Origin of the sequence: Ramlibacter sp., from assembly GCF_028291745.1 — a bacterium.
Classification (GTDB): domain Bacteria; phylum Pseudomonadota; class Gammaproteobacteria; order Burkholderiales; family Burkholderiaceae_C; genus Ramlibacter.
This window is the reverse complement of sequence record NZ_JAQGNQ010000053.1, coordinates 1-55,701: the sequence shown is the minus strand read 5'-3', so window position 1 is coordinate 55,701 and position 55,701 is coordinate 1. Positions and strand designations below refer to the sequence as shown.

The 55,701-nt window shown below is 68.5% G+C and carries 52 protein-coding genes and 2 pseudogenes (1 of these 54 only partly in view); 21 read left to right on the top strand and 33 right to left on the bottom strand.

Going from position 1 to position 55,701, the window contains the following annotated elements; genetic code table 11:
- The 3 genes in view from JWP60_RS08435 to JWP60_RS08425 are tightly spaced (at most 55 nt apart) and all read right to left on the bottom strand, a layout consistent with a single transcriptional unit that may run on beyond the window.
- Positions 1-234, bottom strand: the 5' portion of a protein-coding gene (locus tag JWP60_RS08435) for a hypothetical protein (protein WP_299789126.1). The gene continues 171 nt to the left of window position 1, outside the view; 234 of the gene's 405 nt are visible here — the first part of the coding sequence; its start codon is at positions 232-234; the stop codon falls past the left edge of the window.
- Between the two features lie 55 nt (positions 235-289).
- Entirely contained in the window at positions 290-961 is a 672-nt protein-coding gene (locus JWP60_RS08430) for a hypothetical protein (protein ID WP_299789123.1), read from the bottom strand.
- Positions 962-973: 12 nt separating this feature from the next.
- Positions 974-1,192, bottom strand: coding sequence for a hypothetical protein (locus JWP60_RS08425; RefSeq protein ID WP_299789120.1), 219 nt, complete (start codon positions 1,190-1,192; stop codon positions 974-976).
- A gap of 109 nt (positions 1,193-1,301) precedes the next feature.
- Between JWP60_RS08425 and JWP60_RS08420 the strand changes: the two genes are divergently transcribed.
- Positions 1,302-4,097, top strand: coding sequence for a PAS domain-containing protein (locus JWP60_RS08420; RefSeq protein ID WP_299789117.1), 2,796 nt, complete (start codon positions 1,302-1,304; stop codon positions 4,095-4,097).
- Positions 4,098-4,115: 18 nt separating this feature from the next.
- Here JWP60_RS08420 and JWP60_RS08415 read toward each other — a convergent pair whose 3' ends face one another.
- Entirely contained in the window at positions 4,116-4,943 is an 828-nt protein-coding gene (locus JWP60_RS08415) for a hypothetical protein (protein WP_299789114.1), read from the bottom strand.
- A 546-nt stretch (positions 4,944-5,489) separates the two neighbouring features.
- Here JWP60_RS08415 and JWP60_RS08410 point away from each other — a divergent pair.
- From JWP60_RS08410 to oxlT, 4 genes are all read left to right on the top strand, one after another.
- Positions 5,490-5,861: a hypothetical protein gene (locus JWP60_RS08410; RefSeq protein WP_299789111.1), complete on the top strand. Its 372-nt coding sequence runs from the start codon at positions 5,490-5,492 to the stop codon at positions 5,859-5,861.
- A 106-nt stretch (positions 5,862-5,967) separates the two neighbouring features.
- Positions 5,968-7,119: an aminotransferase class V-fold PLP-dependent enzyme gene (locus JWP60_RS08405; protein ID WP_299789109.1), complete on the top strand. Its 1,152-nt coding sequence runs from the start codon at positions 5,968-5,970 to the stop codon at positions 7,117-7,119.
- Positions 7,120-7,419: 300 nt separating this feature from the next.
- Positions 7,420-8,973, top strand: coding sequence for a methyl-accepting chemotaxis protein (locus JWP60_RS08400; RefSeq protein WP_299789106.1), 1,554 nt, complete (start codon positions 7,420-7,422; stop codon positions 8,971-8,973).
- Between the two features lie 133 nt (positions 8,974-9,106).
- Positions 9,107-10,381: an oxalate/formate MFS antiporter gene (gene oxlT / locus JWP60_RS08395; protein ID WP_299789103.1), complete on the top strand. Its 1,275-nt coding sequence runs from the start codon at positions 9,107-9,109 to the stop codon at positions 10,379-10,381.
- 119 nt (positions 10,382-10,500) lie between these two features.
- Here oxlT and JWP60_RS08390 read toward each other — a convergent pair whose 3' ends face one another.
- Both JWP60_RS08390 and JWP60_RS08385 read right to left on the bottom strand, forming a co-directional pair.
- Positions 10,501-10,641 carry a hypothetical protein gene (locus JWP60_RS08390; RefSeq protein WP_299789100.1) on the bottom strand — a complete coding sequence of 47 codons (141 nt, stop codon included), beginning with the start codon at positions 10,639-10,641 and terminating at the stop codon, positions 10,501-10,503.
- 142 nt (positions 10,642-10,783) lie between these two features.
- Complete coding sequence (locus JWP60_RS08385) at positions 10,784-12,574, bottom strand: glutamine--tRNA ligase/YqeY domain fusion protein (RefSeq protein ID WP_299789097.1); 1,791 nt, start codon at positions 12,572-12,574, stop codon at positions 10,784-10,786.
- Positions 12,575-12,818: 244 nt separating this feature from the next.
- Here JWP60_RS08385 and JWP60_RS08380 point away from each other — a divergent pair, with 244 nt between their 5' ends.
- Positions 12,819-13,157 carry a hypothetical protein gene (locus tag JWP60_RS08380; protein ID WP_299789094.1) on the top strand — a complete coding sequence of 113 codons (339 nt, stop codon included), beginning with the start codon at positions 12,819-12,821 and terminating at the stop codon, positions 13,155-13,157.
- 839 nt (positions 13,158-13,996) lie between these two features.
- Here JWP60_RS08380 and JWP60_RS08375 read toward each other — a convergent pair.
- From JWP60_RS08375 to JWP60_RS08355, 5 genes and pseudogenes are all read right to left on the bottom strand, one after another.
- Positions 13,997-14,794: a LytTR family DNA-binding domain-containing protein gene (locus JWP60_RS08375; RefSeq protein ID WP_299789091.1), complete on the bottom strand. Its 798-nt coding sequence runs from the start codon at positions 14,792-14,794 to the stop codon at positions 13,997-13,999.
- Entirely contained in the window at positions 14,791-15,828 is a 1,038-nt protein-coding gene (locus tag JWP60_RS08370) for a histidine kinase (protein WP_299789088.1), read from the bottom strand. The genes JWP60_RS08375 and JWP60_RS08370 overlap by 4 nt, the downstream gene beginning before the upstream one ends.
- Positions 15,829-15,879: 51 nt before the next feature.
- Positions 15,880-16,917: a dienelactone hydrolase gene (locus JWP60_RS08365; RefSeq protein ID WP_299789085.1), complete on the bottom strand. Its 1,038-nt coding sequence runs from the start codon at positions 16,915-16,917 to the stop codon at positions 15,880-15,882.
- Between the two features lie 145 nt (positions 16,918-17,062).
- Positions 17,063-17,452: pseudogene (locus JWP60_RS08360) on the bottom strand (DUF2306 domain-containing protein); the annotation flags it as partial.
- A 144-nt stretch (positions 17,453-17,596) separates the two neighbouring features.
- The gene (locus JWP60_RS08355; protein ID WP_299789082.1) at positions 17,597-17,746 is read right to left on the bottom strand and encodes a hypothetical protein; all 150 of its coding nucleotides are present in this window, start codon (positions 17,744-17,746) and stop codon (positions 17,597-17,599) included.
- A gap of 159 nt (positions 17,747-17,905) precedes the next feature.
- On the opposite strand from JWP60_RS08355, the gene JWP60_RS08350 reads away from it, so the two are divergent.
- Positions 17,906-18,730: an undecaprenyl-diphosphate phosphatase gene (locus JWP60_RS08350; protein ID WP_299789079.1), complete on the top strand. Its 825-nt coding sequence runs from the start codon at positions 17,906-17,908 to the stop codon at positions 18,728-18,730.
- On the opposite strand, the gene JWP60_RS08345 is transcribed toward JWP60_RS08350, so the two are convergent.
- From JWP60_RS08345 to JWP60_RS08320, 6 genes are all read right to left on the bottom strand, one after another.
- On the bottom strand, positions 18,681-19,469 hold the full coding sequence (locus JWP60_RS08345; RefSeq protein ID WP_299789076.1) for an alpha/beta fold hydrolase: 789 nt from the start codon (positions 19,467-19,469) through the stop codon (positions 18,681-18,683). The genes JWP60_RS08350 and JWP60_RS08345 overlap by 50 nt on opposite strands.
- Positions 19,470-19,579: 110 nt before the next feature.
- Positions 19,580-20,383, bottom strand: a complete 804-nt coding sequence (locus JWP60_RS08340; RefSeq protein ID WP_299789073.1) for an alpha/beta hydrolase — start codon at positions 20,381-20,383, stop codon at positions 19,580-19,582.
- Positions 20,384-20,565: 182 nt separating this feature from the next.
- On the bottom strand, positions 20,566-21,396 hold the full coding sequence (locus JWP60_RS08335) for a proteasome-type protease (RefSeq protein ID WP_299789070.1): 831 nt from the start codon (positions 21,394-21,396) through the stop codon (positions 20,566-20,568).
- Positions 21,393-23,993: a DNA mismatch repair protein MutS gene (mutS, locus tag JWP60_RS08330; protein WP_299789068.1), complete on the bottom strand. Its 2,601-nt coding sequence runs from the start codon at positions 23,991-23,993 to the stop codon at positions 21,393-21,395. Before mutS ends, JWP60_RS08335 begins: the two co-directional genes overlap by 4 nt.
- Positions 23,994-24,047: 54 nt before the next feature.
- Positions 24,048-25,163, bottom strand: a complete 1,116-nt coding sequence (locus JWP60_RS08325) for a mechanosensitive ion channel domain-containing protein (protein WP_299789065.1) — start codon at positions 25,161-25,163, stop codon at positions 24,048-24,050.
- Between the two features lie 8 nt (positions 25,164-25,171).
- A complete protein-coding gene (locus JWP60_RS08320; RefSeq protein WP_299789062.1) occupies positions 25,172-26,083 on the bottom strand; it encodes an inositol monophosphatase family protein in 912 nt (303 codons plus the stop codon).
- A 160-nt stretch (positions 26,084-26,243) separates the two neighbouring features.
- Here JWP60_RS08320 and JWP60_RS08315 point away from each other — a divergent pair, with 160 nt between their 5' ends.
- Complete coding sequence (locus JWP60_RS08315; protein ID WP_299789059.1) at positions 26,244-26,975, top strand: RNA methyltransferase; 732 nt, start codon at positions 26,244-26,246, stop codon at positions 26,973-26,975.
- Between the two features lie 12 nt (positions 26,976-26,987).
- Entirely contained in the window at positions 26,988-27,761 is a 774-nt protein-coding gene (cysE, locus tag JWP60_RS08310) for a serine O-acetyltransferase (protein ID WP_299789056.1), read from the top strand.
- Positions 27,762-27,892: 131 nt separating this feature from the next.
- On the opposite strand, the gene mog is transcribed toward cysE, so the two are convergent.
- Together mog and yjgA are read right to left on the bottom strand one after the other, a co-directional pair.
- On the bottom strand, positions 27,893-28,480 hold the full coding sequence (mog, locus tag JWP60_RS08305) for a molybdopterin adenylyltransferase (protein WP_299789053.1): 588 nt from the start codon (positions 28,478-28,480) through the stop codon (positions 27,893-27,895).
- Entirely contained in the window at positions 28,473-29,093 is a 621-nt protein-coding gene (gene yjgA / locus JWP60_RS08300; RefSeq protein WP_299789050.1) for a ribosome biogenesis factor YjgA, read from the bottom strand. Before yjgA ends, mog begins: the two co-directional genes overlap by 8 nt.
- A 70-nt stretch (positions 29,094-29,163) precedes the next feature.
- Here yjgA and pmbA point away from each other — a divergent pair, with 70 nt between their 5' ends.
- Complete coding sequence (pmbA, locus tag JWP60_RS08295) at positions 29,164-30,540, top strand: metalloprotease PmbA (protein WP_299789047.1); 1,377 nt, start codon at positions 29,164-29,166, stop codon at positions 30,538-30,540.
- Positions 30,541-30,864: 324 nt separating this feature from the next.
- Here the strand turns inward: pmbA and JWP60_RS08290 are convergent, their stop codons facing one another.
- From JWP60_RS08290 to ybiB, 5 genes are all read right to left on the bottom strand, one after another.
- Positions 30,865-31,308: a GatB/YqeY domain-containing protein gene (locus JWP60_RS08290; RefSeq protein WP_299789044.1), complete on the bottom strand. Its 444-nt coding sequence runs from the start codon at positions 31,306-31,308 to the stop codon at positions 30,865-30,867.
- Between the two features lie 75 nt (positions 31,309-31,383).
- Positions 31,384-31,596: a 30S ribosomal protein S21 gene (gene rpsU, locus JWP60_RS08285; RefSeq protein WP_299789041.1), complete on the bottom strand. Its 213-nt coding sequence runs from the start codon at positions 31,594-31,596 to the stop codon at positions 31,384-31,386.
- 221 nt (positions 31,597-31,817) lie between these two features.
- On the bottom strand, positions 31,818-33,050 hold the full coding sequence (locus JWP60_RS08280) for an NAD(P)/FAD-dependent oxidoreductase (RefSeq protein WP_299789038.1): 1,233 nt from the start codon (positions 33,048-33,050) through the stop codon (positions 31,818-31,820).
- Between the two features lie 21 nt (positions 33,051-33,071).
- Positions 33,072-33,839: a uroporphyrinogen-III C-methyltransferase gene (gene cobA / locus JWP60_RS08275; RefSeq protein WP_299789035.1), complete on the bottom strand. Its 768-nt coding sequence runs from the start codon at positions 33,837-33,839 to the stop codon at positions 33,072-33,074.
- Positions 33,836-34,741: a DNA-binding protein YbiB gene (ybiB, locus tag JWP60_RS08270; protein WP_299789032.1), complete on the bottom strand. Its 906-nt coding sequence runs from the start codon at positions 34,739-34,741 to the stop codon at positions 33,836-33,838. The genes cobA and ybiB overlap by 4 nt, the downstream gene beginning before the upstream one ends.
- Positions 34,742-34,885: 144 nt before the next feature.
- Between ybiB and JWP60_RS08265 the strand changes: the two genes are divergently transcribed.
- Together JWP60_RS08265 and JWP60_RS08260 are read left to right on the top strand one after the other, a co-directional pair.
- On the top strand, positions 34,886-36,259 hold the full coding sequence (locus JWP60_RS08265; RefSeq protein ID WP_299789029.1) for an MmgE/PrpD family protein: 1,374 nt from the start codon (positions 34,886-34,888) through the stop codon (positions 36,257-36,259).
- Complete coding sequence (locus tag JWP60_RS08260) at positions 36,256-37,002, top strand: SDR family oxidoreductase (RefSeq protein WP_299789026.1); 747 nt, start codon at positions 36,256-36,258, stop codon at positions 37,000-37,002. The genes JWP60_RS08265 and JWP60_RS08260 overlap by 4 nt, the downstream gene beginning before the upstream one ends.
- Positions 37,003-37,086: 84 nt before the next feature.
- Here the strand turns inward: JWP60_RS08260 and JWP60_RS08255 are convergent, their stop codons facing one another.
- The 4 genes from JWP60_RS08255 to JWP60_RS08240 are packed head-to-tail and all read right to left on the bottom strand — an operon-like array spanning position 37,087 to position 44,164.
- The gene (locus JWP60_RS08255) at positions 37,087-39,999 is read right to left on the bottom strand and encodes a nitrate reductase (RefSeq protein ID WP_299789023.1); all 2,913 of its coding nucleotides are present in this window, start codon (positions 39,997-39,999) and stop codon (positions 37,087-37,089) included.
- A 1-nt stretch (position 40,000) separates the two neighbouring features.
- On the bottom strand, positions 40,001-40,429 hold the full coding sequence (gene nirD / locus JWP60_RS08250; protein WP_299789020.1) for a nitrite reductase small subunit NirD: 429 nt from the start codon (positions 40,427-40,429) through the stop codon (positions 40,001-40,003).
- Entirely contained in the window at positions 40,426-42,873 is a 2,448-nt protein-coding gene (nirB, locus tag JWP60_RS08245; protein ID WP_299789017.1) for a nitrite reductase large subunit NirB, read from the bottom strand. Before nirB ends, nirD begins: the two co-directional genes overlap by 4 nt.
- 4 nt (positions 42,874-42,877) lie before the next feature.
- Positions 42,878-44,164, bottom strand: coding sequence for an MFS transporter (locus JWP60_RS08240; RefSeq protein ID WP_299789014.1), 1,287 nt, complete (start codon positions 44,162-44,164; stop codon positions 42,878-42,880).
- Between the two features lie 199 nt (positions 44,165-44,363).
- Between JWP60_RS08240 and JWP60_RS08235 the strand changes: the two genes are divergently transcribed.
- On the top strand, positions 44,364-45,602 hold the full coding sequence (locus JWP60_RS08235) for an ANTAR domain-containing protein (RefSeq protein ID WP_299789011.1): 1,239 nt from the start codon (positions 44,364-44,366) through the stop codon (positions 45,600-45,602).
- Positions 45,603-45,792: 190 nt separating this feature from the next.
- Here the strand turns inward: JWP60_RS08235 and JWP60_RS08230 are convergent, their stop codons facing one another.
- From JWP60_RS08230 to JWP60_RS08220, 3 genes and pseudogenes are all read right to left on the bottom strand, one after another.
- Positions 45,793-46,230: a globin family protein gene (locus tag JWP60_RS08230; protein ID WP_299789008.1), complete on the bottom strand. Its 438-nt coding sequence runs from the start codon at positions 46,228-46,230 to the stop codon at positions 45,793-45,795.
- Positions 46,227-46,472 (bottom strand): annotated as a pseudogene (locus JWP60_RS08225) (ABC transporter ATP-binding protein); the annotation flags it as partial. The gene JWP60_RS08230 and the pseudogene JWP60_RS08225, both read right to left, overlap by 4 nt.
- Positions 46,457-46,591 (bottom strand): twin-arginine translocation signal domain-containing protein, encoded by a 135-nt coding sequence (locus JWP60_RS08220; protein ID WP_299789390.1) that lies wholly within the window; start codon positions 46,589-46,591, stop codon positions 46,457-46,459. The gene JWP60_RS08220 and the pseudogene JWP60_RS08225, both read right to left, overlap by 16 nt.
- A 174-nt stretch (positions 46,592-46,765) precedes the next feature.
- Here JWP60_RS08220 and tsaD point away from each other — a divergent pair, with 174 nt between their 5' ends.
- Positions 46,766-47,803, top strand: a complete 1,038-nt coding sequence (gene tsaD, locus JWP60_RS08215) for a tRNA (adenosine(37)-N6)-threonylcarbamoyltransferase complex transferase subunit TsaD (RefSeq protein ID WP_299789006.1) — start codon at positions 46,766-46,768, stop codon at positions 47,801-47,803.
- A gap of 73 nt (positions 47,804-47,876) precedes the next feature.
- Complete coding sequence (locus JWP60_RS08210; protein ID WP_299789004.1) at positions 47,877-48,521, top strand: class I SAM-dependent methyltransferase; 645 nt, start codon at positions 47,877-47,879, stop codon at positions 48,519-48,521.
- A 147-nt stretch (positions 48,522-48,668) separates the two neighbouring features.
- Here the strand turns inward: JWP60_RS08210 and JWP60_RS08205 are convergent, their stop codons facing one another.
- Positions 48,669-49,568, bottom strand: coding sequence for a LysR family transcriptional regulator (locus tag JWP60_RS08205; RefSeq protein ID WP_299789002.1), 900 nt, complete (start codon positions 49,566-49,568; stop codon positions 48,669-48,671).
- 130 nt (positions 49,569-49,698) lie between these two features.
- On the opposite strand from JWP60_RS08205, the gene JWP60_RS08200 reads away from it, so the two are divergent.
- Positions 49,699-49,884 carry a hypothetical protein gene (locus JWP60_RS08200; RefSeq protein ID WP_299789000.1) on the top strand — a complete coding sequence of 62 codons (186 nt, stop codon included), beginning with the start codon at positions 49,699-49,701 and terminating at the stop codon, positions 49,882-49,884.
- Position 49,885: 1 nt separating this feature from the next.
- Positions 49,886-50,278 (top strand): tautomerase family protein, encoded by a 393-nt coding sequence (locus JWP60_RS08195; protein WP_299788998.1) that lies wholly within the window; start codon positions 49,886-49,888, stop codon positions 50,276-50,278.
- Between the two features lie 177 nt (positions 50,279-50,455).
- Here the strand turns inward: JWP60_RS08195 and JWP60_RS08190 are convergent, their stop codons facing one another.
- Positions 50,456-50,833, bottom strand: coding sequence for an Hsp20/alpha crystallin family protein (locus JWP60_RS08190; RefSeq protein ID WP_299788996.1), 378 nt, complete (start codon positions 50,831-50,833; stop codon positions 50,456-50,458).
- Between the two features lie 137 nt (positions 50,834-50,970).
- On the opposite strand from JWP60_RS08190, the gene JWP60_RS08185 reads away from it, so the two are divergent.
- From JWP60_RS08185 to pnp, 4 genes are all read left to right on the top strand, one after another.
- Complete coding sequence (locus JWP60_RS08185; RefSeq protein ID WP_299788993.1) at positions 50,971-52,236, top strand: branched-chain amino acid ABC transporter substrate-binding protein; 1,266 nt, start codon at positions 50,971-50,973, stop codon at positions 52,234-52,236.
- A gap of 178 nt (positions 52,237-52,414) precedes the next feature.
- Positions 52,415-53,587 carry a pyridoxal phosphate-dependent aminotransferase gene (locus JWP60_RS08180; RefSeq protein WP_299788990.1) on the top strand — a complete coding sequence of 391 codons (1,173 nt, stop codon included), beginning with the start codon at positions 52,415-52,417 and terminating at the stop codon, positions 53,585-53,587.
- A gap of 100 nt (positions 53,588-53,687) precedes the next feature.
- Positions 53,688-53,951: a 30S ribosomal protein S15 gene (gene rpsO, locus JWP60_RS08175; RefSeq protein WP_299788987.1), complete on the top strand. Its 264-nt coding sequence runs from the start codon at positions 53,688-53,690 to the stop codon at positions 53,949-53,951.
- Between the two features lie 171 nt (positions 53,952-54,122).
- Positions 54,123-55,701: polyribonucleotide nucleotidyltransferase (gene pnp, locus JWP60_RS08170; protein ID WP_299788984.1), on the top strand; the 1,579-nt coding region annotated here is incomplete at its 3' end.

Sequence of the window (55,701 nt, the reverse complement as noted above, 5' to 3'; positions counted from 1 at the left end):
CTCGCGCACCCGGCCCTTGCGGATCAGGCGGGCATCGATCTGCCGCGACTGCTGCGCGATGTCCAGCGTGAAGCCGGTCAGCAGCCCCGCACCGCACCACAGTCCGCCGACGGGGGCGGGCGCGTGGCTGAGCGAGACGGGTTCGGGAGAGGGCGACGCCGCTTGCGCGCCCAGCGGCAGCAGCGCGAGCGCCCACAGGGAAGCGGCGATGGCAACTCGTCGGGAGTACAGCATGCGGCCGACGATAGCATCTCTCGCGTTGCCGCACACCGCGCCGGACACTGCGGGTTCAGCGCCGCCGCGTGACCGCACGCACGCGCGCAGGCCGCCTGAATTGCATGCTGCCGGACCAGGTCGCGAGCCACTGCGGCCGGTACGCCACCAGCAGGCTGACGATGGCACAGCTCCACGAGGCCTCACCCATCGCCAGCAGGGCGATCGCCATGTGCTGCAACTGCGCCGTCGGGCCGTTCAGCCCTGGGCCCATCGCCGCGGCCATGAAGCCACACGCGGCGAGCGAGAGCATCGGCACGAAGAAGGCACGCCCGAACAGGTACGCGACCGGATGCGGCCCGAGCCCCTTGCGCACGGCATGTCCCAGCACCAGCACCAGGGTGGCCGGCAACAGCCCGGCCCACACCAGGGTCGACAGCGCCTGCGCGAGATCGGCGCCCGTGGTGAGCATGGTGCTCAGCCCGGCGAACGTGAGCACCGGCACGGCGAGCGGCCAGCCCAGCGTCAGTACCGCCAGCGGTGCGCCCGACCAGCGTAGCGCGAGCGGCAGGGCCGACCAGCCGGGCCAGGCCCACAGGAACGGCAGGATGGTCACCGCCGCCAGCAGCGGGGTGGCCAGGGCCGAGGGCCCCGCGCCGGAACGCAGCAGGCGCCAGGGCCGCACGGCCAGCGTAGCGGCCCAGGCGAGGGCCAGCAGGATCAGCTCGAGAGGCAGGCGCGCGGCCATGAGGTGGCTCCCTTAGTGATCGAGCAGGCGGATCTTGCCCTCGCGCTGGTAGCGCTCGAACTCGTCGCGGGTGATCGCCGCACTGCTGGCATTGCCTTCGCCATCGCGCCAGGACAGGGTGACGCTGTCGTCGGCGAGCTCGACGTCGACCTCGCCGTCGGGTACGGGCATCAGCACGCCGTCACCGGCGCGGAAGCACACTTCGCCGCGGAATATCGCGTGCTGGCTCATGGGAATCCTCCTGGTGATACCAGCAGTTTCCGGGGACCGTCCCGGCCCGCCCTGTCAGCGGGGAGCCCGTGTGCTTGCCGGACGAGCGTCGCAGCGCACAATGCCACCCATGAGGAGAAGCTTGAGAGATGCGGCGGCCGTGCTTGCGCTCGCACTGTTGACCGGAGCCTTGCTGCTGTTTGCCCTCCTCTACCAGCGCGAGGCGGCCTTGCGGTCGGGCGAGGAGCTGACGGATTCCCTCTCGCGCGTGATTTCCGAGCAGACGGCGCGCACGATCCAGTCGGTCGACCAGACGCTGCAGCTGGCCGTGGTGAAGGTTGAGATGCTGCGCCAGACCGGCATGCTGTCGCAGGCCAGCGCGCAGCCCATGTTGCTTGCGCAACTGAAGGACCTGCCTTTCCTGCGCGCGCTGTGGGTGGTCGATTCGCAGGGTCAGGTCGTGCTGGACAGCGAGGACCAGAGCCTGGGCCGTTCCGTGGCCGACCGCGGCTACTTCCAGGCTTACCAGCGGGCGCCGGCCACCGAGTTCTTCATCGGCCCGGTCGTGCGCAGCCGGACCACCGGCGGCTGGACCATGGTGGTCGCCCGCCCCATCCGCAACGCGGACGGCAGCTTGCGGGCGGTGCTGGCAGCGGCCGTCGAGCCGCCGTACTTCGAGCAGTTGTGGCGCGGCATCGACCTGGGCGCGAACGGCGCGATCGTGCTGTACCACCGCAATGGCCAGATCCTGGCCCGCAGTCCCGCCGACGCCGGCCTCACCGGCCGCGACCTGTCGCACACCCCGCTGTTCACCCAGTACCTGCTGCACGCACCGGAGGGCACGTATATCCGCGAAAGCAGCATCGACGGCGTCCTGCGCGTCGTCTCTTACCGAACGCTGCCGACCTATCCCGATCTCGTGGTCTCGGTCGGTTCGAGCTACGAGGCGATGCTGCTGCCCTGGCGCCGTTTTGCCACCCTGAGCACCATGGTCTGGGCGGTCGCCGTTCTGGTTGCGATCGTCCTGACCGGCCAGTTGCGACGACAGGCGCGCAGCCGCGAACGCACCGAGCAGCGCTTCCAGCAGCTCGCGCAGGCCATGCCGCAGATCGTCTTCACGGCCGACGAGCGCGGCGCGGTGCAATTCGTCAGCCGACGCTGGATGGAAGTGACCGGCGAGCCGATGGAGCGGGCACTGGGCAACCGCTGGCAGGAGCTCGTGCATCCGGCGGACCGGCAGGAGATGGTCAGGCGGCTGGCGGAGATGGTCGCCTCCGGCCGGGAACTGCAGTTCGAACACCGGCTGCGTTATCGCGATGGCCAGTACCGCTGGCAACTGCTGCGGGCCGCGCCCGTGCGGGAAGAGGACAGTCCGGCCATTCAATGGTTCGGCAGCGCGACCGACATCGATGCCTTGAAGCGGGCGCAGGAGCAGTTGCGCGAACAGGCGGAGCGGCTGCGCGTGGCCGGCCGGCTCACGCGCATGGGCCACTGGCGGGCCGACCTCGCCAGCCAGCGAGTGCTGCTGTCCGAGCAAGCGGCGGCCGTCCTCGACCTGCCGCCGGGTGCCGAGCCCACGGTGCAGGAGCTGCTCGCCATGGTGAAGCCGCACTCGCTGCCCAAGGCGGTCGACGGCCTGAACAACTGCGTGGAGAAGGGGCTGCCCTTCGACATCGAAGCCGAACTCCAGACCGGCAGCGGCCGCCAGATGTGGGTGCGTTCGGTGGGCGAACCGGTGCATGACGACGAAGGGCGCATCGTCGCGATCGAGGGCGCGCAGCAGGACATCACGCTGCGGGTGCTGATGATGGAGGAGATCCGCCGGCTCAACGCGAGCCTGGAGGAGCGCATCGCCGACCGCACCAGCCAGCTCACCCGCCAGGAGGCGCTGTTTCGCACGCTCGCGGAACAGGCGCCGCTGCCTTTCTGGACGGTCGACCCGCGGGGACAGACCACTTTCCTCAGCCGCGCGTGGTACGAGCTGGTGGGCGGCGCACCGCCCGACTGGCTGGGCTATGGCTGGCTGAAGCTGCTGCACCCCGACGACGTCCAGCCCGTGCAGGAGAACTGGCTGCGCTCAGCGCCGACCGGCGAGCCGTATTCGGGTACCCGCCGCATCCGCGCGTGCGACGGCAGCTATCACACCACCAGCTATCGCGCGCTGCCGGTGCGCGGCGAACAGGGGGACATCCTGTTCTGGGTGGGCGTGGACACGGACATCACCGACCTCGTGGCCAACCAGGAGGCGCTGCGCCTGGCCAACAGGCAGCTCGAGTCCTTCTCGTACTCGGTGTCGCACGACCTGCAGTCGCCGCTGCAGCGCGTCTCCTCCTATGCCCGCTTGCTGGAGCAGGAGCTCGCGCCGCTGCCGGAGGGGCGCGCGCATCACTACCTGCAGCGGATCCAGGCGAACGCCGCCAGCATGTCGGAGCTGATCGAAGGCCTTCTGGCCCTGGCGCACGTGTCGGAGCTGGAGGTCATCCGCGCGGTGGTGAACCTGAGCGAACTGGCCAGCGAGATCCTGCTGCGGCTGCAGTCGGAGCAGCCGCAGCGGCGCGTGGGCTGGCGCGTGGAGCCGGGCCTGGCGGTCATGGCCGATGCGCGCCTGATGCGCTCGGTGCTGGAGAACCTGATCGGCAACGCCTGGAAGTTCACGTCGCGGCAACCGGCAGCGGAGATCGTGGTGGGCGGCATGCGCGATCGCGGCGAGTACTTCGTGCGCGACAACGGCTGCGGCTTCGACATGGCCTATGCCGACCGCCTGTTCGGCACCTTCCAGCGGCTGCACGGCAGCGACGAGTACCCGGGCACCGGCATCGGCCTGGCGACGGTCGCTCGCGCGATCTCGCGCCAGGGCGGGCAGGTGTGGGCGCACTCGCGCGTGGGCGAGGGCGCCACCTTCTGCTTCACGCTGCCCCCGGCCTGAGGCCGCGGACCGGGCGGTTCAGAGCTGTTGCGGCATGGTGGGCGCGTCGTTCCCCGGCACGGCGTTGACGCGGACCGCCTGCGGGCGCGCGGGGTTGACCGGCGTGCGCTTGCGCTGGTCGGCGCCCAGGGTCAGCCGCGCCAGGCGGGTCGCGCGCAGCGTGAGGAAGCGGGCCAGCGCGCGGCTCAGCGCCGTCATCGTCAGCGGCAACAGCGAGACGAGGCCGTGCCCTTCGCCGTAGCCCGGGTTCTGCGCGATGTAGAAGCGGGTGTCGATGCGCTCGCTGTTCTGCCAGCGGGCGCGTTCCTCGTCCGACTCGATCGTCACCCAGTTCACCTGGCGCACGAGCGGGTTGTCGCCATGCACGCGATCGAGGTGGAAAGCTTCGGCCAGCTCCTCCATCTGCGCCATGACCTTGGTCGGCACCGGGTGGCGCTCCGCATGGGGCCAGATGCCAGGCACGTAGCGCGCGAGGAAGGTGTAGCTGCTCGGGTGCGTGAGCGCGGCGAACATGTAGACGCGGCGCAGCGGATAGCGCAGCCACATGCGCATCAGGCGCAGCAGGCCGTACACCATGGTCACGTCACGACCGCGCGCTTCGCGCAGCGTGCCGGCCTCCATGCGCACGATGGTCGCTGCCTTGCCTTGCAGCGAGCGCAGGAAAGCATGGATGGCCGTGTAGCCCACCAGCTTGCCGGCAGGGTTGTGGCGCACGTACACCCACGTGCGCCACGACGGCCGGTCGATCACGTACTGGCGGAAGCCTTGGAAGTCCAAGCCGGTGAAAATCTGCTCATGAACCGTGTAGAGCTCACGGGCCAATGCCTCGCGTTCGGCGAGGGACATTTCGTGCAGGGCGTGGCAGGTGGTACGGGAAAGCGAAGTCATGTCTTAGGGCTTGTGCCTAGTATGGCAGAGCATTACAAGTTGCAACAGCCCCCCGCGTCCCAGCCCCTGAACCGCAGGTGCAGTGGCCTGAAAATCCAGGAAAATTGCGGCATCCGCGCCACGCCCCCAACCGTTTCTATTTGTAATAGAAGCCATTCGTCCGGGTCCGGAGTGTCTCCGGCCTCACAAGGTTCTCTGCAGATTCGAGGATGCGCAGCCTGCGGAAAAAGCCCGCATGCTCGACACCTGCGCCCATTTGGCAACGGCCAAGGCCGGTTTGTCGACTCGCAAGGGCGCTTTCATCGCAGGGCACGTGACGAAGTCCGGAGACCCTCGCAACTCGACAGTGTCGAGCAAGTGCCGGCGATCTCGTGGTGCATTCGCGACGGGTGATCGGCGCCCGGGGCTGATCCCCGTTGTGCCGGCACATCGGCGAAACCTCTGGTAGCAGCGCTGGCCGTGCCTGCCTCTAGCATTGCCGCATAGGCAGTAGAGGACGAAACGATGCGTTGGGGATTCACGATTCTTGCAGCCGGCTGGCTGCTGGCCGGCGCTGTGCAGGCGGATGCGCAGGTGACATACCGGTGCGGCGCGCCGGGGCGGGTCACTTACAGCGACCGGCTCTGTTCCGGCGCTCGCCAGGTCGGCGCCGCGGCGCCGCACCACGCGGACAAAGCCAGGCCCCCGCCACAGGATCGCGCCAAGATCGCGCGCCGCGCGCCGCTGCCTGCCGAGGTGAAGAAGGAATGCAGCGCGCTCGACGCCGGCCTGCGCCAGCAGCAAGCGATGCTCAAGACCCGCGGCGAGGCGGCGACCCTGCAGGACGAGATGCCGCTCGTGCTTTCCCGCAAGCGTTATCGCGAACTCAAGTGCTGAAACAGGGCGGCCCGAGGGCGGTGGGCGCGCGGTAAATCCCGCAGCGCAAGGGGGTCGGGCGGGGGTGCTAAGCTGCCAGCTTTCCGCCAATCACAAGAGACAAACCATGCCCGGACTGCTGCCCAACGTCGACCCCGAAGGCCTGCTCGAATTCTCCGTGGTGTACACGGACCGCGCCCTCAATCACATGTCGAACAGCTTCCAGGGCGTGATGCGTGACATCTCGGCGATCCTGAAGGACGTCTACAAGGCGCACTCCACGGCGCTGGTTCCGGGCAGCGGCACCTTCGGCATGGAGGCGGTGGCGCGCCAGTTCGCCGGTGGCAAGGACGTCCTCGTGCTGCGCAACGGCTGGTTCAGCTATCGCTGGACGCAGATCCTCGAGGCCGGGAAGATCGCCGCCTCCGAAACCGTGCTGAAGGCGCGCCGCCAGGGCGGCGGTCCGACCGCTGCGTGGGCGCCGGCACCGATCGCGGAAGTGACCGCGACGATCCGCGAGAAGAAGCCGGCGGTGGTGTTCGCGCCGCACGTGGAAACCGCGGCCGGCATCATCCTGCCGGACGACTACATGCGGGCGGTGGCCGATGCGGTGCACGAGGCCGGCGGCCTGTTCGTGCTCGATTGCATTGCCAGCGGCGCGATGTGGGTGGACATGAAGGCGGTCGGCGTCGACGTACTGATCTCCGCACCACAAAAGGGCTGGAGCAGCTCGCCGTGCTGCGCGATGGTGTGCCTGAGCGAGCGCGCGCGCAAGGCGATCGATGGCACCACCAGCAGCAGCTTCAGCATCGACCTGAAGAAGTGGCTGCAGATCATGGAAGCCTATGAGGGCGGCGCGCACATGTACCACGCCACCATGCCCACCGATGCGCTCACCCGCCTGCGCGCGACCATGAAGGAAACCCAGGCCTACGGCTTCTCCAAGGTCAGGGCGGAACAGGAAGACCTGGGCCGCAAGGTGCGCGCGCTGTTCGAAAGCCGCGGCTTCCCCAGTGTCGCCGCCGAGGGCTACAAGGCGCCCGGCGTGGTCGTGAGCTACACCACGGACCCCGGCATCCACAGCGGCAAGAAGTTCCTCGACGAGGGCCTGCAGACCGCCGCCGGCGTGCCGCTGCAGTGCGACGAAGGCAGCGACTTCAAGAGCTTCCGCCTGGGCCTGTTCGGCCTGGACAAGTGGCACAACGTGGACCGCACCGTCAAGCAACTTGCCGACGCGCTCGATCGCATCGGCGTGCACGCGCCGGCCAAGGCCGCCTGAGCCGCTGCGCGGGATCAGGAAAAGGGTCGCTGCCGCGACCCTTTTTCATTGTTGGACGTCGTCGGGCGCCTGACCCGGGACTGACGCGGCGCCGATTCAATACGCCGCGCTGCATTGTGGGTCAACCCAGAATTCACATTGGGCGGACAGCCCTGTCGCCAATCGCCGACATCCACCCCCGCCATTCGGACGGTCGGCCGCCCGTCACACCCGCAGCTGTGGACGGCCGCGCGGTGCGCCAGCAGAATGCATACGTCTGGTTACAGCCGAGCTAGCCTGCTTCTTGCACCACGAACCACCATGACCGTCAGTAGCCTTGCCGTCCCGCTCCTGTCCGAGGCTGCCGCGAAAGCGCGCGCAGCGCCGCCGGCCCGCAGCAGCTCCCTCGGCCTGCGCTTGCGGCTGGCGGTGGCAACGTTGGCGGCCTTGCAAGCCGCGGTGCTCGCGACGGCTGCACCGCAGATGCACGGTGCGGCAGCGACTTTCGCGCTCGCCGCGGGATCACTGTCGATCGCCATGACCCTCGCCGCCGGCGTCTGGCTGCAGCGCGGACTGGTGAGGGGCCTGCGGCCGGCGACTGCGGCCGTGAGCGGCATCGGCAGCGGCCAGCTCGATACCGCCATCGACATCGAGGCGGGCGGCGAACTGCGGCCCTTGCTGCAAGGCCTGCACCACGTGCGCGACCAGTGGTTCGGCATCGTCAGCCAGGTGCGCACCGGCACGGTGAACGTCGCCATGAACGCGGCCCAGGTGCAGCGCGACAACGACGCGCTCGCCTCGCGCACCGAGACCCAGGCGGAGTCGCTGCAGGAGACTGCCGCTTCGCTGGAGCAGCTCACCGCCGCGGTCCGCCACACGGCCGCCACCGCGCAGGAGGCGCATGCGCTGATGCGTGCCGCCAGTACGCGCGCGGAGCAGGGCGGCGAGCTGATGCGCGGCGTGGTCGAGACCATGGATTCGATCCGTGCCAGCTCGCACGACATCCGCGACATCATCGGCGTGATCGACGGCATCGCCTTCCAGACCAACATCCTCGCCCTGAACGCGGCGGTGGAGGCGGCACGGGCCGGCGAACAGGGCCGCGGCTTCGCGGTCGTGGCCGGCGAAGTGCGCGCGCTGGCGCAGCGCTGCGCGCAGGCCGCGCGGGAGATCAAGGGGCTGATCGGTGCTTCGGTGCAGCAGGTCGAGGGCGGCGGCACGCGCGTGAACGAGGCGGGCCGGGCGATGGCCGAAATCGTCGAATCCGTCCGCCAGGTCGCCAAGTTGATGGGTGAAATCAGTGCGGCCAGCCAGGAGCAGAGCAGCGGCATCGAGACCATCAACCAGGCGGTGGCGCGCATCGACGGCACCACGCAGGAAAACGCGGCGCTGGTGAAGGCGGGCGAGCGCACGGTGGCCGCCCTGCAGGAGCGCGCCGGGAGCCTGTGGACGGCGCTGGAGACCTTCCGCCTCGGCGAGCGCGAGCACGCCGGCGCGCAGGAGGCCGTGGCCCTGGTCGACAGCGGTTGCAGCTTCCTGCGCGCGCATGGCCGCGCCGCGCTGCTCGACGAGATCAACCGGCTGGACTTCGGCCGCTTCATCGATCGCGACCTGTACCTGATGGCGCTGCGCCTGGAGGACGGCATGTTCCTCGCGCACGGCAACAACCCGGGTCGCGTGGGCACCGGGCCGGAGGTGCGCGACCTCAAGGGCAAGTACTTCACGCGCGAGATGGCGCGCCTGGCGCGCGAGCGGGGCGAGGGCTGGGTCGATTACCAGTGGTCGCACCCGGTCACCGGCGCCGTCTCGACCAAGAGCGGCTACGTGCGCCGCGCGGGCGATCTCGCGATCTACTGCTCGATCCAGCGCCACTGATCGCCGCCCCGGCACATCGCACGGTTGGAGGTGGACGCAGAACCGGAATGCGGGCATCTTTGGTGCATCGTGCTGGCATAGGCATTGCATTCGCGCAGCCCATCTGGCACCCCCACCGAAAGGCAGCGACGCGATGAGCAATCCCGTTTTGGACATGTCGGACAGCCTGCCCGTGGTGCAGGCGAAGAGCAGCCGCTGGATACAGCTCGCGGCGGGGCTGGTCTGCATGATGGCCGTCTCGAGCCCGCAATACGTCTGGACGCTGTTCACCAAGCCCCTAGTCGGTGAACTGCGCACCACGATGGCGCAGCTCCAGGTGACCTTCTCGATCCTGATCGTGCTGCAGACCTTCCTGTCGCCGTTCCAGGGCTTTCTGGTCGAACGCTTCGGGCCGCGCCTGCTGCTGTCGGTCGGCGCGCTGCTCACGGGCGCGAGCTGGTACTTCGCGGCGGGCGTCCATTCGGTGCTGGGGCTGTATCTCACCTACGGACTGCTCGGAGGCGTGGGCACCGGCATCATCTATGTCGGCGTCGTGGGCCTGATGGTGCAGTGGTTCCCGGACAAGCGCGGCTTCGCCACCGGCATGGTGGCAGCGGGCTATGGCATGGGGGCGATCGTCACCACCGTGCCGATCGCGACGCAGCTCGCATCCGTGGGATACCAGCACACCCTGCAGACCTTCGGCCTCGCAATGGCGGCGGTCGGTGTGGCTGCCGCCCTGGTGCTCAAGCGCCCGCCCGCCGGCTGGATCCCGCCTGCGCGGGCTCCCCTGGCTGGGCGCAAGGGTGCGACGCCGAAGGAGATGCTGCGCACGCCGCTGTTCTGGCTGATGTTCTTGATGATGACCATGATGTCCACCTCAGGCCTCATGGTGATCTCGCAGATGGGCACCTTCGCCAAGGACTTCGGCGTGTCGTCGATCGTGGTGATGGGCATGGCGGCCCTGCCGCTCGCGCTGACCATCGATCGCTTCACCAACGGCCTGACGCGGCCCTTCTTCGGCTGGGTGTCCGACCGGCTCGGACGCGAACAGACGATGGCGCTGGCGTTCGGCCTCGAAGGCATCGCGATGACGCTGTGGCTGCTGACGCGCGACAACGCGCTGCTGTTCGTGCTGCTGTCCGGGGTGGTGTTCTTCGGCTGGGGCGAGATCTTCTCGCTGTTCCCGTCCACGCTGACCGACACCTTCGGCACCGAGCACGGCACCACCAACTACGGCTTCCTCTACATGGCGCAGGGCGTGGGCTCGGTGCTGGGCGGCCCGCTCGCCTCGCTGCTGCACGACGCGACCGGCAGCTGGATCCCCGTGTTCGCGCTGGTGATCTGCATGGACCTGCTGACGGCGGTGCTTGCGTACTTCGTGCTGCGGCCGGTCCGGCAGCGGTACCTGCAGGCGACGCGGGCGTAAGCAGGGCTGCGACGGATCCCGGGTCAGGTCCGGGATGACATCCTTCAGGGCGCGTCTTGCACGGCGCTACCCTGCCATGTCATTGCGGGCCTTGACCCGCAATCCACGCTCGAGCCGGCTCAGGGCTTCTTGATCTTGCCCTTGGGAATGACGGTGGTCATTGGTGGCATCGGCCGGTCCGAGGTCCCCTCCTTCGGCGGGGAGTTGTCCTTCTTCGGCTTTTTCTGCAATTTGTTGCTGCGTTGTTCGCCCTTGGGCATGGTGAGCTCCTGTGTTGTGCCCGGAAATGTACCGCGCCGGACGAGTTCTTCGCCATGTCGTCGAGGTCGCTCTCGGCAGTGTCCTCACCCGTGCTTGCGGACCGGAACACCGATACGTCGTTCATGGCTCGACTTCCCGCTCCTATTTCCCCCAACTGTCCTTCAACCCCGTCACCCGATCGAACACCGGCTTGCCGCCGTCCGCCGAGTGCTCTTTCCGATCCGCCACGAAATACCCGTGCCGCTCGAACTGGAACTTCTCATCGGCGTGGGCTTTGCCCAATGACGGCTCCACATACGCCGTCACCACCTTCAGCGAATCCGGATTGATCTCGTCGAGAAAGTCCTTGTCTCCCGTGCCCGGTTGCGGCACCGAGAACAGCCGGTCATAGAGCCGCACTTCGGCCTTCACGCCGTCCGCCACGCCCACCCAGGTGATGTTGCCCTTCACCTTCACGGCATCCGCCCCGGGCGTGCCGCTCTTGGTGTCGGGGACCAGCTTCGCCTGCACTTCGGCCAGTGCACCGGAGGCATCGCGCGTGGCGCCCGTGCATTCGATGACGTAGCCGTACTTCAAGCGCACCTTGTTGCCGGGGAACAGGCGGAAGAAGCCCTTGGGCGGTGCGTCCTCGTAATCGGTCCGCTCGATCCACAGCTCGCGGCCGAACATGAAATCGCGGCGCCCGCGGTTCGGGTCGTGCGGATGCACGGGGGCGGAGCAGGGCTCGAGGTGGCCGGGGCCCATCACTTCGTCCCAATCGGTGATCACCATCTTCACCGGCTCCAGCACCGCCATCGCGCGGGCGGCCTTCGGGTCGAGGTCGTCGCGCAGCGCGATTTCCAGCGTCGAATAGTCGATCCAGGAATCGGCCTTGCTCACGCCGATGCGGTCGGCAAACAGGCGCAGCGATTCCGGCGTGAAGCCACGCCGGCGCAGGCCGACGATGGTGGGCATGCGCGGATCGTCCCAGCCGCTCACCACCTTCTCGTCCACCAGCTGGCGCAGCTTGCGCTTGCTGGTGACCACGTACGTCAGGTTGAGGCGGGCGAACTCGTACTGCCGCGGGTGCGGCGTGTTGACCAGGCCGCCTTCGGCCAGCCGATCGAGCAGCCAGTCGTAGAAGGGCCGCTGGTCCTCGAACTCCAGCGTGCACAGGCTGTGCGTGATGTTCTCCAGCGCGTCCTCGATCGGATGCGCGAAGGTGTACATCGGATAGATGCACCACTTGTTGCCGGTGTTGTGGTGCTCCGCGTGCTTGATGCGATAGATGGTCGGGTCCCGCATGTTGATGTTGGGACTGGCCATGTCGATCTTCGCGCGCAGGACGGCCTTGCCGTCCTCCAGCTTGCCGTCACGCATCTCGCGAAAGCGCTGCCGGTTCTCGTCGATGCTGCGGCTGCGGCAGGGGCTGTCGACGCCGGGGCGGCTGAAGTCGCCGCGGTTGGTGCGCATCTCCTCGGGCGTCTGTTCGTCGACATAAGCCAGGCCGGCCTCGATCAGGTATTCGGCCGTCCGGTACATGAAGTCGAAGTAGTCGCTCGCCTGGTACAGGTGGCTCGCGCCGTTGGCGTCCCAGCCGTATCCGAGCCATTGCACGGCATCCTTGATGCCCTCGACGTACTCCTGCTCCTCCTTCTCGGGGTTGGTGTCGTCGAAGCGCAGGTGGCAGATGCCCTGGTAGTCCTGCGCGAGGCCGAAGTTCAGGCAGATGCTCTTGGCATGGCCCACGTGCAGGTAGCCGTTCGGCTCGGGCGGAAAGCGCGTGCGGATCCTGGCCGGGTCGACGGCGCCGGCCTGCTGGAAAGCCGCGTCACCGGGCGCGCCGTTCCAGTGGCGCTGCGCGTAGGTGCCTTGCTCCAGGTCGCGTTCGATCACCTGCCGCAGGAAGTTGCTGGGTTTCGCAGCGGATTCTTTGTCGTTCGGGGAAGCCATATCCCGACGATTCTGTCATGGCTGTTGCATGGCAATCCGCGGCCGTCCCGGGACGGTCGCGGTCGCGCCGCCCGGCGGACCGGAGCGACCGCTCGTGACGAAGTGGCGATTTGGGCCGATAAGCGGCCGCGCGAGTTACGTCCGGCAACGGATTTGACGCGCCGGCCGTTGGTGGGGGCGAGGGGCCGAAGTTAAAACAGCGCTCGGGGCCTTCGCCCTCATGCAGTACAAGCAGGAACCGCACATGAAACTGAAGCTTTCCCGCCCGTTCGTCGCCGCCGCTGTCGTGGCACTGGCAGCCGTTGGCTCCGCCGCCCAGGCGCGCGACAACGTCGTCTGGTCCCTCGGGGTGCAGGCCGCGCCGGGCGTCACGCTCGGTGTCGGCAACGTGCGGCCCGTGCTGGTCGCTCCCGCGCCGATGTACCTGGCACCGCAGCCGGTGTATGTCCAGCCGGCGCCGGTGTTCATGGCTCCGCGGCCGGTGATGGTCGTGCCGGCACCTGTGATCTATGAAGAGACTTACGTCGTGCGCCCGGAACATCGCCATGGGCGGCGGCACAACGAGCATCATCGTCACCGCTGAACCGGGGACGAGGAGCGCTGGCGCGGGTTGTCGCCAATCGAATCACAACTCAGGATCTCCAAGCGAAACTTGGCCCCGGGCCCACAAGCCGGGGCCTTCTTTTTGGGCCCCTTGGTGCTTGGAGGTGGTCGCGCCGTCCCGCGTTGTAATGCTGTGCTCGCCGCGCTAGCGGTGGTCGTCCTTGCTCGGCTCTCTCTGCTGGTCGGGCGTCGGGTAGGGCGTGGGGAGCAGCGCCTTGAGCTTCAGCTGGTCGCGCAGGTGGGGCCGCACGCTCTCGGCGCCGTGCCCGCTGTGTCCGCGGGCCGTAGCCCGCTCCACAAATCCCCGCTGCCTGCCTGATCCGCTGGCGTGTCTGCCGCCCGAGCCCACCCGGCGGCCGTCGAGGTCGCCTGCGTCGCTGGGTTTTCCGTCTTTCATTGCTGTTTGCCCTCTGAGTGTTAACAGAGTACGCGCGCTGCAACGCTTTACGTGACGGTGGTGCCCAACCGTCTTCGTGGGACGCGTTCGACCGAGCCGTAGTCGCTCAGGCCGTGAAATCGTGCTCGTTCTGCGACCGGACAAAAAAGAACCCCCAGGTTTTTGGCCTGGGGGTAACAATGCCAGTCGCGGGACGGAGGGCCGGACCAGCTCACCCCGGAGGAGGAGGGGACTCAGAGGAGTCGGGGTGATCGGGACGAAAGGCGCTTGCGTGTCGGTAAGGATGCGCCTTTCGTGCAATTCGATGCCTTGTAGTAGAAGGGCCGGACGCGATGCGTCCTGTAGGACGCAACCCACAGGCGCTGCCAGACGATCTCGATACGTGGGCGGCACCGACGGGAACCGTCAAGTCCCCGAACGGGCTACATCGCCTTGAAGAGATGGGCATAGAGGCGGCTCACGGGAAGCCGCTCTCCGCGCCCCCGCAGCGCCAGGTGCAGCTTGCCGGATTCGTCGCGCTGCACGCTGTCGATCGCCGTCACGCGGACCAGTGTCCCGCGGTGCACCTGCCAGAACAGTTGCGGGTCCAGCTGTGCGGTCAGTTCCTTCAAGGGCGTGCGGATCAGCAGTTCGCTGCCTTCGCACACCACGCGCACGTACTTGTCGGCCGCTTCGAAATACAGCACCGCTTCGACCGGCACCATGCGGATGGCGCTGCCCACGCCCGCCTGGATCACCTTGAGCAAAGGCTGGCGCGGCGCAGTGGCGGGCGCTGCCTGCAACAGATGGCGCAGCTGGCCCAGCGTGGCTTCGAGGTCGCTGCCGCGGCCTTGCCGCTGGGCCAACAGCTGCTGCAACTTGTCCACCGTCTTTTGCAGGCGCGCGGGCTGCACCGGCTTGAGCACGTAATCGACGGCATGCGCATCGAAGGCCTGCAGCGCGTACTGGTCGTACGCCGTGACGAACACGAGCGCCGGAAACGGCGCCTCTTCGGGCCAGGCATCGGCCAGCTCTGCGGCGGCCTCGAGTCCACCCAGGCCGGGCATGCGGACGTCGAAGAACAGCACGTCGGGACCATGCCGCAGGGCCGCCTCCACTGCGGCCGCGCCATCCCCCACCATCTCGACCACCTGCAACTGCGGCCAGGCACGTGCGAGCTCGGCGCGCAAAGCCTGCGCGAGCAGCGGCTCGTCTTCGGCAATGAGGGCGCGCGGGTTCATGCGATGGGCAGCGCGATGCGCGCAAGTGCGCCCTCGCCGTCGCAAGAGAATTCGAGGCTGGCGGTGTCCCCGTACAGGGTTTGCAGCCGGTCCCGGATCTGCTGCAGGCCGAAGCCGGGGCCGGGGGACACGCCGCCTGCCTGGCCGACGCCCGTGTCCGTCACTTCGAGCAGCAGCCGCTTGCCCTGGCGGCTGGCTCGAACGTCGATGCGGCCGCCGCGCACCTTGGGCTCGAGCCCATGCTGGATGCTGTTTTCCACCAGGGGCTGCAGCAGCAGCGCCGGCACGGCGACCTGCTGCAGTTCGCCCGGAAGCTCCAGCGCGTACGCCAGGCGCGGGCCCATGCGGATGGCCATCAGCTCGAGGTAGTCGCGCAGCCGGTCGAACTCCGCCTGCAAGGCGTGCGTGGTGGTGCGCGAGCCATCGAGCGTGGCGCGCAGGTAGTCGATCATGTGATCCAGCATCTGCTGCGCCCGCGCGGGATCGACCGCGATCAGCGCGCGCAGGTTGGCGAGCGTGTTGAACAGCATGTGCGGCTCGAGCTGCGTCTCCAGCAGCTTCAGTCGCGCCTCGGTGGCATGGCGGGTGGCCTCGTGCATCTTGCGCAGGAGATAGGCGCTCTTGCTGCGGGCATAGAACCAGTAGCTGCCCACCATCCCGGACACCAGGGTGATCAGGATCCCGTGGCGCAGGTCGGCCTCGTCGCGCAAGTCCACGCCCGCCGGAAAGATGCCCAGCACCCGGCACAGGAACAGGCCCGCCGCATTGCCGACGACATAGCCGGTGACGATGCCCGCTATCACCAGCAGCACGCCCGTGGCGCCGGCGGGCCAGCCGGTCTCGGCCGCCGAGGGAAACAGGTGTCGGCCCAGGTCGATGACCGCCCATGTCAGCAAGCCGATCAGCAGCGAGTACACGAGCGGTGGCCCGAACGGCCGCTGCGGCGCAAAGGCGGTCTGCAGGCCGGCCACCAGCAGGCAGAACAGCACGACCTGCAACAGGTGCCGCAGCTTGGACGGCCAGTGGATCGTCATGCGGGTTCGGGGTGCTGGTCGGCGCTGGGTGTTGTCATGGCGAAATCCATTCTACGGAAGCAGGTGGCGATGGAAGAAGGCCACGATGCGCTGGTCCACGGCGGGCAGCCGGGTGCGGTCGAAGCCGGGCGGATCGGCCAGCAGCTCGCTCGCGATGGCGCCCAGCCGATCGAGCGGGGGCTGCGGCGACAGCAAGGCACCATGGCCAGCGCCGGGCAGGTCGGCCAGCAGCTCGCAGCGGGGGCGGCAGGCCTGCAGGATGGCGTCGGCATGGAAGCGCGGCGCCAGCCAGCGGTCGCCGCCGGCTCGCACGATCCCCAGCGGCACTGCGGGCCGGGCCAGCGAGGCCGGATCGAAATCGGCCGCGAAGGGCACGCCCGCGACCACCGCCTGGATGCGCGGGTCGCGCTGCGCGTACCAGGACTCGTCGTCGAAGCGCTGGCGGATCACCTGCGTGGCGACGGTCTTCTTCAGGCCGTCGAAGGCATCTCCGCGCAGCCGGGTGGCCAGGCCCACGCAAGCGGGAAAATCGTCGCCGATGTGGGCCTCGCAATGACGCCGGAACTGCGCTGGCGACCAGCGCCCGCCCGCGAGGCTGAGCGCCGTGTGCCCGCCCGCGGACATGCCGTACATGCCCACGCGATCGAACGACAGCAGCGGCGCCAGTGCCGTGGCCTGCGCGACCGCGTCGATCGCATGGGACAGCTCGATGGGGCGCAGCTTCCAGCTCGCGGGCCCGGGGTTCGAGGGATCGCGGGCGTTGTCGCCCTGGTGTTCGGGCATCGCCACCACGAATCCGTCGGCCACCAGTGCGCGGGCGAGATCCGAGTGGACCCATGCGTTGCCGCCGGAGCCGTGCGAGACGACCACCAGATGGCCGTTGCCACGCATGGGCGGTGCGTTCTCCGCCAGCGCGAGCTGGAACGGGCCGCGCTGCACCGTCGCATCGGCCTGGGCGGTGGGATAGAAGACCGTGACGGGGCCGTCGCCGGCCACGCCGGTCAGCGTCATCACGCCGGTGCCGGCGTGGGCAGCGGCAGCAGCGGCAGTGGCCAGGGCGGCGATCACGCCGGCAAGCAGGGTGCGCATGGTCGTTCTCCTTGCGGGTGCATCAAACGGACCGGGCGCCGCGGGGACGCGCCTGGACGACCAACAGAACCACCAGCACGCCGAGCAGCGACCACATCCACACCGGCGTGAAGCGCATGGCAGGCGGTAGCGGCGCGAACGCGCCCCACACCAGGCGGCCCAGGTAGCGGTTCGGCAGCAGCGCGAAGCTGCCGGCTGCGATGCACGCGGCGAAGTAGAGGCGCTGCATGATCCTGCGATGCCCCGCGATGTCGCCCAGTGCGAGCTTGCGGAAGGCCCCGAACAAGGCGATGAAGGTCACCGGAACCAGCAGGTGGAGGGGCGTGTAGCCGGCGATGTTGGGCAGGCTGCGATCGCGCAGGAACAGTGCCGTCAGCGCAGTGACCAGGATCAGCGTGACCCACGCATAGCCGAAGGCGCGATGCAGCAAGGGCCGCTGGCGCGCGCCCTTGCGGGCCCAGAGCGCCACGGGTCCCGTGGCAACGGCGGCGAGCGCGGCGCTCAGGTGGATGGCAATGACCGGCGACATCTGCATGGCAGGCTCCTGGTTGGCAGGAGCCCACTGTGCTTGCCGCCCGCCATGCCAGCCAGCGCGCTGCGACGAAGCGGCGTCAGGATGCCGTGAAATGCAGGCCGGCCGGTGCGAAGCGCGGCGCGCCGGCTTCGGGCCTGGCGGGGATCAGGCCCAGATGCGGCGGTACTTCTCGGCCAGCTGTTGCTGCCGCAGCATGATCTTCGGGACGTCCGGGTGCATCGGGCTGATCTCGTTCATCGCCCAACGATAGAACGCCTGGGCGACGACCACATGGAGCAGATTAAGGATTTTCATGACGGTTGATCATGCCGTCGCGCCGCCGCCGGACTGTAGGCTTCGTGCGCGACCATGCCTCGCCGTTTCCGACAGGCGCTGTCAGACGAAAGCGGGGGCAGGGCCCCAACCCGGCACCTGCGGTGCGGTCCATAATCCGCGCTTTTGCGAGGAGCTTGCGTGGACGTCGTTTTGCTGGTGAAGGCCGCGATCATGGGCATCGTCGAGGGCCTGACCGAGTTCCTCCCCGTTTCCAGCACCGGCCACCTGATCCTGGCCGGTTCGCTGCTCGGCTTCGACGACGAGAAGGCCAAGGTCTTCGATATCGCGATCCAGACCGGCGCCATCCTGGCCGTGATCCTCGTGTACTGGCAGAAGATCCGCAGCACCATCGCCGCTCTGCCGCACCAGCGCGATGCGCAGCGTTTCGCCCTCAACGTGCTGGTGGCTTTCATCCCGGCCGTCGTGCTGGGCCTGGCGCTGGGCAAGATCATCAAGGACCATCTCTTCACGCCGGGTGTGGTCGCGTCTACCTTCATCCTCGGTGGGTTCGTGATCCTCTGGGCCGAGCGGCGCGAGCAGGGCCATGTGCACGTGGAGGAGGTCGACCAGATGCGCTGGCCCGACGCGCTCAAGCTCGGCCTGATCCAGTGCCTGGCGCTGGTGCCCGGCACCAGCCGCAGCGGCGCCACCATCATCGGCGGCATGCTGCTGGGCCTGTCCCGCCGCGCCGCGACCGACTTCTCGTTCTATCTCGCGATTCCCACGCTCATCGGTGCCGGCGCATACAGCCTCTACAAGGAGCGCGCCTCGCTGGGCGCGGGCGACGTGCCGATGTTCGTGGTTGGGCTGGTGTTCTCGTTCGTGAGCGCCTGGCTCTGCGTGCGCTGGCTGCTGCGCTACATCTCCAGCCACAGCTTCACGCCCTTCGCCTGGTACCGCATCGCCTTCGGCATCATCGTGCTGGCGACTTCCGCAGCCGGCTGGGTGCACTGGCAGGAGTAAGCGGGCTGCGCGGCCGCCGATAGGGTCGCCAGCGGCCCTCCGGCTGCGCCAGCCGGTCGGCGACGATGCGCAGCACGTCGGGGTGCGTGGGCATGCCCAGGTGGCTGGCGTGCACGGGCACGTTCTCGGCCTCCGGCGCGCGCGGCTCCAGGCAGCCACGCCAGCTCACCATGCCGTCGCTCCTGCTGTAGATCGATGTGATCGGCACCGGCGGGCGCACGCGCAGGCGTGCTTCCAGCTCCGGGCTCAGCTGCGCGGCACCCATCAGCTTCACCAGGGTGCCGGCATGGTTGCCGCCGCGCAGGGAGTTGTGCGGCGTGGCCAGCGTCACCACCTGGCGCACGGCCTCCGGACAGCACTTGGCGATCTCGCGCGCGTAGATGCCGCCCAGGCTCCAGCCCACCAGGCTGACCTTGCGCCCGTGCTTGCCGTGCACTTCGCGCACCCGTTGCACCAGCCCGGCCAGCCATTCATCGAAGTCACGGTCGGGCCCGGTGTTCACGCCGAGGTCCCAATCGAACACCCGGAAGTTGCAGCTGCGCAGGTACGAGCGCAGCTGTGACATGTTCATGGCGCCGGCGCCGAGACCCGGATAGACGATCACCGGGTGGCCGTCGCCTTCGACCGGGGTGGGCGTTCCGACATGGGAAGAACAGAACTCGAACAGCGCGCGCAGCGGCTCGCTGGCCAGCAGTGCAAGAGAGGGAGCGGGAAAGCCGAAGGCAGTCGTTACAGGCATGGCCTCAATGTGAAGAGGGGTTGCCCCCGCCGGTGTGGTCCGGGGCACGCGCCGGCTGTAAGCCAGCCGTGTACCGGGGATGTAGGACGCTGCCGGGTGCCCCGCCGGGATCAGGATGCCATCGAAAGCAGGCTGGCCTCGATGGCGGCAGCCGTTGCGAGCGGCTGTTCCATGGGGAAGAGGTGGCTGCCGTCGAGCATGAAGATGCGTCCGGCGGTGACCTTCCGGGTCATGGTCATGCCGACCTGCGCGATCTCCCCGGACTGCAGGCCGCCGATGAAGGCCGCGGGGCATTGCAACGGATGGTGCTGCAGCAGCCGCTGCAGGTTGTCCGGCAGCGTGTTGTAGATGGCGGTCTCGACCTCGCGATTGAAGCTCAGCACGCGCTGGCCGTCAGCATCGTGCGTGCCGTGCCCGATGTAGTCGGCCAGCACCTGCGGGTCCCAGCGGGCGAAGGCCTTCTTGTGGCTGAAGTGTTCCAGCGCCGCCTCGCGCGAAGGCCAGCGGTTGCGGCGCTTGCGGCTCACGGCGCCGGGCGAGACCGCGCCCACCAGCGCCGTGCGCTTGACGGCGCGCAAGGCCTGCGCCCTCCAGCCGCCCACCAGCGGCGAGTCCAGCAACAGCACGCCGCGCGCGAGCTGCGGATGGCGCGCGGCGCACATCACGCTGAGAAAGCCGCCGAGGGAGTGCCCCACGAGGAAGGCCGGCGCGCCGTGCTTCTGGACTTCGCGCTCGGCAAAGTCATGCAGTTGCTGCACGAGCTGCGGCCAGTTGTTGCTCGGCGCGTAGTGCGGATCGTGCCCGAACTTTTCCGGCGCCGTCACCGTGAAGCCGCGCGCGCGCAGGTGCTTGAACAGCACGGTGTAGGTGCCGGCGGGGAAGCTGTTGCCGTGGGAGAAGACGATGAGGGACATGCGCCAGTCAGGTGAAAGCCTCCGTGGATGTCATTGCGGGCTGTCCGATGTCATCGCGGCTGTTGGATGTCATTGCGGGCTTGACCCGCAATCCACGACGGCGCAAGTGCCACCGCCGTCGTGGATCCCGGGTCAAGCCCGGGATGACGTCCGCGGAATCCGGACATCCAGGCACAAGCCCTTCAGATCAACTTCTCTTCCGGCCGCGTGATCTTCTTCAGGGGCTTGCTGCGGCCGCCTGCTTCGGTGCGCAGCGGCGTCTCGGTGTGCGACTCGTCCCAGACCGGATCGTCCAGGCTGTCGAATACCTCGCGCAGCTTCTGCCCCCAGCCCGTGTGCAGCATGCGGAAGTACGGGTTGTGCATGTCGATGCACACCACCTTGTCGGTCTGGAAGCGGTTGGCTTCGTACACGACCAGATCCAGCGGCGGGCCGACCGAGAGGTTGGACTTCATCGTCGAATCCATCGACACCAGCGCGCACTTGGCCGCCTCGTCGAGATCGGTCTCGGGCGTCAGCACGCGATCGAGCACCGGCTTGCCGTACTTGTATTCGCCAATCTGGAAGTAGGGCGTCTCGGGCGTGGCCTCGATGAAGTTGCCGGCCGAATAGACCTGGAACAGCCGCATGCCCTCGCCGCGGACCTGGCCGCCGAAGATCAGGTTGACGTTGAACTCCACGCCCGAATGCTGCAGGGACGCGGCATCGCGGTCATAGACGTGGCGCACCGCCTGGCCCAGCACGCGGCAGGCATCGAACATGCTCCTGGCGTTCCAGATCGTGATGGGCTCGTCGCCGTCCTGCTCCTTGAGTTGCTCCACCTGCAGGATCTCGCGCACCGATTGCGAGATGCTCAGGTTGCCCGCGGACAGCAGCACCATGAAGCGGTCGCCCGGCTTCTCGTAGATGATCATCTTGCGGAAGGTGCTGATGTTGTCCACGCCCGCGTTGGTGCGCGAGTCGGAGAGGAACACCAGGCCCGCATTGAGCTTGATGCCGACGCAATAGGTCATGACAGGAGTTTCTTGAGCGTATAGAGGGCGTCGAGCGCATCGCGCGGCGTCAGCGCATCGGGATTCAGTGCGGCCACGGCCGCTTCCAGCCGCGTGGGCGCGGCGGCCTCCGCGGTCGGGGGCGGCGCGAACAAGTCTACCTGCTCGCGGCTTTCCACTTGATGCTTCTCCAGCGCGGCCAGGGCGTGGCGCGCGTGGTGGACCACCCCCGTGGGCATCCCCGCCAGCTTGGCGACCTGGATGCCATAGCTGCGGCTCGCGGGGCCGGGCTGGATCTCGTGCAGGAACACGATGTCCGAACCCGATTCGGCCGCGCCCACGTGCACGTTGAGCGCGCAGTGGTGCTTCGCCGGGAATTCCGTCAGCTCGAAGTAGTGGGTGGCGAACAGGGTGAAGGCCTGCGTGCGGTCGTGCAGGTGCGCCGCGATCCCGGAGGCAAGCGCGAGACCGTCGAACGTGGAGGTGCCGCGGCCGATCTCGTCCATCAGCACCAGGCTTTGCACCGTCGCACCATGCAGGATCTGCGCGGCTTCGGTCATCTCCAGCATGAAGGTCGACTGCGCATTGGCCAGGTCGTCGGCCGCGCCGATGCGGGTGTGGATCGCATCGATCGGCCCCAGCCGGCAGGCCTGCGCCGGCACGTAGGAGCCCATCGCCGCCAGCAGGCAGATCAGCGCCACCTGCCGCATGTAGGTGGACTTGCCGCCCATGTTGGGGCCCGTGATGATCTGCATGCGCTGCTTCGGGCCGAGGCGCGTGTCGTTGGCGATGAAGCTGCCGCCGCTGGTCTCCGCCAGGCGCGACTCCACGACCGGGTGGCGGCCCTGCACGATCTCGATGCCCGGTTCGCGGATGAACTGCGGCCGGCACCAGTTGAGCGTGAGCGACCGTTCCGCCAGCGCGCACAGCGCATCGAGCGTGGCCAGCGCGCGTGCCAGCTGCGTGAGGCAGGGGATGTGTTCCTGCAGGGTGTCGAGCAGTTGCTCGTACAACCATTTTTCCCGGGCCAGGGCGCGCTCCTGCGCCGACAGCGCCTTGTCCTCGAACGCCTTGAGTTCCGGCGTGATGAAGCGCTCGGCATTCTTCAGGGTCTGGCGGCGGCGGTAGTCGTCCGGCACCTTTTCCAGCTGACCCTGCGTCACCTCGATGTAGAAGCCGTGGACCTTGTTGTACTGCACGCGCAGGTTGGCGATGCCGCTGCGGGCGCGCTCGCGCGTCTCCAGCTCCAGCAGGAAGCCGTCGCAGTTGTCCTGGATCGCCCGCAGTTCATCCAGCTCGCCGTCGTGGCCGGTAGCGATCACATTGCCGTCCCGCACCAGCGCCGACGGGTCCTCGCGCAGCGTGGCCGCCAGCCGCGCTACGCAGCCCGAGGGCGGCTGCAGGTCCTGCGCGGCGTTCGACAGCAGGCCCGGAATGCCTTGGATCAGCGCGGCCAGGCTGTGCGCGCGCTCCAGCGCCAGCCGCAGGCCGACCAGTTCGCGCGGCCGCACCTGGCGCAGGGCGATGCGCGCCGTGATGCGCTCGACGTCGCTCACCCCTTTCAGTTCCGTGCGCAGCTTCTGCCACAGCCCTTCGCGCAAGCCGGCGATCGCATCGAGCCGCTGCTGCGCCACGGCGCGCTCGCGCAGCGGCTCCAGCAGCCAGGACTTGAGCAGGCGGCTGCCCATGCCGGTCATGCAGGTGTCCAGCAGCGAAAAGAGGGTGGGGCTGTCCTCGCCGCGCAGCGTCTGCACCAGTTCGAGGTTGCGGCGCGTTGCCGGCGGCAGCTCGATGCGCTCGCCCGCCCGCACCACCTGCAACTGCTGCACGTGCGAGAGCGCGCGCCCTTGCGTGTGTTCGGCATACGCGAGCAGGGCCGCGGCGGCGGCGTGCGCGTGCGCCAGTTCCTCGGCGCCCCAGGCGGAGAGGCTCGCGGCCTTCATTTGCTCCAGCAACTTGCGCTGGCCCAGGCCGCTGTCGAACTGCCATTCGGGCCGTTGCGTGAGCGGCACCGCGCGAAACGCCTGCAGCCGCTGGCCGAAGGCGGGCGTCACGTCGGTGCTGTGCAGGATCTCGCTGGGCGCGACGCGCGCGATCCAGTCCTGCAGCTCGTCGCCATCGCATTCGGCCAGGTGCAGCGCACCCTGCGTGACACTGAGCCAGGCAAGGCCGACGCGCTGCTTCGGGGCCTGGTGCAGGGCGAGCAGCACGGCCTCGGACTTGTCGTTCAGCAGCTCGCTGTCGGTCAGCGTGCCGGGCGTGACGACGCGGATCACCTTGCGCTCCACCGGCCCCTTGCTCGCGCCCACCTCGCCCACCTGCTCGCAGATGGCGACCGATTCGCCGCAGCGGATCAGGCGCGCGAGATAGCCCTCGACCGCGTGGAAAGGCACTCCGGCCATCACCACCGGCTCGCCCGCGGACATGCCGCGCCGCGTCAGGGTGATGTCCAACAGGCGCGCGGCTTTTTCCGCGTCCTGGTAGAACATCTCGTAGAAGTCGCCCATGCGGTAGAACAGCAGCGTACCGGGGTAGTCCGCTTTCAGGCCCAGATACTGGGCCATCATGGGCGTGTGCTTGCTCAGGTCGGGCGCGGCGGGGGTTGGATCGCGGTTCATGCAGGGCGGATTATCCCGCCCGTGGCCGACGGGAGCAGCGGCTGGCCGGGATGATCAGTCAGACAGATGCGGTACGGGCTCTCTATGAGGCAGCCGCAGGCCGGGCCGCGGTTCTTCCGGCGACACCTCGTTGTCCGTGATGTTGCGCACCACCGGCAGCGCCTGTGGATATTCGCGCACGAGGAAGGCGATCAGGCCCTCGCGCACCTTGCAGCGCAGGTCGAAGTTCTTGCCCGAGCTGGAGGAGGACACCAGCACCCGCACCTGGATGGTCTTGTCGGTCGCGTCGGTCACCTGCACCCCGAACACGCGCTTGTCCCATTCGGGCATGTCCTCGACCAGCCGCTTCGCTTCCGCGCGGATCGGTTCGATTGGCGTTGCGTAATCGAGGTACAGGAACACCGTGCCCATGATCTGCGAGCCAGTGCGCGTCCAGTTCTCGAACGGGTTCTCGATGAACCACTGCAGCGGCACGATCATGCGGCGCTCGTCCCACAGCTTCAGCACCACGTAGGTCCCGGTGATCTCCTCGACCCGGCCGAACTGGTCCTTCACGATCAGCACGTCGTCGATGCGCAGGGGCTGCGCCAGCGCGAGCTGCAGGCCCGCGATCAGGTTGCTGAAGACGGGTCGGGCGGCCATGCCGCCGACGATGCCCAGCACGCCGGCCGAGGCGAGCAGGCTGGCGCCGAGCTGGCGCGCGCCCGGGAAGGTCATGAGCGCGACCGCGAGGCCGGCGATCAGCACGATCACCATCGCGCTGCGCGAGAGCACGCGCGCCTGCGTCTCGATGCGCCGGGCATGCAGATTGTCTTCGCCGGTCGTGGGATTGCTCGCGATCACTCCGTCCGCGACGCCGTTGATCGTGGTCGCGACCAGCCAGGTGAAGGCGGCGATCAGCAGCAGGCCGGTGACCTGGCGCACGACCATGATGTGCTCGAGATCGTCGGGCGCGGCGCCCCACACCAACTGCATCGCCAGCAGCGGCATGGTCACCGCGGCCGGCCGTCGCGTGCACTCCAGCATCGCGCGCAACACGACCGAATGCCGCGTCATGCGCCGCAGCACGGCCCGCACTGTGATGTGCGCGGCCACTGCCCCCAGCGCCGCAACCAGCGCGGTGATGAGGGTGATGATCCAGCGGGGATTGTTCTGCAGGCTTGCCAGCATCGTTCTCGTCAGGCCTCCCGGCCCGGTCCTTCATCCACGTGCGTGCCCGGTTCCAGGCTCGGCTCGACCAGCGTCGGCGTGTTCTGGCGCAGCTCGGCCTTCTCGCCCGCGCTGGCGAACTTGCTGTACTTGCCCAGGATCTTCACCAGCTGGCCGTAGATCTTGGGGTTGCCGGCCACGCATTCGCGCTGCTCGAGGAAGTCGGCCTCGCCCGTGAAGTTGCCCACCAGGCCACCGGCCTCGGTGACCAGCAGCGAACCGGCAGCCACGTCCCAGGGGGACAGGCCGGTCTCGAAGAAGCCTTCGGTGAAGCCGGCGGCCACGTAGGCGAGGTCGAGCGCCGCCGCGCCCGGACGGCGCAGGCCGGCGGTCTGCTTCATCACCTCGGACATCATGCGCAGGTACACGTTGAAGTTGTCGCCCGGGCGGAACGGGAAGCCGGTGGAGACCAGCGACTCCTTGAGCTGCGTGCGCTTGCTCACGCGCAGGCGCCGATCGTTGACATAGGCGCCGCGGCCGCGCGTGGCGGTGAAGAGGTCGTTGCGGGTGGGGTCGTAGATCACGGCCTGTTCGACCCGGCCGCGCACCAGCAAGGCGATGCTGACGCAGTAGACGGGAAAGCCGTGGATGAAGTTCGTCGTGCCGTCCAAGGGGTCGATCACCCAGACGTGATCGGAGCTGGCGCTGCCATGCTCGCGGCCGGATTCCTCGGCCCAGATGCCGTGGTCCGGATACGCGGTCAGCAGCGTGTCGATGATGATGTGTTCGGCGGCGTGGTCGACCTCGGTGACGAAGTCGTTCGTCTGCTTCTGCGAGATGCGCACGGCCTCGACGTCGAGCGCGGCCCGGTTGATGATCGCGCCGGCGGCGCGGGCGGCCTTGACGGCCATGTTGAGCATGGGGTGCTGGTTGGGCGACATGAGTTGTTCAAGAGCTTCGTCCGCGAGGGGACAGGAGCGAGCCGGCGATGCGGAGCGCTTACGTTAGCCGTGATTTTAGCGGCGGCCTGTCAGCCATGTTCGCAAGGGTTCTTCGGTCGCCGGACTTACGTCGAACTGCGTACCGGACAATCGCGGCGTGATGCCCACCACCCGCTTCGTCCTGATCCAACCCAGCCACGCCGGCAACGTCGGCGCGGCGGCCCGCGCCCTGAAGGTGATGGGCTTCGAGGACCTCGTGCTGGTCAACCCGCGCTGGAGCGACGTGCTGGAGCGCGAGGAGACGATCGAACGCGCGAGCGGCGCCGTCGACGTGCTGCGCAACGCGCGGGTGGTGGACAGCGTCGATCAAGCCGTGCAGGGCATGACGCACGTGCTGGCCACCGTGATGACGCCGCGCGACTTCGGCCCGCCCACGGCCACCCCGCGCGAGCACCTGCAGGCGATCGCCCCGGCCGGGCACAGCGTCGCCTTCCTGTTCGGATCGGAGCGCTACGGCATGCGCAACGAGGACGTGTACCGCTGCCACGCCGCCCTGCGCATTCCGGTGTCGCCGCACTACGGATCGCTCAACCTCGCGGCCGCCCTGCAGGTAATCGCGTACGAGTGGCGGATCGCGCTGGGGGGCTTCCAGACCCCGGCGGCCGCGACGCCGGCCGCCAGCGCAGCGGATGCGGCCGCCGTCGCCGGCATGCTGCAGCACTGGCAGGAGGCGCTGGTCGCGATCGGCTTTCTCGACCCCGCCGCGCCCAAGAAGCTGATGCCGCGGCTGAACCAGCTGTTCAACCGGGCGCAGCCCACGCCCGAGGAAGTCCACATCCTGCGCGGTGTTGCCAAGGCCATGCTGGAGACGGCGAAAAAGGCAAAGCCTTAGACTGTGGCCGCCATGTTCCAGCGCCTGCGTTCCGACATCCAGTGCATCCTCGACCGCGACCCTGCCGCGCGCAGCAAGTGGGAGGTGCTCACGTGCTATCCGGGGCTGCACGCGCTGCTGCTGCATCGCGGCGCCCACTGGCTGTGGCGGCGCGAGCTGCGCTGGCTGGCGCGCTTCATCTCGCAGTTCTCGCGCTGGATGACGGGCATCGAGATCCACCCGGGGGCCACCATCGGCGACGGCGTGTTCATCGACCATGGCATGGGCGTGGTGATCGGCGAGACCGCGGAAGTGGGCGATGGCTGCACCATCTACCAGGGCGTGACGCTGGGCGGCACGTCGCTCGCCAAGGGCGCCAAGCGCCATCCCACGCTGGGACGCAACGTGGTGGTGGGCGCGGGGGCCAAGGTGCTGGGGGGCTTTACGGTGGGCGACAACGCCGCCGTGGGTTCCAACGCGGTGGTGACGAAGCCGGTGCCCGAGGGCGCGACTGCCGTCGGCATCCCCGCGCGCATCATCCAGGCCGAGGATTCGGCACGGCGCGAGGAAGTCGCCGCGAAGATGGGCTTCTCCGCCTATGGCGTGACACAGAGCGACGACCCGCTGTCGCAGGCGATGCGAGGCCTGATCGACAACGCCTCCTTGCAGGAACACCAGATCGCGCTGCTGTGGCAGGCGATCGAGAACTTGTCCGCCGCACGCCGCGGCGAGGACTGCGTGCCGCCAGGGGCGCAGACGACGGAGAACTTCGAGAAAGAGAAGTTGACGCAGCTGGTGGGGAAATAGCGTTGACTTCCTCCCTCCCCTTCCGGGGGAGGGTCGGGGTGGGGGCGCTGCGGCGCTGGTGGAACGCACTGTGTTCCGGGGAGCGCCCCCATCCCAGCCTTCCCCCGGCGGGGGAAGGGGCTAACAGCCCTTTATTTGGCCGCCCGCACGGCCCCCTTCGGCCGCCACCCCTTGCACACCTCGTCGTTCGTTTCCAGGTACGGCCCGCCAATCAGGTCCACGCAATAGGGCACGGCCCCGAAGACGCCCGGCACCAGCTGCTTGCCGTCTTCCTTCAAGCCCTCCAGTGTTTCCTGGATCGCTTTCGGCTGGCCGGGCAGGTTGATGATCAGCGTCTGCTTGCGGATCACGGCGACCTGGCGCGAGAGGATGGCGGTCGGCACGAAGCGCAGGCTGACCTGCCGCATCTGTTCGCCGAAGCCGGGCATCTCCTTGTCGGCAATCGCCAGGGTCGCTTCCGGCGTGACGTCGCGCGGCGCCGGGCCGGTGCCGCCGGTGGTCAGCACCAGCGCGCAGCCGGCGTCCACCAGTTCGACCAGTGTGGCGCTGATGCGCTCCTTCTCGTCGGGGATCAGCCGCTCGTGGAAGCTGATGGGGTTGCGCAGCGCGCGCGTGAGCCAGTCCTTCAGCGCCGGCAGGCCCTTGTCCTGGTAGACGCCGGTGGAAGCGCGATCGCTGATCGAGACGATGCCGATCGCGATGCTGTCATGCTCACTCATGTTCCTGCTGCTCCAGGTGGTCGCGCACGATCTGGAAGATTTCGCGGTATGCGCGCCCGCGCCGCGGGGCCTCGCCGCGCGAGACTTCGTCCTGGGTCGGGACGCTGTCCTTGCGCGCCTGGCGCACCAGCGCGCGCAACTGCTGCACGTCGGTCTCCGGATGCGCCTGCAGCCACGCCTGCAGCGCGTCGTCGCTGGCGATCAGGTCGTCGCGCCATTTCTCCGCCACATGCAGGGCGAGGGTCTGCTGGGCCGAGCCGCTGCGTTGTTCTTCGAGGGCGTCGCGCACGGCCTGCTGCTGCTGCGGTTCGAGCAGCCGCATCAGCTTGCCGACGTACTGCAGTTGCCGCCTGCGGCCTTCGAAGTTGCTGATGCGCCTGAGCTCCTCGAGCGCGGTGACCAGGTTCTCGGGCAGGGCAAGCCGCTCGAACAGATCGCCGCGCAGCGTCAGCAGGGCTTCGCCCACCTTCTGCAGATCGGCGCTTTCCTTCTTCAGCTCGGTGCGGCTCGGCTCGCCGCCGGTCTGCTCGGCGCGCAGTTCAAGATCGAGTTCGCTGCCTTCGGCAACGAAGTGGCCTTTGACGAAGTAGCCTTTTTTGATTTTACGGGGCATGGGAGAGACGGTGACGTGGACGGCTGCGCGGCCGTGTTGCATGCCTTGCACAAGTATCATAGCCGTCCATATGCACAAGACACCTGCGCACGACGGATCCGGCTTTGCCTACAGCCGTGCCGATTTCGAGGAACTGGTCGACTTCGCGCTGGAGCACGCGCGCAAGCTCGGCGCCACCGACGCGGGTGCGGAAGCCTCCGAGGGCTGCGGCCTGAGCGTCTCCGTGCGCAAGGGCGAACTCGAAAACGTCGAGCGCAATCGCGACAAGTCGCTGGGCATCACCGTCTACATGGGCAACCAGCGCGGCAACGCCAGCACCTCGGACTTCTCGCGCCCGGCCCTCGAGCGCACCGTGCAGGCCGCCTATGACATCGCGCGCTTCACCGCGCAGGACCCGGTCGCCGGCCTGCCCGATGCGGAAGAGATCGCGCCGGTCAGTTCCCAGCCTGACCTGGACCTGTTCCACCCGTGGAGCATCACCAGCGAGCAGGCCGCGGAGATCGCGTTGCGCTGCGAGCGCGCGGCCTTCGATACCGACCCGCGCATCACGAACAGCGAGGGCGGGGGCGTGTCGGCGCAGCAGAGCCATTTCTTCAGCGCGCACACGCATGGCTTTCGCGGCGGCTATGCGAGCTCGCGCCATTCGATCTCGGTCGCGCCGATCGCCGGCCGTGCCGAGGAGATGCAGCGCGACGCCTGGTACACCTCCATGCGCTCGGCGCAGGAACTGGCGGCGCCCGAGGCGGTGGGCCGCTATGCCGCCGAACGCGCGCTGGCCCGCCTGAAGTCCCGCAAGATCCCGACCGGCGAGTGCGCGGTGCTGTTCGAGTCGCCGCTGGCCGCCGGCCTGCTGGGGGGCTTCGTGCAGGCTGTCAGCGGTGGCTCCCTGTATCGCAAGAGCACCTTCCTGCTCGATTCGCTGGGCAAGCAGGTGTTTCCCGAGCACATCGACGTGCTGGAGGATCCCTTCGTGCGGCGCGGCAAGGGCAGTGCTCCCTTCGACGAGGAAGGCGTGCGCACGCGGGCGCGCAAGGTGGTGGATGCGGGCCGGGTGGAGGGCTACTTCCTCAGCAGCTATTCCGCGCGCAAGCTGGGCATGAAGACCACCGGCAATGCGGGTGGCTCGCACAACCTCACGATGACCTCGCGGCTCACGCAGCCGACGGACAACCTCGTCGCGATGCTGAAGAAGCTGGGCACCGGCTTGTTCGTGATCGAGCTGATGGGGCAGGGCGTGAACTACGTGACCGGCGACTATTCGCGGGGCGCCAGCGGCTTCTGGGTGGAAAACGGCGAGATCGCCTTCCCGGTGCAGGAGATCACGATCGCCGGCAACCTGCGCGACATGCTCATGGGCATCCAGGCGGTGGGGGCCGACGTGTACAACTACGGGGCGAAGACGGTGGGCTCGATCCTGATCAACCGGATGAAGGTGGGCGGCTCGTAGGCCGCTACGCGGCCAAGAGCCGCCCATCCCGGCGCAGGCCGGGATCTCGCAAGGCACAGCGGGCGGTGCGGAAGTGATTGCGGGCGGGCGGAGAGCCGCCCATCCGGGCCGGCTGGATGTCATCGCGTCTGGGCCCAGCGCCGCCCATCCTGGCGGCGTCGATGTCATTGCGGGCTTGACCCGCAATCCAGGCGGCGGTGGATGAAGCGCCGCCGTGGATCCCGGGTCAAGCCCGGGATGACATCCTCAAGCCCGGGCTGACATCTTCAGGTCCGGGAGACATCCTGACGACCCGAGAGACATCCTGACGCCCGGGAGACATCCTCAAGCCAGCGCCGCCTTCACCGCCGCGCTGACCTGCCCCATGTCGGCCTTGCCGGCGAGCCGCGACTTCACCGCGCCCATCACCTTGCCCATGTCGCCCGGGCCCTTGGCGCCCAGCTCGGCGACGATCGCTTTCACTTCGGTGTCGATCTCGGCGGCCGAGAGGCGCTGCGGCAGGTAGGCCTGAAGCACCATGACCTCGGCCTGTTCCTTGTCGACCAGGTCCTGCCGGGCAGCCTTCTGGAAGGCCTCGATGCTGTCCTTGCGCTGCTTCAGGAGCTTGTCGACGATCGCCACCACGGCCACGTCGTCGAGCTCGATGCGCTCGTCCACTTCCCTTTGCTTGATGGCGGCCGTGAGCATGCGGATGGCGCCCAGGCGGTCGCTGTCCTTGGCGCGCATGGCGGCCTTCATGTCCTCGGTGATGCGTTCCTTGAGCGTCATTTGTTTTCCTCGAAAGAATGAAAAAAGCCCGCCTGAGCGTCCCCAGGCGGGCTTTCGGATGCGGTCAGCCGGGGCTCAGTAGAGCTTTTTCGGCAGCTGCATGCTGCGCACGCGCTTGAAGTGACGCTTGACGGCGGCAGCCTTCTTGCGCTTGCGCTCGGCGGTGGGCTTTTCGTAGAACTCGCGGGCGCGCAGCTCGGTCAGCAGACCCAGCTTCTCGATGGTGCGCTTGAAGTGGCGCAGCGCCACGTCAAACGGCTCGTTTTCCTTGACACGAATGGTCGTCATGACTTCCAGAATTTCAGGCGGCGAACGTAGATCGAGGACGTTCGCCTGAGTTTCCCCACCTATGGTTTCGATCGGGCCGGTGGGGGTTTGCCAGCAAAGCCAGAGATTATAGCCTTGCTTGGGCGACGGGCAAGGCTGGGGTCATTCGATGCCCGTAGGCTGGGCTGCCGGAGGCACCCCAGCGTTTGGCGCGATCGCTGGGGTGCCTTCGGCAGCCCAGCCTACGGGAGCCGCGAAGCCAAGCCCTGCGCGCAGGCATACCCGCTCGCCCACGCCCACTGGAAGTTGTAGCCGCCCAGCCACCCCGTCACATCCACTGCCTCGCCAATGAAATACAGCCCGGGCTGGCGCGATTCCATGGTCTGTGAGGAGAGCTCGCGCGTGTCGACGCCGCCCGCCGTCACCTCCGCCTTGCGCCAGCCCTCGCTTCCCGTGGGCACCAGTTCCCAGCGAGACAGGCGCTGGGCCAGCTGCTGCAAGGCCTTGTCCCCGGCCTCGTTCACCGGCCGCTGCCAGGCGGGATCCTGCTGCGCCCAGGCATCGGCCAGCCGCGCGGGCACCCATTGCGCGAGTTCGTTGGCGATGCGCTTGCGCGACCGCGCCTTGGCCGCGCTCAGCTCCTGCGCCACGTCAACGCCCGGTGCAAGGTCGATGCGCAGCGGCTGCCCTTCCCGCCAGTAGCTCGAGATCTGCAGCACGGCCGGGCCGCTCAGGCCGCGGTGCGTGAAGAGCAGGTCCTCGTCGAAGGCGATCAGGTCCTTCTTTTCGCCGGTCGCTATGCGCACCGGCAAGGAGAGCCCGGCCAGCTCCGCGAACGGCTGCCATCCGGTGCCATCGAAAGTCAGCGGCACCAATGCCGGCCGCGGCGCGACGATCCCCAGCCCGAACTGCTTGCCGATGCGATGGCCGAAGTCGGTGGCGCCGATCTTCGGGATCGACAGCCCGCCGGTGGCGATCACCACGGCCGGTGCCCGCGCCAGTCCGGCACTCGTCTGCACCTCGTACAGCCCTTCGGACAACGCGATGCCGCCGACCTGGCACGGCTGCAAGTGCGTGACGCCGCCGGCGCCGCACTCGGCCAGCAGCATGCGGATGAAGTCGTCGGCGGAGCGGTCGCCGAACAGTTGTCCCTTGTGCTTCTCGTGGAACGGGATGCCATGGCGCAGCACCAGCGCCAGGAAATCCTGCGGCGTGTAGCGCGCCAGCGCCGAGCGGCAGAAATTGGGATTGGCCCCGAGGAAGTGCTTGTGCGGCGCCCGTGGATCGAGTTCGCGATTGGTGAAATTGCAGCGTCCGCCGCCTGAGATGCGGATCTTTTCGGCGACCTTCTCCGCGTGGTCGACCAGCAGGACCTTCACGCCCAGTTGCCCGGCGACACCCGCGCAGAACAGGCCGGCCGCGCCGGCGCCGATCACGATGGCATCGAAGCGGGAGGAAGAGGCTGCGTCCGGCATGGACGCGGATTATCTCTGCCCTCAGGCAGCGCGTACCGCGGACACGGCGTGGCCGGCCGCCGCCACCCCGCGCACCACGTCGCCGACAACGATCACCGCCGGACTTGCCAGCGCCTGCGCGGCAATCGTCGCGGCCATTTCGCCCAGCGTGGTCACGGCATGCCGCTGGTCCGGGTGCGAGGCGCGCTGCACGATGGCCACCGGCGTGCTCGCCGGCAATCCGGTGAGCAGGTCTTGCTGGATGTGGGCCGCACCGCTCACGCCCATGTAGATCACCAGCGTGAGGCGTGCTTCGCGCGCGGTCGCGGCCAGCATGCGCCAATCGGGCAGGCTGGCACCTTGCTGGGCGTGGCCGGTCAGGAAGATCACGCCCTGTGCATGCTCGCGGTGCGTCAGCGGCACGCCCAGCGAAGTCGCCGCGGCCAGGCCCGACGTGATGCCGTTGACGATCTCCACGGGCACGCCGGCAGCGCGCAGGTGCTCCATCTCCTCGCCGCCGCGGCCGAAGATGAAGGGGTCCCCGCCCTTCAGCCGCACCACGTTCTCGCCTTCGCGCGCCGCCATCAGCATGAGCTTTTCGATGAAGGCCTGCGGCGTGCTCTTGCAGCCGCCGCGCTTGCCCACGTGCACGATGCGCGCACCGGGTGCGGCATGCGCCACCACCTCGGGGCTGACCAGGTCGTCCACCAGCAGCACGGTCGCGGCGCGAATCGCCTTCAGCGCCTTGAGCGTCAGCAGTTCCGGGTCGCCGGGGCCGGCGCCCACCAGGGTGACTTTGCCTGTGTTCATGCGAAGGCGAGGTGCAAGATGTGTTCCACCTGGAGGGCCATGGATTCGGGGATGGGCTTGTCACCCGCGAGCACGGCGCGAATGTAGGCTGCCGTGCTGTCGGGGTCGACCTCCTTCGGCAGGTCGGGCAGGTCGGTGAGCGTACCGCGTCGGCCTTCCTGCAAGGTCACGCGCCTCCCGCGCACGAAGCCGTCCATCTGCGGCAGCCGGCGGGCATCGGCCACCACCTCGCCTTCGGTGCCGCGCAACAGCAGCGCGGTCGCCCTCATGCGCTGGAAGACTTCGCCCATGGACACGCCATATTCCGGATGGGTGTAGCTGCTGACGATCACGGCCGGGCCGGTGCAGGGATTCATCAGCTTGACCAGGCTGTGTGCACTATTGCGCAGTCCGATCGCCCGGCGTGCATCCAGCAGGCGCTTGAGGCCGGGATTCAGCACTTCGGTGGGCACGAAGGCGACCTGGCCGTCGCGCAGCACCGGCGCCGCGGCCGCTTCCTGCACCTCGATGGCATGCAGCACGTCGCGCACGAAAACGCGGCTCGATTCGGTGGCGGTGCCATGGATGAGCACCGGCAGTCCGCGGCGCGCCACCAGCCCGGCCAGCAGCGGCGTCAACACGGGCAGTCGCCGCGCACCGTTGTAGCTGGGCAGCACCACCACGGGCTGGCCGCTGGCCGACGAGGCCCGCTGCAGGCGCGCGTGGGTGGCATCGAGGAAGCCGCACATCTCCTCGGGCGTCTCGCCCTTGACGCGCATGGCGATGCAGAAAGCGCCGATCTCGAGATCGCTGACCTGGCCGTCGAGGATCTGGCCGAACAGGTCCGCCGCCTGCTCGCGGGCGAGCGAACGCGCGCCCTGCTTGCCGCGGCCGATTTCCTTGAGGTACTGACTGATGCCCACGCACGATTGTCCCAGAGGGCGGATGACCTCCCGCAACAGGCTGATTTCCGGCGCGCGCGCGGGTCAAACCCTGATGGCGACACCCGGACCCGCTGTCACACTCCGCCCCGAAAGGGCGATCTGGATGCAGCACGGAGACTTTGAATGAGCGCCATCCCTTCGCAACCGACCGTTGCCGAGCGCCTCGCCGGCGCCATGGCCGATGTGCGCGAAACACCGGCGGCCCTGCAGGCCGTGGTCCGCTCGCTGCTGGTCGACGTCGCCGGCCTGTGCCTGGCCGCGCGGCACACCGACTTCGTGCGCGCCACGGTGCAGGCCAGCGACGACCCCGGCGAATGCACCGTGATCGGCCATGCCGCGCCGCGCAGCATCGCGATGGCGGCGCTGTGCAACGGCACCGCGGCCCACGGGGAGGACTTCGACGACACCTACGAAGGCGGGCCGGCGCACGCGGGCGCGGTCGTGGTGCCGGCGCTGCTCGCCACGGCGGAACGCCATCAACTCTCAGGCGCGGACCTGGCGCGCGGCATCGCCGTCGGCGCGGAGGTGATCTGCCGGCTGTGCCCGGTTGCGCCCAAGCTGGTGCACAAGGCAGGCTTTCATCCCACCGCGGTGTTCGGCGCGATCGGCGCGGCGGTCGGTGTGGGCTCGGCGCTGCGCCTGGACGCCAAGCAACTGGTCGATGCGATGGGCGTGGCGGCCAGCATGGCCTCCGGCATCATCGAGTACCTGGCCGAGGGCGCCTGGACCAAGCGCATGCACCCGGGCTGGGCCGCGCAGGCCGGCTATCGCGCGGCGCGGCTGGCGCAGGCCGGCTTCCTCGGGCCGCGCACCGTGTTCGAAGGCGAGCATGGCTTCTTCCATGCCTTTGCCCGTACCCACGAGGGCAACTTCGCGGCCATGCTCGAAGGGCTGGGCAGCCGTTGGCTGGCCGCCGACATCGCGTTCAAGCCGTATGCCTGCGGCACCATGGCGCACCCGTACATCGATTGCGCGCGCAAGCTGGTCGCGCAAGGTCTGGCCGTGACGGAGATCGAGTCCATCGAATGCGAGACCGCCGAAGGCATCGTCCATCGCCTGTGGGAGCCGCTCGCGAGCAAGCAGAACCCGCCCAATGGCTACGCCGCGAAGTTCAGCGTGCCCTATGCCATCGCGGTCGGTCTGCTGCGCGACGACGCGGGGCTGCCCGATTACGAAGAGGCCGTGGTGCACGACCCGCGTGTGCGCGCGCTGGCCGGCAAGGTGCACTACGTGGTCGATCCGAACAATCCCTATCCCCGCCAGTTCACCGGCCACCTGCGCGTGACCTTGCGCAATGGCGAGGTGCGTGAGATGCGCCAGGGCCATTTCCGCGGGGGCGTCGCGGAGCCGCTGTCGTTCGACGACCTGTTGAAGAAATTCCGCGCGAACTGCGACTACGGTGGGGTCGCTGCATCCCGGGCGGACGCGCTGCTGGCGCTGCTGACCGAACTGCCGCAGGCGCCCCGCGTGCAGTTGCAGGAATTGCGCTGCCAATGAGTGCGCCTGCCCGCGTTGCCCTGGTCACCGGCGCTGGCCGCAACATCGGCCGGGCGATCGCCCTGGCGCTGGCCGGCGATGGCCTCGCGGTCGTGGTGAACGCGCGGGCGAACCGCGACGAGGCCGAGTCGGTCGTGCAGGAGATCGTGGCCGCGGGAGGCGACGCGCTGGCGTGCCTGGCCGACGTCACGGATCGCGCGGCGGTCGACGCGATGATGGAGGCGGTGCGTGCGCGCTATGGCCGCCTCGACATCCTGGTGAACAACGCCGCCTTGCGCCAGGAGTCGGCGTTCGGCGACACGGACTATGCGGCGTGGCGTGCCGCGCTGGCCGTGTGCCTCGACGGCGCCTTCCATTGCACGCAGGCGGCGCTGCCCCTGCTGCGGCAAAGCGGGCAGGCCAGCGTGATCAACATCGGCGGCATGACGGCGCACACGGCCGCGAGTCACCGCGTGCACGTGGTCACCGCCAAGGCGGGGCTGGTCGGCATGACGCGCGCGCTCGCCACGGAGTTGTCGCCGCAGGGGATCACGGTCAATTGCGTGGCGCCGGGCCTGATCGCGACGCAGCGCGAGGCCTCGGTCGGCGCGCCCAAGCACCACTCGGTGCACCAGACGCTGGTCGGCCGCCGCGGCCTGCCGCAGGAGGTCGCCGAGGCCGTGCGCTGGCTGGCCGGGCCAGGGACCCGTTACGTCACCGGCCAGGTGCTGCACCTGAATGGCGGGGCGTACTTCGGCGGATGAATCCAGGCCGACACGCGCGCTGCACCTTCCCCTCCGGCCTGTAGGCTGGGCTGCGCGCAGCGCACCCCAGCGCTGCCCCGCCGCTCAAGCGGCCTGTCGCAGCGGCGCGCTCGCCCGCACCATGCGTTTCAACTCCGGGACGCACGAGCCGCAGTTTGTGCCGCAGCGCAAGTTTCCCTGCAGCGACGCGAGCCGCTCTTCGGGCGTGCCACTGCAATGGGCGAGGTACCCGTCGATCGCCGGCGCCTCGACGCCGAAGCAGCTGCACACCTGCTTGCCCTTCTGCTGCACGGCGATCGGCGGCTTCGCGCCCGGCGCCAGCAGCATGCGGCCATAGGCCTGCGCCGGCAGTTCCTGCAGCAACAGCGATTTGAGCCAGGGCTCCGCGCTGGTGTCGCCGGCCAGCAGCAGCGCCTCCAGGCGCAACTCCGCGCCTTCGCGGTGCACGCGCAGGGTGCGGCGCTGGCCCTTGCGGCGGTCTGCGTAGCGCAGGGTCTGCGCTCCGGTGAGTTGCAGCAGGCCTTCGATTTCCTGCACGAGTTCTTCGGGCGGCGCGTCGTAGGCTGCCGCGCGGAACAGCACGCCGCTGCGTTCGTGGGCGGCCGCCTGTGCAAGCGGCGCGTTGTTGGAGAAGGGCACGCAGGAGGCGAACGGGAAGCGCGCCATCAGCGCCTTGAGCCGCTCGCGTGCGAGCAGGGCATCGCCAGCGGGAAGCCATGCCAGCCCCAGCAGGGTCCAGGGCAGTTCCGCCTTGAGGATCTTCACGGCGGCGTGTTTCAGCTCGGGCTGCTTCGAGGTGGGGCAGTACGCCGAGGTGGTCAGCGCATTGACGCCGGCAAGGGGCTCGCCCGTGCTGGACACGCCGCCCAGGAACTCGGCGCCCCAGTGCATGGCGATGAAGGCCTGGCCCAGGCCGATCTCGCTGCTGGCCTGCACCGGCAGCACGATGGAACCGCGCCTGGAGGTGACGTGAACCAGGTCGCCTTCCTTCAGCTGGCGACGCTCGATGTCCTGGGCATGCATCTGCACCACCGGCTCGGGCACGTGCCCGAACAGGCGCCCGAGCGTGCCGGTGCGACTCATGCCGTGCCACTGGTCGCGCAGGCGCCCGGTGGTGAGCGAGAAGGGATAGCGCGATTCGCGCGGCTCGGCAAGCGGCCGGTAGTGCAGGGCGGCAAAGCGCGCCTTGCCGTCGGGGGTGGGGAAGACGCCGTCCTCGTAGAGGCGATCGCGGCCTTGCGTGGCGCCTTCCGGGAAGGGCCATTGGCGCGGCGCGGCTTCGAGCAGGGGATAGCTGAGGCCGGTGATGTCCAGGTCGCGCCCGCGGGTGGATTCGCGGTGTTCGAGCCAGATGGATTCGGGGGTGGTGTAGGGAAACAGGGTTTTGCTCCCTCTCCCGCTGGCGGGAGAGGGCTGGGGTGAGGGTGCCCCCACCGGGCGCCGCTGCCCCTCACCCCCGCCCTCTCCCCCGAGGGGAGAGGGAGCAAGAGCAAGAGCAAGAGCAAGAGCCTCCAACCTCCGCGCGAACTCCACCACGATCTCCCAGTCATGCCGCGCCTCTCCCGGCGCTTCAATCGCCGCACGCACCCGGCTGATGCGCCGCTCGCTGTTCGTGACCGTCCCCTCTTTTTCGCCCCAGGTGGTCGCGGGCAGCAGCAGGTCCGCGTAGTCGCAGGTCGCGGTGGTCGCAAACGCCTCCTGCACCACGACGAACTCCGCGCGCTCGAGCGCGCGCCGCACCGTCGCCTGATCCGGCATCGACTGCGCCGGATTCGTGCATGCGATCCACAGGGCCTTGATCTCGCCGTCGGCCGCGGCCTGGAACATCTCCACGGCGGTCTTGCCGGGCTTCTCCGGCACCGAAGGCACGCCCCACAACGCAGCCACCTCCGCGCGATGCTGCGGGTTCGCCAGATCGCGGTGGGCCGAGAGCAGGTTGGCCAGGCCGCCCACCTCGCGGCCACCCATGGCATTGGGCTGGCCCGTCAGCGAGAACGGGCCGGCGCCGGCACGACCGATCTGCCCCGTGGCCAGGTGCAGGTTGATCAGCGCGGCATTCTTGGCGGTGCCGCTGGCGGACTGGTTCAGGCCCTGGCAGTACAGGCTCAGCGTCGCTGGCGAGGTGGCGAACCACCTGGCCGCGGTGACCAGGTCTTCCTGCGCGATACCGCAGGTCTGCGCCACGCGCTCGGGCGTGTACTCGCGCACCAGTGCTTTCAGTTGCTCGAAGCCGGTGGTGTGCGCGGCGATGTATTCGGGCCGGGTCCAGCCTTCCCACAGCATGATGTGCAGCAGGCCGTGGAACAGCATCACGTCGGTGCCGGGCTGCACCGGCAGGTAAAGGTCGGCCAGTTCCGCCGTGTCGGTCCGGCGGGGGTCGCAGAAGATGATCTTCATCTGCGGCCGCGCGGCCCTGGCCTCCTCGATGCGGCGGAACAGGACGGGGTGCGCGTAGGCCGTGTTGCTGCCGACGATGAAGATGCAGTCCGCGTGGTCGACGTCGCCGTAGCAGGTGGGCGGCGCATCCGCGCCCAGCGTTATCTTGTAGCCGGCCACCGCGCTGCTCATGCAAAGCCGCGAGTTGGTGTCGACGTTGTTGGTCGCCAGCAGGCCCTTGGCCAGCTTGTTGAAGACGTAGTAGTCCTCGGTGAGCAATTGGCCGGAGATGTAGAAGCCCACGGCATCGGGCCCGTGCTGCTGCACGATGCGATCGAAGCGGTCCGCCGCGAGATCCAGCGCGGCGTCCCAGCTCACGCGCACTGGCGCCTCCTTGCGCTGCGCGCGCAGCATCGGCTGCAGCAGGCGCGCGTGCTGCGTGACTGCCGGCGAAGCCGTCAGGTGCAGCGTCGATCCCTTGGTGCACAGGCGCCCGAAGTTGGCGGGATGGTCCGGGTCGCCGCGCACGCCGGTGATGCGCTGGCCCTCGCTCTGGATGATCACGCCGCAGCCGACGCCGCAATACGGACAGGTGGACTTCGTCTCCCGGACACCCGTCATCTCATTCACCGTGCGGAGCCTGTACCCCGAAAGTCGCGTCGCCCAGTGCGCCCTTGCTCGCGCTGGGGCCGGCCTTGGGGGGATCGAGGTCGAGCGCCAGCGTCGCGAGTTCCACCGGATCGAGCAGCACGTGCCCGCCCTCCACGCGGCACGAGAAGCGCTGCGTGCAGCCTTCGTCGGGCGCCTTCGCGCAGCCGTCGTCGAGGCCGATCGTCTGGTTGTGCAGCGGGCAGGCCACGCTGGTGCCGAAGACGATGCCCTGCGACAGCGGGCCGCCCTTGTGCGGACAGCGATCGAGCAGCGCGAACACCTGGTCGGCGTCGTTGCGGAACACCGCCACGTCCATGCCGCGCTCGCGCGCCACGCGCCGCGCGCCCAGCACCGGGATGTCTTCCACCCGGCAGATCACTTGCCAGTCGTTCGCCTTCATGCTGTCTGTCCTTGCGCGTTCAGCTTCTCGAATTGCCGCGTGTCGACCAGCGCCTTGTCCTGCTCGAACCAGGGATCGGGCTCGCCGTCCAGGGCGAACTGCAGCCGCTCCCAGAGCGCCTTGCGGCCCGCGTGGTCCTCGAGAATCTTCTTCTTCACGGAGTCCAGCCCAACCCGGTTGATGTAGTGCACCGTGCGTTCCAGGTACCAGCCTTCCTCGCGATAGAGCTGCAGGAAGGCACCGCTGTATTCCAGGACCTCATCGGCCGTCTTGAGCTTGCAGAGGAACTGGCCGGCCTCGGTCTTGATGCCGCCGTTGCCGCCGACGTAGATCTCCCAGCCGGAGTCGACGCCGATGACGCCGACGTCCTTGATGCCCGACTCGGCACAGTTGCGCGGACAACCACTCACCGCCAATTTCACCTTGTGCGGCGCGTACATGCGCCACAGGGCCCGCTCCAGGTCCTTGCCCATCTGCGTGGAGTCCTGCGTGCCGAAGCGGCACCACTCGCTGCCGACGCAGGTCTTCACCGTGCGCAGCGCCTTGGCATAGGCATGGCCCGAAGGCATGCCCAGGTCCTGCCACACGTTGCGCAGGTCCTCCTTCTTCACGCCGAGCAGGTCGATGCGCTGGCCGCCGGTGACCTTGACCGTGGGGATCGCGTACTTGTCGACCACGTCGGCGATGCGGCGCAGCTCCGACGCCGTGGTCTCGCCGCCCCACATGCGCGGGATCACCGAATAGGTGCCGTCCTTCTGGATGTTGGCGTGGCTGCGCTCGTTGATGTAGCGCGATTGCGGATCGTCCCTGGCCTCCTTGGGCCAGGTGGAGATCAGGTAGTAGTTCAGCGCCGGGCGGCAGGAGGAGCAGCCGTTGGGCGTGCGCCATTCCATGAAGCGCATCGTGTCGGCGATGGTCACCAGCTTGTTCTTGCGGATGGCGTCGCGCACCTCCTGGTGGCTGTGGTCGGTGCAGCCGCACATCGCCTTCTTCCTGGGCGCGGCGGAGTAGTCGCCGCCGGCGGTGAACATGATGATCTGTTCGACCAGGCCGGTGCACGAGCCGCACGAAGCGCTGGCCTTGGTGTGCTTGCGCACCTCGTCCAGCGTGAACAGGCCCTTCTCCTTGATGGCCTTGCAGATGCTGCCCTTGTCGATGCCGTTGCAGCCGCAGACCTCGTCGCCGTCGGCCATCTGCGCGGCCTTGTTCCGGCCCTGGTGGCCGGCATCGCCGAGATTCGATTCGCCGAACATCAGCTTGTCGCGGATGTCGGCGATCTTGCGGCCTTCGCGCAGCAGCTTGAAGTAGTAGCTGCCGTCCACGGTGTCGCCGTACAGGCAGGCGCCCACCAGCTTGTCGTCCTTGATCACCAGCTTCTTGTAGACGCCGGCAAAGGGATCGCTCATCACGATCTCCTCGGTGCCAACGCCTCCCATGAATTCGCCGGCGGAGAACAGGTCGATGCCGGTGACCTTCAGCTTGGTGGAAGTGAGCGAGCCGGTGTAGCGGCCGATGCCGAACTGCGCCAGATGGTTGGCGGCCACCTTCGCCTGTTCGAACAGCGGCGCGACCAGGCCGTAAGCGATGCCGCGGTGCGCCGCGCATTCGCCCACGGCATAGATGCGCGCGTCGGTCACCGTCTGCATCGTGTCGTTGACGACGATCCCACGGCTGCAGTGGATGCGCGCCTGCTCGGCGAGTTCGGTGTTCGGGCGGATGCCGACGGCCATCACCACGAGGTCGGCATCGAGCTCGGAGCCGTCCTTGAATTTCACCTTCGTCACGCGGCCATCCGCGCCGGCCACCAGCTCCTGCGTGTGCGCGCCGATGCGGAACTTCAGGCCGCGCTCCTCCAGCGACTTCTGCAGCAGGCCTCCGGCCACGTCGTCGAGCTGGCGCTCCATCAGCCAGGGCATGACGTGCACCACGGTGACTTCCATGCCGCGCTTCATGAGGCCGTTGGCGGCTTCCAGTCCCAGCAGACCGCCGCCGATCACCACCGCCTTCCGGTATTTCTGCGCTGCCGCGATCATGGCGTTGGTGTCGGCGATGTCGCGGTAGGCGATCACGCCGGCCAGGTCCTTGCCCGGCACCGGCAGCATGAAGGGATTGGAGCCGGTGCACAGCAAGAGGCGGTCGTACTCTTCTTCGGTGCCGTCTTCGGCACGCACGATGCGCCGGATGCGGTCGATCTCCACCACCTTCTTGCCGGCGTGCAGGCGGACGTGGTTCTGCTCGTACCAGTCCCAGGAGTTCAGCACGATCTCGTCCAGCGTCTGCTCGCCGGCCAGCACCGGCGACAGCAGGATGCGGTTGTAGTTGGGATGCGGCTCCGCGCCGAACACCGCCACGTCGTACAGCTGCGGCGCGATCTTCAGCAGTTCCTCCAGGGTGCGCACGCCGGCCATGCCGTTGCCGACCATCACGAGCTTCATTTTCTTCATGGCATTACTCCTGCGAGAACTGCGAAAGGGGTTGTGGGTGCGCGCGGCCGGAGGGCCAGCCGGCAGCGCCGACAGCGCTGGTCACGCGGGCACGGCCGCCGTGGCCGACCCACTTGCCGGTCCAGCCGGCCTGCACGACGCGCAGCAAGGCGAGCACCACGAGGGCCAGCCCCGCGAACAGCAGGAAGCCCCAGGCGTAGCTGCCGGCGTACTGCTTCGCCAGTCCCATCGTGCTGGGGACCAGGCCGCCACCGAGGGCGCCGATCTCACCGATCATGGAACCGGCCACCGCGGTGGCGGCCGGCCAGCGCAGGGGCACGAGCTGGAACAGCGCCCCGTTGCCGGCGCCCAGCGCCGCGAAGCACAGCATCATCAGCAGCGTGGTGAGCGGCAGCGAGCCCGCGGAAAACGCGATCAGCACCAGCGAAGCCGCCACGACGGCGAGCACCACCGTCAGGGTGTTGATGCCGCCCCAGCGATCGGCGAGCCAGCCGCCGACCACCCGCAGCGCCGCACCCATGAAGGCCGCCAGCATCGTCAGCTGCCCGGCCTGCACCTTGCCGGCGCCGAACTGCTCGTAGTAATACGAGGGCAGGAAGCTGGTGAGGCCGATGAAGCCGCCGAAGGTGATCGCGTAGATCACGCTGAACACCCAGCCGTCACCTTCGAACAGGCAGGCCACATGGTCGCGCAGGCTGGCCTGGGGCTTGACGTCAGCCGGCTCGCGCGCAAGGAAGATCATCACCAGCGCAGGCAGCAGCATCGCGCAGGCGGCGACGCCGTACACCGCCTGCCACCCGAGCCACTGCGCCAGCGGCGGCGCCACCAGCACGGACACTGCGGTACCGACGTTGCCGGCGCCGACGATGCCCATCGCCAGGCCCTTGTGCTTCGCCGGGAAAGAGCCGGAGCCGAGCGACATCGCCACGCCGAAGCTGGCGCCGGCGATCCCCAGGAGCACGCCCATCGCCAGCAGGTCGCCGAAGCTGTGCACGAAGAACAGGCCGAACACCATGGCGACGGCGATCATGGCCATCTCCACCAGCGTGGCCGCCTTGCGGCCGATGTATTGCGCCAGGACGCCGAGCGGAAAGCGCATCAGCGCGCCGGCGACGATCGGGATCGAGAGCATCAGCCCCTGCTGCGCGGCGCTGAAGTGATACGTCTCGCGGATGAAGGGCGCCATCGCGCCATTGAGCACCCACACTCCGCAGGAAAAAGCGAAGTAGAGGAAGGCCGCGAACAGCGTCGGCGAGTGGCCGGACTTGAGGAAGGTGTTGAATGCGCTCATCGTGTGTCTGGACCCGGGCAGCCTCGCGGCTCACCCTCGGAAGGAGTACAGGACAGCACACGACGTTGTGCGCGAGGCCGGCGGTACGGTGCACGGCCCGGGTGCATCGTCGCACCCGGCATCCTTCTCACTGCACGGACCGTGCCAGCAGGCGCGAAGCGTGCATGGCCTATGCTTGAACGCCCTGCTGCCGCGCGCCATGACTTCCGTCCTGCTCCTCTCCATGCCCGATCCGGGTGCGCCTGCACTGGCGTCCGACTTCATCGCGGCGGGCTTCGAGGTGCATTCGCAGGGCGATTGCGCCCAGCTGGTGCGCGCGACGCTCCAGGCGAGCCCCGACGTGCTGGTTTGCTGGGCGCCGCGCCCCACGCCGGAGCTGCTGCAGGCTGTTGCCACGCTGCAGGCCCAGCAGCACGTCCCCGTGCTGCTGTTCACCCAGGATGCGAGCGTCGAGACGATGCAGCGTGCACTCGATGCGGGCGTGCACGCATGGGTGGTGCAGGGATACGCGCGCGAGCGGTTGCGGCCCCTGGTGCACCTGGCGCAGGCGCGCGCGCGCCACGAGGCGCAGCTGCGCGGCAAGCTCGCCGAACTGGCCGAGAAGCTCGACGAACGCAAGTGGGTCGACCAGGCCAAGGGCATCCTCATGCGCGCGCAGCACGTGAGCGAGGAGGAGGCCTTCCAGCTGCTGCGCACTGCGTCCATGCAAGGCAGCCAGCGTGTCGGGCAGGTGTCGCGCCAGGTGATAGCCGCGGCGCGCACGGGCGAGGCGATCAATCGCGCGGGGCAGCAGCGCATGCTCTCGCAGCGGCTGGTGAAGCTCTACGCACTGGCCGCCAGCCGGACGGAAGCCGCGGCGGTCGCGGTGCTGACGAACGAGTCGGTGCAGCGGGTCGAGGAGAACCTCGGCTTCCTGGAACGCGAGCTGTCCGCTGCCACGTACGGTGACCTGATCGCGGCCGCGCGCACTGGCTGGCAGGCGCTGCGGCTCGCGCTGGAGGCCCGGCCGCCGGCGCCGGATCCGGCGGCGCTCGACGTGCTGGCCGAGGCGGTGCTGGTGCAGGCCGACGCGCTGGTGCTCGCGCTTCAGGCATCGGGGCTCGCGCCGCAGGTGGGCGTGGTCAACGTGGCCGGCCGGCAGCGCATGCTGGCGCAGCGCATGGCCAAGCTGGCGCTGCTGGGAGCCGGGGAGGCCGCGCTGGCGGAGTGCGCCGGCGCCTTCGAGGAGGGCATGGCGCGCCTGCGCGCGGCGCCGCTATCCACCCCGGAAATCCGCGCGCTGCTGGAGCGGGGCGAGGCGGCGTGGCAGGAATTGCGCGCTGCCGTGGCCAGGACCGCGCGCGTGAAGCTGGCCGCGGCCAGCGAGGAACTGCTGGAAGTGTTCGACCGCCTCACGGCGGCGTACCAGCATTCCATCCAGGTGTTGATGGGGGCGTGACGTGCATGGCATTGCGGCTCGGACCGCAATCCTGGATGTCATTGCGGGCTTGACCTGCAATCTTGAATGTCATTGCGGGTGACCCGCAATCCACGGCGGCCGTCGATCAGGCGCAGCGTGGATCCCGGGTCGAGCCCGGGATGACATCCTTCGACCCGGGGCGACATCCTCGCGCCCCGGATGACATGCATCAAACCCGGGCTGACATGGCCAGTGGCGGCTGTTCTTGCTGCGCCGCGATCATGACCTGCGACAGCGTTCCGTAAGCCGTCTCCCAGGCCTGTCGCACTTGCGGCGTGAATTCCTCGCCGAGTCCCTTTGCCAGCGTCTCCAGCAAGGCCTGGCCGACCACCGGATAGTGTTCCGGCAGGGCGCCATAGGCCACGTGCCGCCGCGCCAGCTGCTGCGCCGTCGGCACCAGCACGTCCAGCCGCGACAGCCCGCCGACGACCCCGGCCAGCATCGCCATCAGCTTGCGGCCCTGTTCCGCCATGTCGCCGCGGAACAGGCCGCGCACTTGCGGCGCCAGTTCGAACAGGCGGGCGTAGAAGATCTCCGCGGCCTGCGGTGCAACGGGTTTCACCTTCTCGAAACTGGCTTGCACCAGTGCGATCTGCTCGGGGGTCATGCTGCTGCCTTTTGCGGGTTGGAAAATCCGGCGGCCAGCCGGGCGGAGATCGGCTCCACCTTGCGCTGCTTGTCGTACAGGAAGCACAGGATCTCCTGCCGGCAACGGTGGTAGACCTTGTCCTCGGCCAGCGCGATGCGCTTGCGCGGGCGGGGCAGCGGCACGTCCATCAGCTGGCCGACGGTGGCCGAGGGGCCGTTGGTCATCATCACCACGCGGTGGGACATCAGCACCGCCTCGTCGGGGCGGTGCCCTGCGCCATCACGATGGCCCGCAAGCTGCCCGCGAGGCCGGCGCCCCCCAGGGCGGCCGCGCCCTGCAGCAGGGACCGGCGGGACACCGGGGTGGAGGATTTCCGCATCGTCTGCTCCTGTGGCGAGGAAATGAAATCGGCGGCCATCGCGGCCCGCACCGTACGCGTGCGATCCGGAGTTCGACTCACCCGGTGCAGCAACAAGCGTGCCGCGGTGCGAAGACATCCCGGCGCCTTCCGCGTTCAAAATGTTCGGCCCAGCACGCCGCTAAACTCCGGACCATGATCGTGTTGGGCATCGAATCCTCCTGTGACGAAACCGGCGTCGCGCTGGTCGCGACCGCGGGCGCGCAGGTCCCCGTGTTGCGCGCGCATGCGTTGCACAGCCAGATCGAGATGCACCAGGCCTATGGCGGGGTGGTGCCGGAGCTGGCGAGCCGGGATCACATTCGCCGCGTGCTGCCGCTCGCGCAGCAGGTGCTCGCCGAGTCCGGTTGCGCGCTGCGCGAGGTGGATGTCGTCGCGTACACGCGCGGGCCCGGGCTGGCCGGCGCGCTGCTGGTGGGGGCGGGCGTGGCCTGCGCGCTGGGGGCGGCGCTGGGCAAGCCGGTGCTGGGTGTGCACCACCTCGAAGGACATCTGCTGTCGCCCTTCCTGAGCCAGGATCCGCCGCGCTTTCCCTTCATTGCCTTGCTGGTCTCGGGGGGCCACACCCAGCTGATGCAGGTGGAAGGCGTCGGCCGCTACCGCATGCTGGGCGAGACCATCGACGATGCCGCCGGCGAGGCCTTCGACAAGTCCGCCAAGCTGCTCGGCCTAAGCTATCCCGGGGGGCCGGCGCTCTCGCAACTGGCGCAGCAGGGCGACCCCACCGCCTTCAAGCTGCCGCGTCCGCTGCTGCACAGCGGCGACCTGGACTTTTCCTTCGCCGGACTGAAGACGGCCGTGTTGACGCAGGTCAACAAACTGGGCCCGCAGCTCGAAGAGCGCAAGGCCGACCTCGCGGCGTCCACCGAGGCCGCGATCGTCGAGGTCCTGGTGAAGAAATCACTGGCCGCGCTGGAGCGCAGTGCACTTGACCGGATCGTCGTCGCCGGGGGCGTCGGCGCCAATCGCCGCCTGCGTGCTCAACTGGACGCGGCCTGCGGCAAGCGCGGGGTGCGGGTTCACTATCCCGAGCTGTCGCTGTGCACGGACAACGGGGCCATGATCGCGCTGGCCGCGGCCATGCGGCTGCAGGCCGGCGTGCAGGAGGCGCGGGCCGACTATGCCTTCGACGTCAAGCCGCGCTGGCCGCTGGAGGCGATCACCTCGGCCTGAAGCAAGGGGTACTACGGGGGGCGGAGGGTTTCCCGCAGGGAGAGCCAGCGGACTGCGTGCCTAAGATCAAGCCATGAGCGCCGCCGTCACCTCTCCCCCGCCCTTCGACGACCCTGCCGGCACCTGGAACCGGCGCTTCTCGGCCTCGGGCTACCTGTTCGGCACCGAGCCGAACAGCTGGCTGCGCGGCCATGCGGACGTGTGGCAGGCGGGCCAGCGCGTGCTGTCGGTCGCGGATGGCGAAGGCCGCAACAGCGTCTGGCTGGCGCAGCGCGGCCTCACGGTCGATGCCTTCGACATCTCCGAAGTGGGCATGCGCAAGGCCAGGGACTTCGCACGCACGGCGGGCGTGAAGGTCAACTTCGCCGTGGCCGACATCGCCACCCTGGCCTGGCCCGAGAACATGTACGACGGGGTGGCGGCGATCTTCATCCAGTTCGCCGACCCGGCGCTGCGCGAGCGCATCTTCGGTGGCATGGTGCAGTGCCTCAAGCCGGGCGGCACGCTGGTGCTGCAAGGCTACACGCAGCGCCAGCTGGAGTACCGCACGGGCGGCCCGCCGATCGAGTCGCACCTGTACACGCCGGAGCTGCTGCGCGAGGCATTTGCCGAACTCGAAGTGATCGAGCTGCGCGAATACGAGGCGACGCTGGACGAGGGCACAGGCCATCGCGGGCATTCGGCGCTGATCGGGATGATTGCGCGCAAACCGGCTTGAGAGCACGTTCGTGTGCGAAAGGCTTTTTGAACGCAGAAGGCGCGGAAGTAAAACCAAACACGCAGAAGTCGCCAAGCCTCTTGGGATGACACCCGTCAGACCTGTCTGCCCTTCTGCGTTCAAGCATCCTTGCATGACGACAGCGCCTCACGCGTTCCTCGCAAACCACTCCGCCCAGTAGTCAACGCAGGCCTTGATCTTCGGCAGCCGATGCCGCGTGCCGGCGGTCACGGCGAACACCGGCACGGTCTGTACGTCGACGTGGTCCTGCAGTACGCGCACCAGCTCGCCAGCATGCACCAGCGGTTCGCCGACCAGGGTCGACAGCCGGCCGATCCCGAGACCCTGCAGCACCATGGTGGCCAGCATGCCGGAGTCGTTGGCGCGCCAGTGGCCGCTGGCGGGGAACAGCGTCGTGGCGCCCTCGTGCCGGAACGGCCAGGCATTGAGCAGCGGCACGGCGGTGGTGGTGACCAGGCGGTGCTGCGCGAGTTCGTCGGGCTGCGCGGGCAGGCCATGCGCCTGCCCATACGCCGGCGCGGCATAGAGCGCGCGCCCCAGGGTGCCGATCTGGCGCGCGACTGCGGTGTCGGCCAGCTCGCCGCCGGCGCGGATGGCGATGTCGATGCCCTCGCGCGTCATGTCGGCCAGCCGGTCGCCCACTTCCAGGTCGACCTGCAGGCGCGGATGACGCGCGGTGAGTGCCGGCAGGCTGGGGATGATCTGGTACTGCGCGACGACGGTGCTGGTGGCCACGCGCACACGGCCGCTCGGCTCGGCGGAGCGCGCGGCGAATTCGCCTTCCATCTCCTCCAGCGTCACCACCGCGCGGCGGCTGTAATCGAGGAAGGTGCGGCCTTCCTCCGTCAGCGACAGGCCGTGCGTGGAGCGGCGCATCAGGCGCGCGCCGCAGGCCTTTTCCAGGCGCGCGAGCGTGCGCGAGACCTGGCTGACCGGCACGTCGCGTTCACGCGCGACCGCCGACAGCGAGCCGAGGTCCGCGACGCGGGCATAGAGGGCCAGTTCGTCGAACTGCAGATGACGCATAGGGGCGCATCGTAGCCAGCATCGCGCTGCCTTGCAGCGGGTGCAAAACCGATTTGCGGCCGGCGCCGTTTCGCCGCGCGGGTCCCATCCCTAGAGTGCAGCCCAGGCACACACGAAAGGAAGGGCCACCATGGACTACCGGTATACCGAGGATTTCGCGCGGCAAATGGAAGCGGCGGAGTGGCGCGCGCATGAACTGCGCGAAAAAGCGCTGACCTCGTTGTGGCAGGCCATCGCGCACGGAGTTGCCAATGCCTTGCGCCGGGTGAGGCATCGCCTCGCCGGCACGCGCACGCCCATCCTTCCGGAGGCCTGAAATGCCCACCCTGCAACTGAAGCTGTCGCCGCCGCAAGCGGCCGAACGGGTGGCGCGGCTCGCGCGCACGCTGACGCAGCTGTCCACGGAGCTCCTCGGCAAGCGGCAGGAGGTGACGGCGTTGACCGTCGAGGAAGTGTGGCCTGGCCGCTGGTTCATCGGCGGCCGGGCGGCAAGCGAACCCACCGCCATGCTGGAGATCCGCGTCACGGCGGGCACCAACAGCGCCGAGGAGAAGGCCGACTTCGTTGCCGCCGCGTTCAATGCACTGGAGCAGCAACTGGGCGGCCTGGCCGAAGCGAGCTACGTGGTGGTGCAGGAGGTGGCCGCTGGCGATTGGGGCTATGGCGGGATGACGCAGGCGGCGCGCAAGAAAAAAGCGCCCCTGCTGTGAGGCAGAGGCGCTGTCTTGATGGGTTTGCTCCCTCCCCCTCCGGGGGAGGGTTGGGGTGGGGGCGCCCCGGCACTGAATGAGCGCGCGACGCGGGGGGGGCGCCCCCCTCCCAGCCTCCCCCCGGAGGGGGAGGAGCAAGAAGAGCCTCCCCGCTCCGGGGGGAAGGGGCAAGAGGTCTTACTTGACCTCGATCTGCCGCGAAGTCACGACCTGCTTCTTCTTCGCGAGGGCGAGCGTCAGCACGCCGTTTTCCAGCTTGGCGCTGGTCGCTTCGCCGTCGATGTCGGCGGGCAGTTCGTAGGCGGCCTGGTACTGGCGCGGGGCATCCTTGACGGTCTGCACGCGGACCACGGCGCCGTCGACGTCGATGGTGAGTTGTTCACGGGTGACGCCGGGCAGGTCGAGCGACACCGTCCAGGCTTCGTCGTTCTGTTCCACCTTCAAGCCGGTGGGGCCAGCGTTGAAGAAGGGCGCGTTCAGGAAGCGCTCGAAGCCGCGGTCGAGGGAACGGGCGGGCACGAAGGCGTGGGTGCGATGGGCGGGGGCGTAGAACATTCAATGGCTCCTGTGGGAATGGGGTGGGACACGGGTCCCGTACACTGCGCGGCTCTCGCTGTTTGCTCTCGCTGCATTCGATCGCCGCCTGGTCCCCATCTGCGAACCCGGCGGCGCATTTCAAGGGAATTCCAGGCATGAAAATTGTTCGGCGCGCGGTCTTGAAATCGCTGGCCGCGTCTGCACTCCTTCCCGCCCTCGCGCGTGCCCAGGCCGCCGCGCCGATCCACCTGGCGTTGATCGAGGGGCTCTCCGGCGGCAACGCCAACGGGGGCGAAGCGGTGTTCCGCAACCTCGCATGGGCGGTGGAGCGCGTCAACCAGAGTGGTGGCGTGGCGACGCGCGAGGGCCGGCGGCCGCTGGCCCTGGATCGCTACGACAGCAAGGGGCAGATCGAGGAGGCGCTGTCGGCACTGCGCTCGGCCGTAGATGCCGGCGCCCGCATCGTGCTGCAAGGCAATTCGTCCGCGGTGGCGGCGGCGCTGATCGAGGCGATCAACCGCCACAACGAACGCGAGCCGCAGCGGCGCGTGGTCTTCCTCAATTACGCGGCGGTCGACCCGATCCTCACCAACGAGCGCTGCAGCTTCTGGCACTTCCGCTTCGACGCGCATGCCGACATGCGCATGGCGGCGCTGATGTCGGTGCTGCGCGAGGACACCGCGGTCAAGTCGGTCTACCTGCTCAATCCCGACTACAGCTTCGGCCAGGCGGTGCAGCGCGAGGCGCGCCGGCAACTCGCGCAGCAGCGTCCGGATATCCGCATCGCGGGCGACGAGCTGCATCCGCTGCTGCGCATCAAGGACTTCGCGCCGTACGCCACCAAGATCAAGGCGAGCGGCGCCGACGCGGTGATCACGGGCAATTTCAGCAACGACCTCACGCTGCTGGTGAAGGCCGCCCGCGAGGTCGGCTTCGACGGCCGCTTCTTCACCTTCTACGGCAATGCGCTCGGCGCGCCCGCCGCCATCGGCGAGGCCGGCATCGGCAAGGTGCTGGCCGTGGCCGACTGGCTGCCCAATCTGCCGACGCCCGAGAGCGAGGCCTTCTACCGGTCCTTCCGCCAGCGCTTCCCGCGGCCCGAGGACGACTACGTGCACATGCGCATGCAGTTGATGATCGAGGCCCTGGCGCAGGCCATCGCGCGTGCGGGCACGATCGAGGCCGTGCCGCTGGCCAACGCGCTGGAGCAGGCCAGGGTGAGCTTCGCGGGGCAGACCGGTTTCATGCGCGCGGCCGACCACCAGTTCCAGCAATCGCTGGTGGTGGGCGTGATGGACCGGCAGGGCACGCCCGGCGTGAAGTTCGACGTGGAAGGCTCAGGCTACGGCTTCCGCGTGGTGCGCACGCTGTCGCCGGCGCAGGCGGAGATGGCGTCTTCGTGCCGCATGGCTAGGCCGTAGGGAGCGGGAGCGGACAGCCGGAACACCCAGTATCCGGACGCAGAAAACGCGAAAGTTACGCAGAAGACGCAGAAAAGTTATTCAACAAATCTTCGGAATTTCTTCTGCGACTTCTGCGCAACTTCTGCGTCTTCTGCGTCCAGATGTTGGCTTTTGAATTTCCACGACAATTCCCACAATGCGCCAGACCGTCATCGACCTCGAAGAATCCAAGATCCGTGAAGTGGCCAACGCCGGCATGGGGCGCAGTGACGTGCTGGCGTTCTGGTTTGGCGAGAGCGACGAGGTCACGCCGGAGTTCATCCGCGAGGCGGCCATCGAGTCGCTGCGCAAGGGCGAGACCTTCTATGCCCACAACCTCGGGCTGCCCGAATTGCGCGAGGCGATCGCCGGCTACACCAGCGCGCTGCACGGCGCCGTGGGCGCCGATCGCATCGCGGTCACCTCCGGCGGGGTCAACGCCTTGATGCTGGCGTGCCAGGCGGTGGTCGACGCCGGCGACGAGGTGGTGGTGGTCACGCCCGTGTGGCCCAACCTGCCGGCGCAGGCGCGGATCATGGGCGCGCAACTGAAGCCGGTGCCGCTCACGCCGCGCGCGGGCGCCTGGACGCTCGACCTGCAGCGACTGCTGGACGCGATCACGCCGGCCACGCGCCTGCTGATCGTGAACGCCCCGAACAACCCCACCGGCTGGACGCTCACGCGCGCCGAGCAGCGCGCCATCGTGGAGCACTGCCGCCGCACCGGCACCTGGATCCTGGCCGACGAGGTCTACGAGCGCCTGTACTACGAGGAAAGCGCCAGCCGCTGCGCACCCAGCTTCCTCGACGTGGCCGCGCCCGAAGACCGCCTGATCGTCGCGCACAGCTTCTCCAAGAGCTTCCTCATGACGGGCTGGCGGCTCGGCTGGCTGGTGATGCCGGCCACGATGACGCATGGCATGGGCAAGCTGATCGAATTCAACACCTCGTGCGCAAGCGTGTTCACGCAGCGCGCCGGCATCGAGGCGATCCGCCGCACCGACGAAGTCACGCCGCGCGTGGTGGCGCACCTGAAGACCTGCCGCGACACGCTGGTGCCGCTGCTGCAGGGCTTGCCGGGCGTCGAATTGGCGGCGGCCAAGGGCGGCATGTATGCCTTCTTCAAGCTCGACGGTTTCGACGATTCGCTGACGCTCGCCAAGCGCCTGGTGACGGAGGCAGGCATCGGGCTAGCGCCCGGGAATGCCTTTGCGCCCGAGGCGCAGGGATGGCTGCGGTGGTGTTTCGCGAGCAAGGATCCGGGACGGCTGGGGCAGGGGGTCGATCGGCTGGCAACCTGGTTGTCGCGCCAGCCCTCCGCGACGACGTAAGCCAAATCCCGTATAATCGTCCGGTTCTGCATCCGCAGAGCGCACGTAGTGCCGCAGTTCCAGCAGCGCTACGCAAGTCAACAATCTTCAAGGACATCCCATGACCCCGATCACCACGGCAGAGGTCGTCTCCGCGCACGCGCGTGGCGCCAACGACACCGGCAGCCCCGAAGTGCAAGTTGCACTGCTGACCGCCCGCATCAACGAGCTCGCCCCGCACTTCAAGACGCATGCCAAGGACCACCACGGCCGCCGCGGCTTGCTGCGCATGGTGAACCGCCGCAAGAGCCTGCTCGCGTACCTGAAGAACAAGGATACCGAGCGCTATACGTCGCTGATCACCAAGCTGGGCCTGCGCAAGTAAGCAGTCCTGCACCATGAACGCCTGAGACGGTTTCGCGACTGGCTCAGGCGTTTTTTACTTCGGAGCATCGGCCCGACGAGCGCTGTGTCATTCCCCAGGGTTTAGGCGCCTAGTCCCTGGGGAATGGCATCTCGTACGGCCCTCTCCGGCAACCAGAGAAAGAACAAAGCCATGAGCATTTTCAACAAGGTCACCAAGACGTTCCAGTGGGGCAACCACACCGTCACCCTCGAAACCGGCGAAATCGCGCGCCAGGCCGGCGGCGCCGTCCTCGTCAGCATCGATGACACCGTGGTGCTGGCTACCGTGGTCGCCTCCAAGACGGCCAAACCGGGCCAGGACTTCTTCCCCCTGACGGTCGACTACATCGAGAAGACCTACGCTGCCGGCAAGATTCCCGGCTCGTTCTTCAAGCGGGAAGCCAAGCCGTCCGAACTCGAGACGCTGACGTCGCGCCTGATCGACCGCCCGATCCGCCCGCTGTTCCCCGAAGGCTTCTACAACGAGGTGCATGTGGTCATCCACACCGTCTCGCTGAACCCCGAAGTCGACGCCGACATCGCCGCCCTGATCGGCGTGTCCGCTGCGCTGTCGATCTCCGGCATCCCGTTCAACGGCCCGATCGGCGCCGCCCGCGTGGGCTACGTCAGCGGCGAATACGTGCTGAACCCGGGCCCCTCTGCCCGCAAGATGTCGGACCTCGACCTGGTGGTCGCCGGCACCGAAGCCGCCGTGCTGATGGTGGAATCGGAAGCGCACCAGCTGTCCGAAGAAGTGATGCTCGGCGCCGTGGTGTTCGGCCACGAGCAGGGCAGGATCGCGATCAACGCGATCCACGAACTCGTGCGCGAAGCCGGCAAGCCCGTGTGGGACTGGCAGGCGCCCGCCGAAGACGAATCCTTCGTCAGCAAGGTCAAGGGCCTGGCCGAAGAGAAGATCCGCGCGGCCTACCAGATCCGCAGCAAGCAGGCGCGCACGCAAGCCCTGCGTGATGCCACTGCTTCCGTGCAGGCGGCGCTCAAGGATGAGGGCGCCGGCTTCGACCCGATCAAGGTCGACACCCTGCTGTTCGAGATCGAGTCGCGCATCGTGCGCAGCCAGATCCTCGCCGGCGAGCCGCGCATCGACGGCCGCGACACGCGCACCGTGCGCCCGATCTCGATCCGTACCGGCGTGCTGCCGCGTACCCATGGTTCGGCGCTGTTCACGCGTGGCGAAACCCAGGCACTGGTCATCGCCACGCTGGGCACCGGCCGCGACAGCCAGAAGATCGACGCGCTGATGGGCGAGTACACCGATCCGTTCATGCTGCACTACAACATGCCGCCGTTCGCCACCGGCGAAACCGGCCGCGTCGGTACGCCGAAGCGCCGCGAGATCGGCCACGGCCGCCTGGCCAAGCGCGCGCTGCTGGCAGCCATGCCTGACCCGGAAGACTTCAGCTACTCGGTGCGGCTGGTGTCGGAAATCACCGAATCGAACGGTTCCTCGTCGATGGCATCGGTGTGCGGCGGCTGCCTGGCGCTGATGGACGCCGGCGTGCCGATGAAGGCGCACGTGGCCGGCATCGCGATGGGCCTGATCAAGGAAGGCGGCAAGTTCGCCGTCCTGTCCGACATCCTGGGCGACGAAGACCACCTCGGCGACATGGACTTCAAGGTAGCGGGTACCGCCAACGGCATTACCGCGCTGCAGATGGACATCAAGATCATGGGCATCACCAAGGAAATCATGCAAGTGGCGCTGGCGC

Coding starts and splice junctions, on each gene's coding strand:
- JWP60_RS08430 (WP_299789123.1), bottom strand. CDS start 961: ATGGCCGCGCGCCTGCCTCTCGAGCTGATCCTGCTGGCCCTCGCCTGG.
- JWP60_RS08425 (WP_299789120.1), bottom strand. CDS start 1,192: ATGAGCCAGCACGCGATATTCCGCGGCGAAGTGTGCTTCCGCGCCGGT.
- JWP60_RS08420 (WP_299789117.1), top strand. CDS start 1,302: ATGAGGAGAAGCTTGAGAGATGCGGCGGCCGTGCTTGCGCTCGCACTG.
- JWP60_RS08415 (WP_299789114.1), bottom strand. CDS start 4,943: ATGTCCCTCGCCGAACGCGAGGCATTGGCCCGTGAGCTCTACACGGTT.
- JWP60_RS08410 (WP_299789111.1), top strand. CDS start 5,490: ATGCGTTGGGGATTCACGATTCTTGCAGCCGGCTGGCTGCTGGCCGGC.
- JWP60_RS08405 (WP_299789109.1), top strand. CDS start 5,968: ATGCCCGGACTGCTGCCCAACGTCGACCCCGAAGGCCTGCTCGAATTC.
- JWP60_RS08400 (WP_299789106.1), top strand. CDS start 7,420: ATGACCGTCAGTAGCCTTGCCGTCCCGCTCCTGTCCGAGGCTGCCGCG.
- oxlT (WP_299789103.1), top strand. CDS start 9,107: ATGAGCAATCCCGTTTTGGACATGTCGGACAGCCTGCCCGTGGTGCAG.
- JWP60_RS08390 (WP_299789100.1), bottom strand. CDS start 10,641: ATGCCCAAGGGCGAACAACGCAGCAACAAATTGCAGAAAAAGCCGAAG.
- JWP60_RS08385 (WP_299789097.1), bottom strand. CDS start 12,574: ATGGCTTCCCCGAACGACAAAGAATCCGCTGCGAAACCCAGCAACTTC.
- JWP60_RS08380 (WP_299789094.1), top strand. CDS start 12,819: ATGAAACTGAAGCTTTCCCGCCCGTTCGTCGCCGCCGCTGTCGTGGCA.
- JWP60_RS08375 (WP_299789091.1), bottom strand. CDS start 14,794: ATGAACCCGCGCGCCCTCATTGCCGAAGACGAGCCGCTGCTCGCGCAG.
- JWP60_RS08370 (WP_299789088.1), bottom strand. CDS start 15,828: ATGACGATCCACTGGCCGTCCAAGCTGCGGCACCTGTTGCAGGTCGTG.
- JWP60_RS08365 (WP_299789085.1), bottom strand. CDS start 16,917: ATGCGCACCCTGCTTGCCGGCGTGATCGCCGCCCTGGCCACTGCCGCT.
- JWP60_RS08355 (WP_299789082.1), bottom strand. CDS start 17,746: ATGAAAATCCTTAATCTGCTCCATGTGGTCGTCGCCCAGGCGTTCTAT.
- JWP60_RS08345 (WP_299789076.1), bottom strand. CDS start 19,469: ATGCCTGTAACGACTGCCTTCGGCTTTCCCGCTCCCTCTCTTGCACTG.
- JWP60_RS08340 (WP_299789073.1), bottom strand. CDS start 20,383: ATGTCCCTCATCGTCTTCTCCCACGGCAACAGCTTCCCCGCCGGCACC.
- JWP60_RS08335 (WP_299789070.1), bottom strand. CDS start 21,396: ATGACCTATTGCGTCGGCATCAAGCTCAATGCGGGCCTGGTGTTCCTC.
- mutS (WP_299789068.1), bottom strand. CDS start 23,993: ATGAACCGCGATCCAACCCCCGCCGCGCCCGACCTGAGCAAGCACACG.
- JWP60_RS08325 (WP_299789065.1), bottom strand. CDS start 25,163: ATGCTGGCAAGCCTGCAGAACAATCCCCGCTGGATCATCACCCTCATC.
- JWP60_RS08320 (WP_299789062.1), bottom strand. CDS start 26,083: ATGTCGCCCAACCAGCACCCCATGCTCAACATGGCCGTCAAGGCCGCC.
- JWP60_RS08315 (WP_299789059.1), top strand. CDS start 26,244: ATGCCCACCACCCGCTTCGTCCTGATCCAACCCAGCCACGCCGGCAAC.
- cysE (WP_299789056.1), top strand. CDS start 26,988: ATGTTCCAGCGCCTGCGTTCCGACATCCAGTGCATCCTCGACCGCGAC.
- mog (WP_299789053.1), bottom strand. CDS start 28,480: ATGAGTGAGCATGACAGCATCGCGATCGGCATCGTCTCGATCAGCGAT.
- yjgA (WP_299789050.1), bottom strand. CDS start 29,093: ATGCCCCGTAAAATCAAAAAAGGCTACTTCGTCAAAGGCCACTTCGTT.
- pmbA (WP_299789047.1), top strand. CDS start 29,164: ATGCACAAGACACCTGCGCACGACGGATCCGGCTTTGCCTACAGCCGT.
- JWP60_RS08290 (WP_299789044.1), bottom strand. CDS start 31,308: ATGACGCTCAAGGAACGCATCACCGAGGACATGAAGGCCGCCATGCGC.
- rpsU (WP_299789041.1), bottom strand. CDS start 31,596: ATGACGACCATTCGTGTCAAGGAAAACGAGCCGTTTGACGTGGCGCTG.
- JWP60_RS08280 (WP_299789038.1), bottom strand. CDS start 33,050: ATGCCGGACGCAGCCTCTTCCTCCCGCTTCGATGCCATCGTGATCGGC.
- cobA (WP_299789035.1), bottom strand. CDS start 33,839: ATGAACACAGGCAAAGTCACCCTGGTGGGCGCCGGCCCCGGCGACCCG.
- JWP60_RS08265 (WP_299789029.1), top strand. CDS start 34,886: ATGAGCGCCATCCCTTCGCAACCGACCGTTGCCGAGCGCCTCGCCGGC.
- JWP60_RS08260 (WP_299789026.1), top strand. CDS start 36,256: ATGAGTGCGCCTGCCCGCGTTGCCCTGGTCACCGGCGCTGGCCGCAAC.
- JWP60_RS08255 (WP_299789023.1), bottom strand. CDS start 39,999: ATGACGGGTGTCCGGGAGACGAAGTCCACCTGTCCGTATTGCGGCGTC.
- nirD (WP_299789020.1), bottom strand. CDS start 40,429: ATGAAGGCGAACGACTGGCAAGTGATCTGCCGGGTGGAAGACATCCCG.
- nirB (WP_299789017.1), bottom strand. CDS start 42,873: ATGAAGAAAATGAAGCTCGTGATGGTCGGCAACGGCATGGCCGGCGTG.
- JWP60_RS08240 (WP_299789014.1), bottom strand. CDS start 44,164: ATGAGCGCATTCAACACCTTCCTCAAGTCCGGCCACTCGCCGACGCTG.
- JWP60_RS08235 (WP_299789011.1), top strand. CDS start 44,364: ATGACTTCCGTCCTGCTCCTCTCCATGCCCGATCCGGGTGCGCCTGCA.
- JWP60_RS08230 (WP_299789008.1), bottom strand. CDS start 46,230: ATGACCCCCGAGCAGATCGCACTGGTGCAAGCCAGTTTCGAGAAGGTG.
- JWP60_RS08220 (WP_299789390.1), bottom strand. CDS start 46,591: ATGCGGAAATCCTCCACCCCGGTGTCCCGCCGGTCCCTGCTGCAGGGC.
- tsaD (WP_299789006.1), top strand. CDS start 46,766: ATGATCGTGTTGGGCATCGAATCCTCCTGTGACGAAACCGGCGTCGCG.
- JWP60_RS08210 (WP_299789004.1), top strand. CDS start 47,877: ATGAGCGCCGCCGTCACCTCTCCCCCGCCCTTCGACGACCCTGCCGGC.
- JWP60_RS08205 (WP_299789002.1), bottom strand. CDS start 49,568: ATGCGTCATCTGCAGTTCGACGAACTGGCCCTCTATGCCCGCGTCGCG.
- JWP60_RS08200 (WP_299789000.1), top strand. CDS start 49,699: ATGGACTACCGGTATACCGAGGATTTCGCGCGGCAAATGGAAGCGGCG.
- JWP60_RS08195 (WP_299788998.1), top strand. CDS start 49,886: ATGCCCACCCTGCAACTGAAGCTGTCGCCGCCGCAAGCGGCCGAACGG.
- JWP60_RS08190 (WP_299788996.1), bottom strand. CDS start 50,833: ATGTTCTACGCCCCCGCCCATCGCACCCACGCCTTCGTGCCCGCCCGT.
- JWP60_RS08185 (WP_299788993.1), top strand. CDS start 50,971: ATGAAAATTGTTCGGCGCGCGGTCTTGAAATCGCTGGCCGCGTCTGCA.
- JWP60_RS08180 (WP_299788990.1), top strand. CDS start 52,415: ATGCGCCAGACCGTCATCGACCTCGAAGAATCCAAGATCCGTGAAGTG.
- rpsO (WP_299788987.1), top strand. CDS start 53,688: ATGACCCCGATCACCACGGCAGAGGTCGTCTCCGCGCACGCGCGTGGC.